This window comes from Gordonia sp. X0973 (genome assembly GCF_013348785.1).
Taxonomy (GTDB): domain Bacteria; phylum Actinomycetota; class Actinomycetes; order Mycobacteriales; family Mycobacteriaceae; genus Gordonia.
Genome location: NZ_CP054691.1, coordinates 1701748 through 1758836 on the forward strand (window position 1 = coordinate 1701748; position 57089 = coordinate 1758836).

Genomic DNA, 57089 nt, shown 5'->3' on the forward strand with positions numbered 1-57089 from the left:
CGCCTGGGCGCGCTGACACCAGAACGCCTCGTCATCCCAAGCATCGGGTTCGTCCCACGGTGCGGGGTGATCCCAGATGAGGTCGTAGCAGTTGTCTGACGCGGAATCGAGCCCGCCGCTGTCCCCACCCGACGGGATATCGCCGACGGATGCCCCGTCATCCGCTGCCGCCGTCTCGGTCTCCATACCTCGACTATATGGGAACACACATTCGAATACAAGGCCAAAAGTGCAGATCAGAGTCTATTGGACCTCGGCGATCTCCGGCGCCGGGCGGGGGTTCGTACGCGCTTGTCGAGCCCCCATCGGGTTCCTGATCGTCGGCCTAGGCCGATTCGGTGTAGCGCTTGCGCAGCTCGCCCTTGACCATCTTGCCGGTGGGCGTGCGCGGGAGGTCGTCGAAGAAGTCGACCGACCTGGGGGCCTTGTAGGAGGCCACGGATTCCTTGGTGAACGCGATGAGTTCGTCGGCGAGCGCCGCCGACGGCTCGTAGCCGTCGGCCAGCTGGACGCAGGCCTTGACCTGCTCGCCCATCTCGGCGTCGGGGACACCGATCACCGCGACGTCGTACACCGCCGGGTGGTTGATGAGCACGTTCTCCGCCTCCTGCGGATAGATGTTCACCCCGCCGGAGATGATCATGAACGCCGACCGGTCGGTCAGGTAGAGAAAGCCGTCGTCGTCGAGGTAGCCGAGGTCGCCGGTGGTCGCCCAGGTCTCATGCTGGGGATGTTGGCTCTTGCGCGTCTTGTCCGGGTCGTTGTGATAGACGAACGGGACCTCGTCGCGCTCGAAGTAGATGGTCCCGACCTGGCCGGCGGGCAGATCGCGGCCCTCGTCGTCGCAGATGTGGACGATCCCGAGTACCGCCTTGCCGACCGAGCCGGGATGGGTGAGCGCATCGGCCGAGCCGATCATCGTGACCCCCGCGGCCTCGGTCGCCGCGTAATACTCGTTGAGTACCGGCCCCCACCACTCGATCATCTGCCGCTTGACCTCGGCCGGACAGGGAGCCGCCGCGTGGATGGCGGCCTTCATGCTCGACACGTCGTAGCGGTCGCGGACCTCGGCGGGCAGCTTGAGCATGCGGACGAACATCGTCGGCACCCATTGGCTGTGCGTGACGCGGTATTCGTCGATGAGGCGCAGCGCCTCCTGCGGCTCGAATCGGTCCATCAGGATCGTGGTGCCGCCCAACGAGTTGACCATGCCGCAGTAGCGCAGCGGCGCCGCGTGGTAGACGGGCGCGGGGGAGAGGTAGACGGTGTCGGCGTCGAATCCGTAGGCCGGCCCGAAGACGGCCGACACCATATCGGGCACCTCGTCGACCTGCCCCACCGGCAGCGGCGGCTTGATCCCCTTGGGACGCCCGGTGGTGCCCGACGAATAGAGCATGTCGGTGCCGCGGGGCTGATCATCGAGCGGTTGCGCGGAGGCCGCGGAACGGATCTCCTCGTAGTCGGCGAAGCCGGGGACGGGACCACCCCAGGCCACCCGTCGGCCCGGAGCGGCGAGGGCCTCGATCTCACCGGAGTCGGCGACGGCGGCGGCGACCGCCGCCGACGCGAAGAGCGCCTTCGCACCGCAATCGGCGAGGATGAAATTGGTCTCGGCCGCCGTCAGATGGTGGTTGACCGCGGTGACGTACAGGCCGCTGCGGATCGCCGCCCAATACACGTCGAATGCGCGCAGGTCGTTGTCGGTGACCATCGCGACGACGTCGCCGCGTCGAAGGCCCAAGTCATCGCGCAGATAGTGTGCGATGCGGGTCGAATTCTCGTCGAGTTCGCGGTAGGTCACCTGCTCGCCGGAGGATGGCTTGACGATCGCGGGCTTGTCGGGGGTGCGGGCGGCATGGACTCCGGGGAACATGTCGCGAGGGTACCGCCGCCGCGATCGGGTCCGCCGCGGTTTGACCTGCGGCCGGACCGATCCCGGCTCAGCCGCGCGCGTTGACGCGGACCGACGTCTCGACGAGGTCGAGCACCGCCTCCAGGTTCGCGGTCGACTCGCCGGTCGCCAACCGGTTGATCAAACCGTCCATGACGAGGTCGAGATAGGTGACCAGCACCTCGGCGGGCAGGTCGTCGCGCAACCGCCCCTCGGTCCGGCGCGCCTCCAGCCGGGAGAGGGTGGCCGAATCCAACTCGGCCGAGCGGGCGCGCCACTGGTCGCGGAAGTCGGCATCGGTGCGGATCTTGCGCGCGATCTCCAGCCGGGTGCCCAGCCAGTCGAAGTCCTGCGGACGCGCGAGCATGTTGCGCATGACCTGGACCAGGCCGTGCTCGGCCGCCACGTCGGCCATCCGGTGCGCATCCTCGTCGGCGAGGGCGAGGAACAGCGCCTCCTTGTCCCGGAAGTGGTGGAAGATCGCCCCCCGGGACAGACCGGTGGCCTCTTCCAGCCGGCGCACGGTGGCGCCGTCATAGCCGTAGTCCGCGAAACACCGCCGCGCGCCGTCGAGAATCTCTCGGCGACGCGCGGCAAGGTGGTCGTCGGAAACCTTAGGCATCAGCCTTCAGCATGTTCCGCAGCACGTACTGCAGGATGCCGCCGTTGCGGTAGTAGTCGGCCTCACCGGGGGTGTCGATACGGACGACGGCGTCGAACTCGACCTTCTCGCCGTTTTCCTTGGTCGCCGTGACGTGGACCGTCTCCGGCGTGACACCCTCGTTGAGCTTCTCGATGCCCTCGATGTCGAAGACCTCGGTGCCGGTCAGGCCCAGCGACTTGGCCGACTCGCCGGCGGGGAACTGCAGCGGGACGACGCCCATACCGATCAGGTTCGAGCGGTGGATGCGCTCGAAGGACTCGGTGATGACGGCCTTGACGCCCAACAGCACCGTGCCCTTGGCTGCCCAGTCGCGCGAACTGCCCGAGCCGTACTCCTTGCCGCCCAGGACGACCAGCGGGATGCCGGCCTTCTGGTAGTTCTGCGACGCGTCGTAGATGAAGGCCTGCGGGCCGCCGTCCTGCGTGAAGTCGCGGGTGTAGCCGCCGGACACGCCGTCGAGCAGCTGGTTCTGCAGACGGATGTTGGCGAAGGTGCCGCGGATCATCACCTCGTGGTTGCCGCGACGGCTGCCCAGCGAGTTGTAGTCCTTGCGCTCCACGCCGTGCGCGTCGAGGTACTGCGCGGCCGGGGTGCCCGGCTTGATCGGACCGGCCGGGCTGATGTGGTCGGTGGTGACCGAATCGCCCAGCAGGGCCAGCACGCGGGCGCCCTTGATGTCGGAGACCGGCGAGGGCTCCAGCGCCATCCCGTCGAAGTACGGCGCCTTGCGGACGTAGGTCGACTTGTCATCCCAGGCGAAGGTGTCGCCGTCCGGGGTGGACAGGTTCTGCCAGCGCTCGTCGCCCTTGAACACGTCGGCGTAGGACTTGCGGAACATGTCCTCGTTGATCGCGCCCTTGATGGTGTCGTCGATCTCCTGCGCCGACGGCCAGATGTCCTTCAGGAAGACGTCGTTGCCCTCGGTGTCCTGGCCCAGCGGCTGGCTCTCGAAGTCGAAGTCCATCGTGCCGGCCAGCGCGTAGGCGATGACCAGCGGCGGGCTGGCGAGGTAGTTCATCTTGACGTCGGGGGAGATGCGTCCCTCGAAGTTGCGGTTGCCCGAGAGCACGGCGGTGACGGTCAGGTCGTTGTCGTTGACCGCCTTGCTGATCGCGTCGGGCAGCGGGCCGGTGTTGCCGATGCAGGTGGTGCAGCCGTATCCGCCGAGGAAGAAGCCCAGCTTCTCCAGGTAGGGCCACAGGCCGGCCTTCTCGTAGTAGTCGGAGACGACCTGCGAGCCGGGTGCCATGTTGGTCTTGACCCACGGCTTGGAGGTGAGGCCCTTCTCGACCGCGTTGCGGGCGAGCAGGCCGGCACCGATCATGACCGACGGGTTCGAGGTGTTGGTACACGACGTGATGCCCGCGACCGCGACGGCGCCGTGGTCGAGGACGAAGGTGTTCCCGTCGGAGGTGACGCTGATCGGCTTGCTCGGACGGCCCTCGGAGCCGTTGGCCGCCGACTGCACGGCGTCCTCCTCGGCGAAGGAGAGCTTCGCGCCGTTCGCCGACACCGCGGGCGGATCGGAGGCCGGGAAGGACTCGTCGAGCCCCTCGTCGAGGCCGTTGCGGGGAGCGGGGTGGTGCTCCTCGACGTAGTTGTGGATGTCCTTGCGGAACGCGACCTTCGACTCCGACAGCAGGATGCGGTCCTGCGGGCGCTTCGGGCCGGCGATCGACGGGACGACGGTGCCCAGGTCGAGTTCGAGGTGCTCGGAGAACTCCGGCTCGTGGTCGGGGTCGTGCCACATGCCCTGCTCCTTGGCGTAGGCCTCGACGAGCGCGAGCTCCTCGTCGGTGCGGCCGGTCAGACGCAGGTAGTTGATGGTCTCGCCGTCGATCGGGAAGATCGCGCAGGTGGACCCGAACTCGGGGCTCATGTTGCCCAGGGTGGCGCGGTTGGCCAGGGGCACCTCGGCGACGCCCTTGCCGTAGAACTCGACGAACTTACCGACCACGCCGTGCTGGCGCAGCATGTCGGTGACGGTGAGCACCACGTCGGTGGCGGTGACGCCCGGCTGGATCTCACCGGTCAGCTTGAAGCCGACGACGCGCGGGATCAGCATGGAGACCGGCTGGCCGAGCATGGCCGCCTCGGCCTCGATGCCGCCGACGCCCCAGCCCAGGACGCCGAGGCCGTTCTCCATCGTGGTGTGCGAGTCGGTGCCGACACAGGTGTCCGGGTAGGCCTGGCCGTTGCGGGTCATCACGACGCGGGCCAGGTACTCGATGTTGACCTGGTGGACGATGCCGGTCCCGGGCGGGACGACCTTGAAGTCGTCGAAGGCGCCCTGGCCCCAGCGGAGGAACTGGTAGCGCTCGGAGTTGCGCTGGTACTCGAGTTCGACGTTGCGCTCGAAGGCGTCGGCGCGGCCGAACACGTCGAGGATCACGGAGTGGTCGATGACCATCTCCGCGGGGGAGAGCGGGTTCACCTTGTTGGGGTCGCCGCCGAGGGCGGAGACGGCCTCGCGCATGGTCGCGAGGTCGACGACACAGGGGACGCCGGTGAAGTCCTGCATGAGGACGCGGGCCGGGGTGAACTGGATTTCGATGCTGGGGTCCGCGTTCGGATCCCAGTCCCCGAGGGCCTGGATGTGTTCGGTGGTGATGTTCGCGCCGTCTTCGGTGCGCAGCAGGTTCTCGGCGAGCACCTTGAGGGAGTACGGCAGCCGTTCGGTGCCCTTGACCTTGTTGATGCGGAAGATCTCGTAGGACTTGTCGCCCACCTCGAGGGTGCCGCGGGCTCCGAATGAATCAATACTCACTTGAAAACATCTCCTCTTGTCTCCTCGGTGCGCTGAGGGGGCTTGCCTCAACGCGTCCGACGGGAATCTGACCGACGGGCTGTGTCGGATCCGTCTGGGGCGACGCCGGTGGCCGGCGTGTCACCGCCAGCCTAACAGTACGGTCGTACTGTTACTAGCGGGGGTGCGACGCCGGGCTGGCTATTCGGCGCCTCCCCATTGTGTCGTACTCTGACGCGACACGGTGGCCCACCGGGAAACCCGGGGCCCTATGCGAGAGAATGTCCGATGACCGGTTCGTTCGTCGGCTGAAAGGCACAGCGTGAGTCCCGACCCCTCCTCCTTGGCACCGGCGATTCCCTACGGCGCGAGCGTGCCCACCGGGATCGACGTCGATGCGATCGTGCGCGACCTGAACGCCCAGGGCGTGTACGCGCCGGCCGCGCAGGTTCCCGCCCTCCAGGCCGTCGTGGCCGATGCGAAGGCGAAGGGCCACGACATCAAGATCGTCGTCCTCACCGACAAACTGCAGACCTTCACCCACTATCGGGACATCGCGCTCACCGTGCAGCCGAAGACCGGCGGCACGGTCATCGTGCTCGGCCCGGATTCGGTGGGCAGCTCCGGTCCGGAGTTCCCCCGTGTGGTCCAGGAGGAGGCGGCGCAGAACCTGACGCTGTCCGACCCGCCGGGCGCCGCGAAGCAGATGGTGGCCCAGCTGACCGCGCCCCAGACGAATTGGACGGTGGTCACGGTGGTGTTGACGCTCGTGGTCCTGTTGGGCGCGGTGGGCGCGCGACTGTTCTCCAAGCGCCGTGCGGCGGGCGCACACGCTCCCGGCGCGGTGGCGGCTCCGACGACGGAAGAGTCGGCGGCCGACGCCGGCGAGGCCGTGCGCGAGGGGCTCGATGACGGGCTCGACACCGCGACCTCGGCGGAAAAGGGCTGATCCGGCCCCCTTCCGAGGGCAATTCGATACCCGCGTAAACGCGTGGGGCGAATGTTGCAAAAGTGATACCTGGCGCTCAACCGCCGCCTTTGCCCAGTTCACGGCATCGCCGCAGGTAATCACAGGTTTGTAATTCAGTTTCCGGTGTTTCCCATGTTCACTGGTGTGACGTACGGTGCAAATGTCGCAGGTGTTACCGCTGTGACTGTTGATGTCCACCTCGCGAACTTGAGGAGTTACCGGCGTGAGGCGAACCCAGAAGACGAGCACGCACCGACCAGGCCGAATCACCGCGAAGCTCAGCGGTGGATTCCTGGTGGCGTCGGTGGCCCTGTCGACCCTGGTCGCCGCGACGGCCGGTGCCGCGCCGAACGACCAGAAGTCCGCGAAGATCTCCCAGCTGGTCAACGCGATCGCGGCCAGCGATCAGAGCATCGCCGACCTGGACGGCAACCTTGCCGGCAAGCGGGAGGGCGTCAACCGCGCACTCGTCGACTTCCAGAACTCGATCGTCGCGCAGCGCCTCGCCACGGTGGCGGCGCAGGGCGCGCGGAAGTCGCTCGACACCGCCAACCACCGGTTGGCCTCGGCGCAGAAATCCTTCAACGCCTACGCGGCGACCGCCTATAAGCACGGCCAGGCGGGGTCGATGCGCGACTACATCTCCTCCGACGACCCGCAGAAGGTGCTCGACCAGGTCGGCGTGATCGACCGGGTGACCGCCCAGCAGCGCGCCGTCATCGAGCAGCTCAAGATCGCCCGCAACCAGAAGGCCAACCGGGCCGCCGCGCTGGAGGCCTCCCGCGTGCAGGCCGCCTCGGCGGTGCGCAGCGCCGCGAGCCGACGCGCCGACGCCATCGCCGCGGTGAAGACCGCGCAGCAGGCGATGGTCACCGAGCAGAAGCGCAAGGTCGCGCTGCTGAACAAGCGCGCCCAGACCCAGAGCCAGCTCGACGCCCTGCGCGGGGTCAAGCGGACCGCCGCCGCGCCGGCCATCCCCGGCCTCCCGCCGATCACGGTCGACGGCCTCGACTCCAAGGCCGCCCTCGACGCGGCCGCCGCCGCGGCCAAGGTGGCCGCCGACCTGGCGCAGAAGGTGCTCGCCGGTGTCGTCGGCTCGCAGCAGATCCCGCAGTCGGCGCTGTTCGACGAGCTCGGGCTCTCCGGCAGCGATCTCACCAGCATGGGGAGCAACGGCTCTCTCTCGCGGCTCTCGAACGGCTCGTTGGGGGCGCTGTTCGGCAGCACCGGCAGCTTCAGCGGCGGCGGTGGCGGACAGGTGCGCCCCGGGCTCCGTGGCCCGCAGGCCGTGGAAGTGGTCGTGAACCGCGGGATGTCGCAGCTCAACCTGCCCTACGCGTGGGGCGGCGGAAACGCCAACGGTCCCACCAAGGGCATCCGCGACGGTGGTGTCGCCGACGCCCACGGCGACTACAACAAGGTCGGGTTCGACTGCTCCGGCCTGATGGTCTACGCCTTCGCCGGCATCGGCTACGACCTGCCGCACTACACCGGCTACCAGTACACCTCGGGTCCCCACGTCCCGCTCTCGCAGATGCAGCGCGGCGACATGATCTTCTACGGCGCCAACGCCAGCGAGCACGTCGCCCTCTACCTGGGCGACAACAAGATGCTGGAAGCCCCCCAGTCCGGCGATGTCGTCAAGGTTTCGCCGTTGCGGACCGGTGGCGCGATGCCGAACGTCGTCCGGCTCTGGTAGGAGTCGATCCGCCGATTGACGCGCGGGCCGTCGTTTATCGCCTATCGGAGTCCGCGCGGCTAGTCTGGTGCAGACCGTTCCACCCCATGCGCCCCGATCCGGTGATCGCGGCATGTACAACGACGACAGGAGTTGGGCTTTGACGTCGCAGCAGCCCGCCACCGGCCAGCAGTCCTCGGCCAAACTCAGCGAAGCCGATTCCAAGCTGCTCGAGAAGGCCGTCTTCGAGGTCAAGCGAGTAATCGTCGGCCAGGACCAACTCGTCGAGCGCATCCTCGTCGGCCTGCTGGCGCGCGGCCACATCCTCCTCGAGGGCGTCCCGGGCGTCGCCAAGACGCTGGCCGTCGAAACCTTCGCCACCGTCGTCGGCGGATCCTTCTCCCGCGTCCAGTTCACGCCCGACCTGGTGCCCACCGACCTGCTCGGCACGCGCATCTACCGCCAGGGCCGCGAGGAGTTCGACATCGAGCTCGGTCCGGTCGTCGCGAACTTCCTGCTCGCCGACGAGATCAACCGCGCCCCGGCCAAGGTCCAGTCTGCGCTGCTGGAGGTCATGGCCGAGCGCCAGGTCTCCATCGGCGGCAAGAGCTACCCGCTGCCCACCCCCTTCCTGGTGATGGCCACGCAGAACCCGATCGAGAACGAGGGCGTCTACCCGCTGCCCGAGGCGCAGCGCGACCGCTTCCTGTTCAAGGTCAACGTGGACTACCCGTCGGTGGAGGAGGAGCGCGAGATCGTCTACCGGATGGGCAACGTCCCGCCGACGGCGAGCCAGGTGCTCGATCCGGAGACGATGATCCGCCTGCAGGAGGCGTCGGCCAACGTCTTCGTCCACCACGCGCTCGTCGACTACGTGGTCCGGCTGATCAACGCGACCCGACGGCCCGCCGACCTGGGCATGACCGAGGTCGCCTCCTGGCTCGCGTACGGCGCCTCGCCGCGCGCCACCCTGGGCATCATCGCCGCGGCGCGCGCGCTGGCCCTGGTCCGCGGGCGCGACTACGTGGTGCCCAACGACATCGTCGAGGTCGCCCCGGACGTGCTGCGCCACCGCCTCGTCCTCACCTACGACGCGCTCGCCGATTCGGTCGACGCGGACGACGTGATCACCCGCGTCTTGCAGACCGTCGGCCTGCCGCAGGTCGTCGCGGCACAGGCGCCGGCCGGCGGGGCCGCGGCCCCGGGCCAGATCCCGGCGATCCCGAACCCGCAGCAGGCGCCGGCGCCGCAGGCGAGCCCGGTGTCGCCGACCGTTGCGCGGCATGGCGGCCAGTAGCGCCCCGCTGCCGTCCTTCGACGACGGTCTGCTCAAGGATCCGGCGCTGACCGCTGCGCTGCGCAACTTGGAGTTGACGGTTCGACGCAAGCTCGACGGTGTCCTCCAGGGCGAGCACCTCGGCCTGATCCCCGGTCCGGGCTCCGAGCCGGGGGAGGCGCGCCCCTACGAGCCGGGTGACGACATCCGACGCATGGAGTGGGCGGTGACCGCGCGCACCACGGTGCCGCACGTGCGGCAGATGATCGCCGACCGCGAGTTGGAGACCTGGCTGGTCGTCGACGTCTCCGGCAGCCTCGACTTCGGCACCACCGGGCACACCAAGCGCGATCTCGCCGTCGCGGCGGCGGCGGTGATCGTCCACCTGACCGCGGGCGGCGGCAACCGGATCGGGGCCATCATCGTGACCGGCGACGAGATCGTGCGCGTTCCGGCCCGCGGCGGCCGCGCACACGCGCAGACCCTGTTGAAGAAGATCGCCACCACGCACCGCAGCTCGCCGACCGTGCGCGGCGACCTGCGCGACGGGATCGAGGCGCTGCGCCGGCCGCAGCGCCGCCGCGGCCTGGCCGTGGTGATCAGCGACTTCCTCGGGCCCATCGACTGGGATCGGTCCCTGCGCGCCATCGGCGGCCACCACGAACTGCTCGGGATCGAGGTCCTCGACCCGCGCGACCTGGAGTTGCCCGCCATCGGCGACGTGCGACTGGCCGACGCCGAGTCGGGGGAGATCCACGACGTCGTGATCACCGAGCAGGTGCGCGCCGATTTCGCCGCCGCCGCCGCGGAGCACCAGGCGAAGGTCCACCGGACGATCCGCGCGTGCGGCGGCCCGGTGATGACGCTGCGCACCGACCGCGACTGGATCGCCGACACCGTTCGATTCATCTCGGGCCGCCGGCGCGGCCTGGCGGCAGGAGTCGGTTGATGCTCGCAAACCCCTGGTGGCTGCTCGCGCTACTCGTCGTCGCGGCCCTCGTCGGTCTCTACGTGTACATCCAGCGCAAACGCAACGCCCGCGCGATCCGGTTCGCGAATCTGGAGATCCTGCGCTCGGTGACCCCCAAGCGCACGGACCGCTACCGCCACGTGCCATTCGCGATCCTGACCGTCGCGCTGATCCTGCTGACCGTCGCGCTCGCCGGCCCGCAGGCCGATCGCAAGGTTCCGCGCAACAAGGCGACCGTCATGCTGGTGATCGACGTGTCGCGGTCGATGAACGCCACCGACGTGGCGCCGACGCGGATCAAGGCGGCGCAGGCCGCCGCGAAGAAATTCGCCGCCGAACTCACCAAGGGCGTCAACCTCGGTCTCATCTCCTTCGCCGGCACCCCGACGACGCTGGTCAGCCCCACCCCGGACCACACGGCCACGGTGAAGGCCGTCGACAAGCTCCAGCTCGACGACAAGACGGCCACCGGTGAGGGCATCTTCGCCGCGCTCGAACAGATCCGCACGCTGAACTCACTGCTCGGCGGGGACGAGGCGGCCCCGCCCGCCCATATCGTGCTGCTCTCCGACGGCAAGGAGACCGTTCCGGACAACCCCGACGACCCGCGCGGCGCGTTCACCGCGGCGCGCAAGGCCAAGGAGCGCAAGGTACCGATCTCCACGATCTCCTTCGGCACCCGCACCGGGGTCGTGGAGTTGGAGGGCGAGCGCATCCCGGTCCCCGTCGACGACGCCTCGCTGAAGAAGATCTCGCAGCTCGCGGCACCGGGCGGCCGCTTCTTCACCGCCTCGAGCCTGGAAGAACTCAACGCCGTCTACAAGTCGCTGCAGGAGCAGATCGGCTACGAGACGACCCGCGGCGACAACTCGCACCCGTGGGTGCTGGCCGGTACCGCGCTCGCGTTGCTGGCCGCGGCCGGGGCGCTGCTGCTCAACCAGCGGCTGCCCTGACCCGGCCTGTGCCCGACTGACCCCGACAGGATAGGTTTGCTACCCATGACTACGTCTCGCTCTGTATTGGTAACCGGCGGAAACCGGGGCATCGGCCTCGCCATTGCCCAGCGACTCGCGGCCGACGGGCACAAGGTCGCGGTCACCCACCGCGGCTCCGGTGTTCCCGAGGGGCTGTTCGGCGTCCAGTGCGACGTCACCGACACCGAATCGGTCAACCGCGCGGTCGCCGAGGTCGCCGAGCACCAGGGGCCGGTCGAGGTCGTGGTGGCCAACGCGGGCGTCACCGAGGACACCCTGCTGATGCGGATGGACGTCGACCAGTTCGAGCGCGTCATCAACGCCAACCTGACCGGGGCGTTCCGCGTCACCAAGGCGGTCACCCGCGACATGCTGAAGAACCGGTGGGGCCGGTTCATCTACCTCGGTTCGGTCGTCGGCCTGATGGGCACCCCGGGACAGGCCAACTACGCGTCGAGCAAGGCCGGCGTGATCGGTCTGGCCCGCTCGGTCACCCGCGAGCTGGGCAGCCGCAACATCACCGCCAACGTCGTCGCGCCCGGTCTGATCGACACGGACATGACCCGCGCGCTCCCCGAGGAGTACACCAAGACCGCCGTCGACCAGGCCATCCCCGCCAAGCGCATGGGCCAGCCGGAGGACGTCGCCGCGGTCGTCTCCTTCCTCGCCTCCGATGATTCGGCCTACGTCACCGGCAACGTGATCAACGTCGACGGCGGCCTGGGCATGGGCCACTAGGCCCGCCGGACCAGTCACCGCATCGCAGCAACCAACCACAAGGAGTCAGCCATGGGCATCCTCGACGGCAAGACCATCCTCGTCACCGGAATCATCACCGACGCCTCCATCGCCTTCTCGACCGCCAAGGTCGCGCAGGAGCAGGGCGCCAAGGTGATCATCACCGGTATCCCCGAGCGCCTGCGCCTGATCGACCGCATCGCCAAGCGCCTGCCGCAGGAGGTGCCGCCGGCGATCCCGCTCGACGTCACCGACGAGGAGTCGCTCGGCGAGCTGGCCGACAAGGTCCGCGAATTGGCGCCGGAGGGTATCGACGGCCTGGTGCACTCGATCGCCTTCGCGCCCCGCACGCTGATGGGCCCGGATTCGCTGCCCTTCCTCGAGGGCCCCGGCCCGGATGTCTCGAAAGCCTTCGAGATCTCCGCGTGGAGCTATGCCTCGCTCGCCCGCGCTGCACTGCCCGTCATGAACGAGGGCGGCTCGATCGTCGGCATGGACTTCGACCCCCGCACCGCGATGCCGGACTACAACTGGATGGGCGTGGCCAAGGCGGCGCTGGAGTCGGTGAACCGCTACGTCGCCCGCGAGGTCGGCTACGCCAAGCGCATCCGCTCGAACCTCGTCGCCGCCGGCCCGATCAAGACGCTCGCCGCCAAGGCCATCTCGGGCACCGCGACTGACGACGCGAAGAAGCTGAACATGCTCAACGAGTACTGGAACGGCGCGTCGCCGATCGGCTGGAACGTCGACGACCCGGGCGTCGTCGGCACGAGCGTGTGCGCGCTGCTCTCGGACTTCCTGCCCGGGACCACCGGTTCGATCATCTACGTCGACGGCGGGGCCAGCCACAACACCTGGTTCCCGGAGGACATGATCGCCGGCAAGTGAGCAGCCGTCCCGCGGACGGGCCGTTCACGGCCGTCCTCTTCCTCTCCTTCGGCGGGCCCGAGCGCGCCGAGGACGTCCTGCCGTTCCTGGAGAACGTGACCCGGGGTCGAGGCGTGCCGCGCGAGCGGCTCGAAGAGGTCGCGCAGCACTACTACCACTTCGGCGGGGCATCGCCGATCAACGCGCTCAACCGCGACATGATCGACTCCCTGCGCGCGGCCCTCGCGCGCCGGGGACGCGAGCTGCCGATCTATTTCGGCAACCGCAACTGGGAACCGTATGTCGAGGACGCCGTCGAGCAGATGTACCGCGACGGCCACCGTCGGATCCTGGTGTTCACGACATCGGCCTGGGGCGGCTACTCGGGCTCCAACCAGTACCACGAGGACATCGCCCGATCCGTCGCGGCGCTGAGTGAGCGCGTACCGGGCAGTGCGGACGACCCCGTCGTGCTGCGAAAGCTGCCGCACTACTGGTCCGAACCGGCCTTCCTCGACGCCCAGGCCGACGCGGTGCGGCGGGCCCGTGCCGCGCTGCCCGATCCCGATGGCCCGATGCGCCTGGTCTTCACCGCCCATTCCATCCCGGTTCGCGCCGACCGGGCCGTGGGCGACGGGCTGTACTCGCGGCAGGTCGCGCAGGCGTGCGAGGCCGTCGCGCAGCGGCTCGCGGCCAATGAGATCACCGAATACGACCAGGTCTGGCAGTCCCGATCCGGGCCGCCCGAGGTGCCGTGGCTCGATCCGGACATCGCCGATCACCTGGAGGAATTGGTGACGCGGGGGATCGGGCAGGTGGTCGTCGCGCCGATCGGATTCGTCTCCGATCATCTGGAAGTGGTCTGGGACCTCGACAACGAGGTCGCCGAACTCACCGCGAAGCTCGGTCTGGGGTATTCGCGCGCCGACACCGTCGGGACCGATCCGCGGTTCATCGAGATGGCGGCCGACATCGTCGACCGATACGCCGATGGCAGCGGCGACCTGGCGGCCCCCGGCTGCGGCGACAACGGTGCGGGTGACTGAGCCGCCGACCTGAGGGCGCTAGCGGTCACCGCCGGTTCGGTCGGTGCAGTAGGAGAACTCCGCCATGACCCGGTTGACGGCTGCCGCCAGGGCAGCGCGCGCCGCCGCCGTGACCTCGCTCAAGCTCTGATCGGATCCGGCGGCCTGTGTGCTCGACAGTCCGAACTGCACGCGCCGTGCCGACGCCAACGTCACGGTGGCCAGCACCTGGGCGGCCAGATCGGCGACCTCGGCGGCCCGCGCGTCGGCGCCCGGCGGCAGCACCGGTCGGTACTGGAACACCTTCTTCGCGAGGTCGGCGCGGAGGGTGTCGCCGTCCCCGTCCGACATCGAGGAGACCCGCGACAGCACCGAGGTCGCGGCGGCGACGACCTCGCGCAGCGACTGCCGGGCCTCGCCCATTCCCGTCGTCGACGACGCCGATAGCGACGCGGCCGCGGCGAAGGCGACCCACCGGTGGGCGCGATCGGGATCTCGATCGCCGACGATCACGAGTTCGCCGGTCTCGGTCTCGACGACGAGCGCCTCACCGGCCGCCAGCCCCGCACGCGCCGCCGGACCCGGCGGCAGGCCGTCCGGATCGCCGGGCGCGGGAAGGCGAAGAGACCAGGAGCGGGCCGACCGGGCGATCTCCAGCCAACCGATCTGGGCACCCGTCTCGTCGTCGACGATTCCCGGTGGCATGTCGAGCGCGGCCAACTCGTCGAGCAGGTCGTCACCGGCGCATCGCCCGGCGCCCAGCGCGGCCGCCCAGGGGCCGACGGTGGCCAGCGGATAGGCCGGAGCGGGGTCGTTCAGATGATCGGTGCTGGTCATGACTCCGACGAGCCTAGTCCCTTACCGTGAGGGGATGACTGTCGCGGAGGCGCTGCCCGGCCTACTCGTGGTGATGGCGCTGTTCGGCGGCATCCCGTTCGTCACGGCCATCATCGTCGTCTACCTGGTGCATTCGGCGGAGAGGCGGTCATCGGCCGTCGTCGCCAGGCGCGGTTTGGGATCGTGGGCGCTGGCCGTCCTGGCGATCCTTGCCGGCGTCGGCCTCTGGTTCGCGTGGCTGAGTTGGGGTTCCTACTACGCCCGGCCGTGTGGCCACGTGGAAGGTCCGTACCGCCCTTGGCAGGTGATCGGGTGCGCGCTGAGTGTGGGCGCCGCGGTCGCGGCGCTGGGATGGAGTGCGCGCTGGCGGAGGTCCGGTCCGATCGTCGTCGCGACCGGTGTGCTGGCGGGGTTTTCCACGACCTGGGCCGTCGACGCCGTCCGGTCGGACGGAACCGGGCTGTGGGGGGTGGGCTATCTGCTCCTGGTGGTCGGCGGAGGTGCCGCACTGGGTGGTGTCGCGTTGGCGGTGATCGGGGTGCGCGCGGCGCTCGCCAAGAAGTCGGCTCGGCCGGTCTACGCTGAGCCATCGTGAGAGACGATCGATACGGGCGGGACGTCCTGGCGGCGCCGCGGCGGCGCGGGCCGCAGGTGCCGGTGATCCCGGCCGAGAAGGGCCTGGTCGTCGAAGACGCCGCCAGCGGATACTGCGGCGCGGTCGTCGGCTTCGAGAAGTCCTACGACGGTTTGTTCGTGCGCCTGGAGGACCGCCACGGCGGTACGCGGATCTTCGCGATGCGGCCGTCGGCCTTTCTGATCGACGGCAAGACCGTCACGCTGGAGCGCCCGAAGCCGGCGGCCACGGCGTCGGCGGCGCGCACGGCATCCGGTTCCCGCAAGGCCCCGGTCGCCCGGGCACGGGTCGCCCGCGCCAGTCGGCTCTTCGTCGAAGGCGTCCACGACGCCACCCTCGTCGAACGGGTCTGGGGCGACGACCTGCGCGCCGAAGGCGTCGTCGTGGAGAGCCTCGACGGCCTCGACAACCTCGCCGCGGCTTTGACCGAGTTCGAGCCGGGTTCGCGCCGACGCGCGGGGATTCTTGTGGACCATCTCGTCGCGGGCTCCAAGGAGCAGCGGCTCACCGGGTCCCTCGGCGAGAACGTCCTCGTCTGCGGGCATCCCTACATCGACGTGTGGGAGGCGGTGAAGCCCGCGTCGGTGGGCATCGCCGGATGGCCGAGGATCCCGCGCGGCACCGACTGGAAGACCGGCGTGTGTGCCGAGCTGGGCTGGGGCTCGCCGTCGGACGGATGGCGCAAGGTGCTTTCCGGGGTGCGCGACTTCCGCGACATCGAGGTGCCGCTGTTGCGGGCGGTGGAGGAACTGATCGACTTCGTCGCGGCGCCCGAATAGCCCGGGTCGCTCAGGACTCGTCGACGGCTGGCTCGGCGATCGGCTCCACGGGCGCCTTGGCGTCGAGTAGCAGGCCGGCGATCCCGAGTGCGAAGAAGAAGACCGTCGACGCGATGAGCCACGGGTTGGGACCGCTGACCAGCGATTTGCCCAGAAGGACCACCGCGGCGGTGCCGGGGAAGACCCCGATCAGCGTGGCCAGCGTATACGGCCAGAAGCGGACCGCGGACAAGGCGGAACAGTAGTTGGCCAGGGAGAACGGGCAGGCCGCGATGAAGCGCAGCGAGCCGACGGCGAGCCAGCCGCGTCGGGCCAGGCGCGCCTCGATGGCCCGCACCACCGGTTGCTTCAGATAGGGCTGCACCTTCTCGCGGCCGATGACGCGGATCGCGATGAAAGAGGCGACGGCCGCGAACATGGTGGCGGCCATCGCGCCGACGAGCCCGACCCACGCGGTGAACAGGATGCCCGACGAGAAGGTGAACGCCGAGCGGGGGACGGGGAACATGGTGATGATCGCGTAGCAGGCGAAGAAGACGATGGGGAAGGCCGGGCCGAGGCCGCTGCGCCACTTCTCGATGCCCTCGACGATCCCTTTGGTGGGGACCAGATAGGAGGTCACCATGATGACCGCGATGACCACGCCAACGACGACCAGGCGGCGGATCACGGTGCCGCGGATGTCGGCCTCGATCAGTTCCTCGCCGACATGCGGGTGCTCCCCGGCCTGCTTGCTCACCTGCGCGACTCTACTGGTTCGCGGCACGACCGGTGGCCGCGCAGGCCCGCCCGGAGCCATCGGCTATCGTCCTTAGCACAATATGAAAAGGAAGTGACATGTCTCTCGCATCCGCCTACGAGCAGTGGTCGGAGTCGGCGGCGGCGGTGCTCGCCAAGTCCCGCCGAGTCGACGTCGCAGACCTCCCCGGCACCCCCACGGAGCTGCTCTCCACCCCGGTCCCCGGCGGGCTGACGGTGCGCCCCCTCTACACCCGCCTCGACGAGACGCGCGAACCCGGCCTGCCCGGTGAGTTCCCCTTCGTCCGCGGCGCCGACCGGGCGCGCGACGTCGTACTCGGCTGGCGGGTGACCGAGCGTTTCGGCGACGACGACACGGCTCCCGCGACGGTGAACGAACAGATCCTCGACGCATGCGGGAACGGGACGAGTGGACTGTGGCTGCGCATCGGCGAGGGGATCGCCGTCGACGGCCTGGCCGCCGTGCTGGACGGCGTCTACCTGGACCTCCTCCCGGTGACCGTCGACGCGGGCACGGCGGGGATCGCCGCGGGCAACGAGTTCCTGCGGATCCTCGACGCCGCCCCGGCTCCGCCGGTGGAGGCCCCCGTGACGGTGGCGACCGCCCACTCGCTCGGACTCTCGCCGCTGACCGCCGCGTTCTCCGGCCGGCCCACCGTCGACGAGGCGCAGGCGACCGCACTCGCGGTCGAGGTCGCCGGCGGTGCGCATGCCGACCGGGTGCGGGCGTTCCGCGTGGACGGGCTCGACTTCTCCGGCGGCGGTGCCGACCCGGTGACCGAACTGGGCCTGGCGGTCGCCGTCGGCGTCGCCCATGTGCGCGACCTCGTCGACGCCGGGCTCACCGCCGCGCAGGCGTTGCGGCAGATCACCTTCGCGCTCAGCGTGACCGACGAGCAGTTCGGCGCGATCGCCAAGCTGCGCGCACTGCGCCTGATGTGGTCGCGCGTCGCCGAGGTACTCGGCGTCCCGGATGCGGGCGCCGCGGTCACCCACGCGGTCACCGATCTGGCGATGTTCTCGCAGCGCGACCCATGGGTGAACATGCTGCGCAGCACGGTCGCCGCCTTCGGGGCCGGGGTCGGCGGCGCCGACCAGGTCACCGTGCACCGGTTCGACGCTGCCATTCCCGGCGACGAGCGGTCCGCCAATCCGGCGTTCGCGCGACGCATCGCGCGCAACACGCAGCTGCTCCTGTTGGAGGAGTCCAACATCGGTCGCGTGCTCGACCCCGGTGGCGGGTCCTGGTATATCGAATCGCTCACCGACGACCTCGCCGACGCGGCCTGGGCCGTCTTCGCCGACGTCGAGGAGCGCGGCGGATTCCGGGCCGCCCTGGCCGACGGCTCCGCCGCGCGGCGGGTGTCCGAGGCGCTCGCCGACCGCGATGCCGCGGTGGCGAAGCGCACGGCGCCGATCACCGGTGTGAGCGAGTTCCCGAACTTGGCAGAACCGGCCCTGCGCCCGGACTCCGCGGCGGTGGCCGACCTACCCGGAGCGGCACCGAACCTGGCGCGGGTGGCCCGCGGTTTCGAAGCGCTGCGCGACCGTGCCGACGCCGCGGCGGCGGGCACGCGGCCGAGCGCGCTGCTGATCCCGCTCGGTCCCATCGCCGAGCACAACGGCCGCACGACCTTCATCGCCAACCTGCTCGCCGCCGGCGGCATCGAGGCGATCAACCCCGGACCCGTCGAATCCGCCGGCATCGCCGCCCTGGTGGCCGAGCACTCGCCGCGGGTGGCGGTGCTCTGCGGCACCAAGGGGCGCTACGCCGAGGAAGGGCCCGCTGCTTTGGCCGCGGCCCGGGCGGCCGGCATCGCACACGTCTACCTGGCCGGCCCGGCCAAGGAGTGGCCGGAGCCCGATTCGCCGCCGGACGGATCGCTGGCCGTCGGCATCGACGCGGTGTCCACCCTGACCGGCCTGCTGGACCTCATCGGCGGCCAGGCGGCGAACGGAGCACAGGCATGAGCGAGAAGAAGACCGTCCCCTCCTTCGGCGGCGTCCCGCTGCGCACGGAGTCGCCCGAGCCCCCGGTCACCGTCGCGCATGCGACCGAACGGATCGAGGCCGCGGCCAAGACCCACGGCTACAGCGCCGAGCAGGTCGTGTGGCAGACACCCGAACAGATCGACGTCAAGCCGATCTACACGCGGGCCGACCGGGACGCCGTCGCGCCCGACTACCCGTTGGACACCGTTCCCGGAGCGACCCCGTTCATCCGCGGCCCGTACCCGACGATGTACGTCAACCAGCCGTGGACCATCCGTCAGTACGCCGGCTTCTCGACCGCGGCCGAGTCGAACGCCTTCTACCGCCGCAACCTGGCCGCCGGCCAGAAGGGGTTGTCGGTGGCCTTCGACCTGGCGACGCACCGCGGCTACGACTCCGATCACCCGCGCGTCGCCGGTGACGTCGGGATGGCCGGCGTGGCCATCGATTCGATCCTGGACATGCGCCAACTGTTCGACGGCATCGACCTGGGCAACGTCTCGGTGTCGATGACGATGAACGGCGCCGTGCTGCCGATCCTGGCGCTCTACGTGGTCGCGGCCGAGGAGCAGGGGGTGCCGCCGGAGAAGCTGGCCGGCACCATCCAGAACGACATCCTCAAAGAATTCATGGTCCGGAACACCTACATCTACCCGCCGGACCCGTCGATGCGGATCATCTCCGACATCTTCGGCTACACCAGCGCGAAGATGCCCAAGTTCAACTCCATCTCCATCTCCGGCTACCACATCCAGGAGGCCGGGGCGACCGCCGACCTCGAGCTGGCCTACACGCTGGCCGACGGGGTGGAGTACATCCGCGCCGGCCTCGCCGCCGGATTGGACATCGACAAGTTCGCGCCGCGCCTCTCCTTCTTCTGGGGCATCGGGATGAACTTCTTCATGGAGGTCGCCAAACTGCGCGCGGCGCGACTGATCTGGAGCGAACTCGTCGGCCAGTTCAATCCGCGCAGCGCCAAGTCGCTGTCGCTGCGCACCCACTCGCAGACGTCGGGATGGTCGTTGACGGCGCAGGACGTCTACAACAACGTGGCGCGCACCTGCATCGAGGCGATGGCGGCGACACAGGGCCACACCCAGTCGCTGCACACCAACGCACTCGACGAGGCGCTCGCCCTGCCCACCGACTTCTCCGCGCGCATCGCCCGCAACACGCAGCTGCTGTTGCAGCAGGAGTCGGGGACCACCCGTCCGATCGATCCCTGGGCCGGTTCCAACTACGTCGAGTGGCTCACCGCGCAACTCGCCGACCGGGCCCGCGCCCACATCCGCGAGGTCGAGGAGGCCGGCGGCATGGCGAAGGCGATCAACGAGGGGCTGCCCAAGCTGCGGATCGAGGAGTCGGCGGCCCGCACCCAGGCCCGCATCGACTCGGGTCACCAGCCGGTCATCGGGGTCAACAAGTACCGCGTCACCGACGACGAACCGATCGAGGTCCTCAAGGTCGAGAACTCGAAGGTCCGCGCGGAGCAGATCGCGAAGCTGGAGAAGCTGCGCGCCGAGCGGGATTCCGACGAGGTGCGGGCCGCGCTGGACGCGTTGACGCATGCCGCCGGGCAGCCGGGCGGGTCGATGGACACCAACCTGATGGCGCTGGCCATCGACGCGGCCCGGCACGGTGCGACGGGCGGCGAGATCTCCGACGCGATGGAGAAGGTGTTCGGGCGCCACCAGGCGGAGATCCGTACCATCAGCGGTGTGTATCGCCACGAGGCGGGGGAGTCGGGCAACATCGACGCCGCGACGGAACTGGTCGAGCAATTCGCCAAGGCCGAGGGTCGGCGTCCGCGTGTGCTGGTCGCCAAGATGGGCCAGGACGGCCACGACCGCGGGCAGAAGGTGATCGCGACCGCGTTCGCCGATCTCGGCTTCGACGTCGACGTCGGCCCGCTGTTCTCCACGCCGGAGGAGGTGGCTGCGCAGGCCGCCGACAACGACGTGCACGTCGTCGGCGTCTCCTCGCTGGCGGCCGGCCATCTCACCCTGGTGCCGGCGCTGCGCGACGCGCTCGCCGCCGTCGGGCGTTCCGACATCATGATCGTCGTGGGCGGCGTCATCCCGCCGGGTGATTTCCAGGAGCTCTACGACGCGGGTGCGGCGGCGATCTTCCCGCCGGGCACCGTCATCGCCGATTCGGCGGTGGAGCTGATCACGAAACTCGCCGACAACCTGGGCCTGCACCTGTCGGCCGCGGGGAAGTAGTGGTCGCCGGTTCGTCGCGCACCGATCCGGAGCTCCTCGGGGCCGGTGTGCTGGCCGGACGTCGCGCCGATTTGGCGCGGGCGATCACCCTCGTCGAGTCGACCAACCCCGACCACCGGTCGAAGGCACAGGAACTGCTGCTGGCGATGACGCCGCACGCCGGGAACTCGTTCCGCGTCGGCATCACCGGCGTACCCGGCGTCGGGAAGTCGACGACGATCGAAGCGTTGGGGATGTACCTCATCGAGCAGGGCCACCGTGTGGCCGTGCTAGCCGTCGACCCGTCGTCGACCCGCACCGGCGGATCGATACTGGGCGACAAGACCCGGATGGGCCGCCTCGCCGCCCACCCGGACGCCTATATCCGGCCGTCGCCGACGGCGGGCACCCTCGGCGGGGTCGCCAAGGCGACGCGGGAGACGATCGTGCTCGTCGAGGCGGCCGGGTATGACGTGGTGCTCGTGGAGACCGTCGGTGTCGGCCAGTCGGAGGTCACCGTCGCCAACATGGTCGACACCTTCACCTTCCTCACCCTGGCCCGCACCGGCGACTCGCTGCAGGGCATCAAGAAGGGGGTCCTCGAGCTCGCCGACGTCATCGTCGTCAACAAGGCCGACGGCAAGCACGTCACCGAGGCGCGGGCCGCGGCCCGCGAGCTGCGCGGAGCACTGAGCCTGATCTACCCCCACGACGCCTTCTGGACGCCTCCGGTGCTCACCATGAGCGCGTTGGAGAACAGTGGTGTCGACGACTACTGGGCCGCGGTGCAGCGGCATCGGCAGACGATGGTGGACGACGGCAGATTCGACGCGCATCGCAACCGCCAGCAAGTCGACTGGATGTGGACGATGGTGCACGACGAATTGCTCGCCCGTCTGGCGGGCAATCCGTCGGTCGGCGCGGTCCGATCAGACGTCGAGTCCCGGATCGGCGCCGGCGACCTCACCCCGGCGCTGGGAGCGGCGGAGATCCTGGCCGCCTTCGGCCGGCGCGCGGACTGAGTGAATGGCATGATGAACCGACAGTGGCTCATCTAACTCGACACCTGAGCTAAGGCCCCTGGCCCCGATCATCTTCTGACGCTGGTCACGGATAGTATGAGCAGCACTATGCCAGCACAAGCTTGGGTTACTCTGATCGTGGGTCTCGTCGCAGTTGTGGGTGTCGTTGCCACGCTCATCCAGCGCAATCGCGCCGACAATCGGCGAGAATGGTGGATGAGATTTCAATGGGCGATGGAGTCGACGTATAGCGGCGACGAGGGACGTCGACGTGACGGCTGGCGTATTCTCAGAACCCTGGTCGTATCGAATATCGCCACGAAATCGGAGGAGGATCTGATTTTGGAGCTTGCAGGTGAGGTGTTGAACGTGAGCCAGGGGACAGCACAGTCGGCGTCACGCCTAGGGCAGGGGGCTAACAGTGAGTAAACTGGCCCGGAGCAGGCCGACTCGGAGCCGAGCGCGCGGGGAATCGCTAGGGGAACGTGTAGAAGCCGCTGCAACCATCGCGGCAATCTATGAGAAACGTGGCCAGAAGGTGCCCGAAGCGATTGAGGCAATTCTTTCTGTTCCCGAAACAGCGTTGGATTCGGATCGGATCGCCAAGGAAGATGAACTGGCTATCGCTGATGAGGTTCGGAACGCGATTGAAGAGGCCAATCAGAAGGCCGAACTCAAAGCGGCTGAGCGTGCGCTAAAGGCGGCGAACATTGCTGAGGCGTTCATGAATGGAGCCCATGTCACGGTCTACTCGTCGCGAGTTAGCGTCAACTCGCACGCCACACTGGCGAAGCTGGACCGAGACAAGATCCAATACGAAGAGGTCAGCATCGAGGATGACGCAGACGCTCGCGACTACGTGATGGCGCTCGGGTACTTTCATACCCCTGTCGTGGTTGTCGGCGATCACCACTGGGCGGGATTTCAGCCTGACTATCTTGATGCCTTGTCGCTGCCGAACGCCCAAAAGGACCGGCCCGGTATCGCGTAGGGCTCTTCTGGCCAGTTGACCTGACGTACCCAGATCGCCGGCCCGGTATGGGTCAGTCGGCCAGGTGCTGAGCCAGGCGGGCCAGAGCTTCCACCAACCCGTCGAGCATGGCCTCGGTGTCCGCCTCGGTGACGACCAGGGCGTTGGGCGGACCGGTCATCCAGCGGCGGTCGGCGACGGTCATCGCCCTGGTGTGCGTGCCCGCCAATTCCACCGCGACCCGGGCCGGCACCGCGGTGACCGACTCGGGCGCCAACGCGACCATCGCCGCGAACGGATCGTGCAGGTAGGCCAGATAGCCCTCGTCCTGGGCGTCGTGGAACTCGAAGTAGAAGCGCAGCGCATCGGCGAGGTGATCGGTCAACACCCCGGCGGCGTCATCCCGCAGTTGTGCCAGATGCCGCGGCGTGAACCTCATCTGCTCGGTGATGTTCAGCCCGCACACCAACGGATCCGGTGCGTCGGGGCGGTCGAAGGCGGCGAAGACCTCCGCCGCCGCCTCCGGGTCGACGACCATGTTCCACTCGGCCACCGGCGTCGTGTTGCCCGCGACGCCGAAGGCGCCGCCCATGATCACCAGGCGCCGCATCCGGGTCGGTAGGTCGAGGTCGGCGCGGATCGCCAGCGCCAGGTTGGTCAGCGGGCCGATGGCGAGGCCGACGAGCGTGCCGGGGTGTCGTCGCCCGGCGTCGATCCAGGCCCGGGCGGCGTCGACCGGGGAGGCCGCGCGGGAGGCGGGCGGCAGTTCCGCGTAGCCGACGCCGCGCGGACCGTGGGTGTCCTCGGCCGTCCGCAGCGGCGCCGAGACGGGGCCGGGCGCGCCGCGGTGGACCGGCACGTCGTCGCGGCCGCACAGCTCGAGCCAGGCGAGGTTGTTGGCGACCACCACATCGGTGGGCACGTTGCCCGCGGTCGACGCGATGGCGACGAGGTCCACGTCGGTGCGGCCGAGCAGATACAGCAGCGCGAGAGAGTCGTCGATGCCGGTGTCGCAGTCGAGCAGTAGCGGGATGCCCACGCCTGCGACCCTAGTGCGCGGTGCGGCCGCGGACCCGTGCGGATGCCGTAAGTATCCGGCCGACCGGGCAACGAGAAATCCCCGACCGGTTTCGGTCGGGGATTCGCGTGTCCGAGGGGGGACTTGAACCCCCACGCCCGTTAATAGGGCACTAGCACCTCAAGCTAGCGCGTCTGCCATTCCGCCACTCGGACTTGGTGCGCGATAACACTAACCGAGGACGCGGCGATTACCCAAATTCGCATAATGGTGGGGTGACTGCTACCCGAGCGACAGACGAAGTCGTCGGCCTCATCGCCGATCTGATCCGCTTCGACACCTCCAACACGGGGGAGCCGGACACCACGAAAGGCGAGGCGGAGTGCGCGAGATGGGTGGCTTCGCAGCTGGCGGAGGCGGGGTATGAGACGACCTATGTCGAGTCCGGTCGGCCCGGTCGCGGCAACGTCTTCGCCCGGCTTGCCGGCGACCCGGCCAATTCCGCGGGGGCGCTGCTGGTGCACAGCCACCTCGACGTCGTGCCCGCCGAAGCGGCCGACTGGTCGGTCCACCCGTTCTCCGGCGCCATCGCCGACGGGTACATCTGGGGCCGTGGCGCCGTCGACATGAAGGATATGGCCGGGATGACGCTGGCCCTGGCACGCCAATTCGCCCGCGAGGGCACCGTGCCGCCGCGCGATCTCGTCTTCGCCTTCCTCGCCGACGAGGAGGCGGGCGGGACGTGGGGATCGCACTGGTTGGTGGAGAACCGACCCGACCTCTTCGACGGCGTCACCGAGGCCGTCGGCGAAGTCGGCGGGTTCTCGCTGACCGTCGACCGGCCGGACGGGACGACCCGGCGGCTGTACCTGGTGGAGACCGCTGAGAAGGGGGTGTCGTGGATGCGGTTGCGCGCCACCGGCACCGCCGGACACGGTTCGATGCTGCACGAGGACAACGCGGTCACCGAACTCGCCGCGACGGTGGCGCGGATCGGCGCGCATCGCTTCCCGCTGGTGCTGACCGACGCGGTGACCGAATTCCTCGCGGCCGCGGCGCAGGAGACGGGCCTGGACCTCGGCGTCGACACCCCGGATCTGGAGACCGCGCTGTTCAAACTCGGCGGTCTCGCCCGCATCATCGGTGCGACACTGCGCGACACCGCCAACCCGACGATGCTGAACGCCGGGTACAAGGCCAACGTGATCCCGCAGACGGCCGAGGCGGTCATCGACTGCCGGGTCCTGCCCGGCCGCCAGGCGGCCTTCGAGGCGGAGATCGACGGTCTCCTCGGCCCGAACGTCACCCGGGAGTGGATCACCCGGCTGGACCCGTACGAGACGACTTTCGACGGCCACCTCGTCGACGCGATGAACGCCGCGATCCTGGCGCACGATCCCAACGGCCGGACGGTTCCGTACATGCTGTCCGGGGCGACCGATGCGAAGGCCTTCGCGAAGCTGGGCATCCGGTGCTTCGGCTTCTCCCCGTTGCAACTGCCGCCGGAACTCGACTTCGCGGCGCTGTTCCACGGGGTTGACGAACGGGTGCCGGTGGACTCAGTGTTGTTCGGTACCAAGGTTTTCGAGCATTTCCTATTGCACAGCGCACCGACCGAGAGGTGAATGATCACAGTGACGAACCGAACCTACGACCCGTATGCCGCCCTCCCGCAGCTGCCCGGGTTCTCCCTCACCTCGACCGATCTCGCCGACGGCGCGCCCTTGGCCCAGCCGCAGGTCAGCGGGATCTTCGGGGCCGGCGGGACCGACACGTCGCCGCAGTTGAGCTGGTCGGGATTCCCGGAGAAGACGCGCAGCTTCGCGGTCACCGTCTACGACCCGGACGCGCCGACCGTGTCGGGCTTCTGGCACTGGGCAGTGGCCGACATCCCCGCCTCGGTGACCTCGCTGGCCGCCGACGCCGGAAACGGCGAGGCGGGGTCGTTGCCCGACGGTGCGCTGACACTGACGAACGACGCCTCGCTCAAGCGCTTCCTGGGGGCCGCGCCGCCGGCCGGACACGGCCCGCACCGCTACTTCGTCGCCGTCCACGCGGTCGACGTCGAATCGCTGGGGCTGCCGGCCGACGCCACCCCGGCCTTCCTCAACTTCAACCTGTTCGGGCACGCCATCGCACGGGCGATCATCGTCGGCACCTACGAACAGCACTGACGCGTCGTCAGCGCTCCTGTCGGACGCCCGCGCCGACGGCGTCGGCGATCGTCGCGAAACCGGCTCCGCGGACCCGCGCGGCCAGCCCGGCGTGGATCGCCTCGGCGTAGGTCGGACCGGCGTAGATGAATCCGGTGTAGCCCTGCAGCAGGGTCGCACCGGCCAGGATGCGCTCCCAGGCGTCCTCGACGTCGTCGATACCGCCGACGCTGATCAACACGAGGCGGTCACCGGCACGGGCGTAGAGGCGGCGCAGCACCGCCACTGACCGTTCGCGCAGCGGGGCACCGGACAGTCCGCCCGCACCCGCGGCCTCGACATCGGCGGCAGGGGAGGCCAGTCCCTCCCGGGAGATGGTCGTGTTCGTCGCGACGATCCCGGCCAGGCCCGCCTCGACGGCCAGATCGGCGACGGCGTCGATGTCGTCGTCGGCGAGGTCGGGGGCGATCTTCACCAGCACCGGGCGGTCGGTGGCCGCGCGCACGGCGGCCAGGATGGGCCCCAGCTGTTCGACAGCCTGCAGGTCGCGCAGCCCCGGCGTGTTGGGGGAGCTGACGTTCACCACCACGAAGTCGGCCAGCGGCCCCAACGAGGACGCGCCGTGGGTGTAATCGGCGGCGGCATCCGCCAATTCCACAACCTTCGTCTTGCCGATGTTGGCGCCGATCGGCACCGGGCAGGCGGTGCGCCGTCGACGGGAACGCCCCAGCCGGCGCGCGGCGTCGTCGGCACCGGGGTTGTTGAAGCCCATCCGGTTGACCAGCGCGTGATCGGCGGGCAGGCGGAACAGACGCGGCTTCGGATTGCCGGGTTGGGCCTGGCCGGTGATAGTGCCGACCTCGGCGTAACCGAAGCCCAGCGCACCCCACGAGCGGACCGCCGACGCGTCCTTGTCGAACCCGGCGGCCAATCCGAGCGGCGCGTCGAACCTGGTCCCGAACACCTCCTGGCGCAGGATCGGATCGTCGCTGTGCAGCGCCCGCGCGACGAGGCGACCCACCCCGGGCACCGCGCCGACGAGCCGGATGACCCGGGAGGCGAGGCCGTGGACCGTCTCCGGCGACAGCCGGAACATCAACCACAGCAGCGGGGGATACAACACCGCGTTGAGTGCGGCGACCGTCCGCGAACGTTGTGCCGCGACCGGGACCGGGCTCTCGAGGCTGCCGCCGAGCCGGGCGTCGGCGACCCCCATCGCGGCCAAGACCTTCTCCGGGTGCCGCGTCGAGACCAACCAGTAGGGGGTCGGGTCGTCGGGATCGTCGAGGACCAGCAGCACCATGGAGTGGACCCAGCTGTGATGGACGAGGTAGGCGGCTGGATCGAGTTGGCGGCCCATCGCGGCGCTGCGGGCGCTGGGCGGAACCGTCAGGCCGCGGCCGACGATCGACCGGGGCAGGCGCGCCCGGCCGGCGAGCAGTTCGCCGTCGGCCGTGACGCGCACGCGGTGGCGGCCGACGGAGACGAGGACCGCGGCCAGCAACACGCCGATGACCAGGTAGGCCCACCAACTCCAGGAGGCGCGGTGCGCACCCAGGCGGATCTCGTAGCCGAGTACGGCGGTGAGCACCGCGGCGGCCAACCACCACCACAGCGGCACCGACAGCCGTTCGTCGTATCGGTCGGTCTGGGCGTCACTAGTCACGGCGCTCAGCGTAGTCTGCGGTGGTGTCCGACCGAACTCCGTCACCGTCGTCCAGTGATCCATTGCGCATTCGGCGCCTCGACAAAGATCTGCCGCTCCCGCTGCGTGCGCATCCCGGGGACGCCGGGATCGACCTCTACAGCACGACCGACGCCGAGCTGGCCCCCGGGCGCCGCCAACTGGTCGGAACGGGGATCGCGATCGCCTTGCCGATCGGGACGGTCGGGTTGGTCCACCCCCGTTCGGGGCTGGCCGCGCGCGCCGGGCTGTCTATCGTCAACACGCCGGGAACGATCGACGCGGGCTATCGGGGGGAGATCAAGGTCTGTTTGATTAATCTCGATACCGAGGAACCCGTCGTCATCAAGCGTGGCGACCGGATCGCCCAGTTGGTGATCCAGCGCGTCGAGCTGCCCGAACTCGAAGAGGTCGAGGAACTCGACGACACCAGCCGCGGCGCCGGGGGATACGGGTCCAGCGGCGGCCACGCGGCGTTGTAGGCCGCGGGGAGAAAGGGAGCGAACATGGCGGGCATGGCGAGGGTCGGCGAAGCGGCCGGGCCGTATGACATCGGCGACTTGGCGACGACCGCGGAGGAATTGGCCAATTCGCATCTCGACCTGGGATCGGTGCTGGTGCCCGTCGTCGAGGGCGGGCAGGTCAGTGTCGAGATGTCCGTCGACCACCAGCCCGAGGCCGTCTACCTGATGACGCCGGTCGGCCGGGTGTCGGTGGCGGCGTACGCGGCGCCGAAGTCCCCGGGCCAGTGGCGCGAGGTCGTCGGCGAGCTGGCCGAGTCGCTGCGCGCGGAGGGTGCGCAGGCGCGTACCGAGGACGGCCATTGGGGGCGGGAGATCGTCGCCGAGGTGCCCGGCGACGAATGCCATCGCTTCATCGGCGTCGACGGCCCCAGGTGGATGGTCCGCTGCGTGGCCAGCGGTCCGCCGCAAGCCGCCGACCAGCTCGCCCAGCTCGCCCGCGCCGTTCTCGCCGAGTCCGTGGTGCGCCGCGGCGGCGAGCCGTACCCGCCGCGCGAGCCGTTGCCGCTGATCCTGCCCGACGTGCTGGCACAGCAGGTGCGGATGGCCCAACAGCAGATGGTCGACGACGGTCAGCTCGCCCTCGACGACCTGCCGCCCGACTTCGCCGACCACCCGCCGGCGCAGCCGGGATACGACGAACAGGGATTCGCGCCCGGTGCTCCTGGCGGCGACCCATTCGTCGACGCGCAGACCGAGCCGACCGGATCGGTACCGCCCGAACCCGGACACGTGTCGCCGGGGACCGCGATGCAGCAGCTGCGCGACCTGCGTTAGCCGACCGGGCCCCGCTCACACACCTGGGCCCACGCCCGGGCCGCCAGGCGCCCGAGGAGCGCCGGATCGGCGCCCCAGGCGTCGAGGGTCGTGCGGCCCACCGCCGACCGGGGCGCGGCCGCGGCCCACGCCAACCCGACATCGGCGGGATGGATCGGGTCATCCGTGGAGACGACGACGGCCAGCGGGACCCGCAGCGTGGCCAACTGTGGCGCGGTGGGCCCGGTGAGTGCCGCCGCGGCGCGCAGTTGGCCGATCAGCCCCGGGTACAGCTCGCGCCACGAGCGGGAGAGTTCGTCGGCCAACCATTTCGGACTGCCGGCCGCCATCGCCGTGACGGTGGCATCCAGTCCGTCCCGCTCGAGGGCGTCGGCGGTCGCGGTTGCCGACGCGGCGGCCGGGCTGGCCTCGGGCGGTCCCGACCACGGCGGCAGTGCGGCCCACACACCCGCGCAGCGGTCCGGACCGGCTGCGACCGCCCACTTGGCCGCGATACTCGCGCCGATCGACACCCCGCCGAGGAGGATCGGCTCGCCGACGGCGTCCGCGGCGAGACGGTCGAGTACGCGCAGGTAGCCGCCGACGAGATCCTCCTCGGGCTGCAGCGCCACCAGTGGTCGGCCGAGTTCCGCGGCGGCCGGACCGAATGCGCGACGGGCGTAGTCGGCGTCGGACCCGGTGCCGGGCATCACGACTATCGGGGCGGGCATGACTAGATCTTGCCGCAGGGTTACGCTGGGCTGGAAACGACAGCCAGTTTCCAGCTCAGTCCCTGGGAGGGGTGTGATGGCCGCAGCGGGTTCCGCGGGTTACCTGCGACGGATGACGCGCATGCTCGTCGAAGACCTCGAGGTCTCCGACGCCGCGGAGATCGCCGACGAGGCCCGGTCTCAGGGCGCCCAATGCGCCCGCGAATGCGCGCGCGGCGACGAGGTCCGCATCTTCGGCGAACTCCGTTCGGTGCAGACCTGTTCCAAGAACGCCAAGGCCGGGGTGGTCGCCGAGTTCTTCGACGGCACCGACACGGTGAAGCTGAAGTGGCTCGGGCGCAACCGGATCCCGGGCATCGAACCCGGGCGCCGCCTATGGGTCACCGGGCGCATCGGCGAACAAGACGGCGTGAAGGTCATCTTCAACCCCTACTACGATCTCGACGGTGACTGACCGCCGCATCGGCGGCGACGACGCGGAACCGGCGACCGAGCGCATCGGCTCCGGGCCGACCGGCCGCGACGAGACGGAAGACGCACCCGCTCCGACCATCCTGGAGCAAATGGGCGGCGTGCCCGGCCTGATCTACTCGACCCTGCCGATCCTGGTGTTCGTCCCGGTCAACGCGTGGTTCGGATTGAGCGCCGCCATCATCGGCGCCCTCGCCACGGCGGGCGCGATCCTGGTCTACCGGCTGATCCGCCGCGACAACATCACCCCGGCGGTATCCGGTTTCATCGGCGTGGCGATCTGCGCGTACATCGCCCATCGGACCGGCGACGCGAAGGGCTACTTCCGGCTGGGCATCTGGACGATGCTCGTCTACGCGGCCGTTTTCGTTCTCTCCATCATCGTGCGGTGGCCGTTGGTCGGCGTCGTGTGGAGCCTGGTCAACAGCGCGGGCACCGCGTGGCGCAAACACCGCCCGACGCTGATCGCCTACGACCTCGCCACCGGCGTGTGGGCGGTGGTGTTCATCGCCCGCTACCTGGTCCAGAACGGGTTGTACGACACCGGGCACACCGGCTGGCTCGCCGCGGCCCGGATCGGCATGGGCTGGCCCCTGACGATCGTGGCCGTCCTGGCCACCGTGTGGTTGGTGCGCCGTGCGGACCGGGACGAGGAACGGTTCGCCGACGAGACCGGCATCGACGAAAACGACCGGTCGCAGCGCTGACCGGCTCAGTCGAGTTGCATCACGCGCTTGAGTTCGCCTTCGACTTCTTCGGGCGCCACGAACACCAGCTCGTCGCCGCCCTCCACCGAGTCGTCCCCCTGCGGGGCGATCACCCGGCCGCCGCGCAGGATCGCGACCAGGGCCACGTCACGGGGCAGCACCAGTTTGCGGACCGGCCGCCCGGCCAACGGCGTGTTGTCGGGCAGGGTCATCTCGACCAGATTCGCCTGTCCCTGCCGGAAGGTCATCAGGCGGACCAGATCGCCGACGCTCACCGCCTCTTCGACCAGTGAGGCCAGGATGCGCGGCGTGGAGACCGCGACGTCCACCCCCCAGTCCTCGCCGAACAGCCATTCGTTGCGCGGGTTGTTGACGCGGGCCACCACGCGGTTCACCGCGAACTCGGTCTTGGCCAACAGGGCGACGACGAGGTTGGCCTTGTCGTCGCCGGTCGCGGCGACCATCACGTCGTAGTCCTGCAGGCCGGCGCGCTCCAGGTTGGTCAACTCGCAGGCGTCGCCGCTGATCCACGAGGCCCCCGGCACCGCGTCGGGATCGACGTTGTGCGGGTTCCGCTCGAACAACGTCACGTCGTGGTGGTTGGCGATCAACTCGCCGGCGATCGAGCGGCCGACGGCTCCGGCTCCGGCTATGGCGACTTTCACTGTGCTCCTCGGTGGCCGGGTCAGTCGTGAACGGGCTTGGGCGCCGCGGCGGCGGCGCGGACGGCGGCACGGTCGGTGGTCCGGACCGCGACGTAGACGATGTCGTCGTCCTGCAGCGCGGTGCGCGGCTCGGGCAGGATCGGTCGGCCGACCCGGTTGAGGAAGACGACGTGCGCTCCGGTCTCCTCGGCGAACCGGGCCACCGACGTGCCGATCCACGACTCGTCCACGTCGAGTTCGATCAGGTCGACGTTGCCGCTCGGGTCGCGCCAGGCGACCGAATCGACGTCGTCGTCGAGTTCGGCGACGAACCGGTCGGTGGTCCAGGGGACGGTCGCGACGGTGGGGATACCGAGACGGGCGTAGACCTCCGCGCGTCGGGCGTCGTAGATCCGGGCCACCACCCGCTCCAGACCGAAGGTCTCGCGCGCCACCCGCGCCGCCACGATATTCGAGTTGTCGCCGGAGGACACCGCGGCGAACGCGTCGGCCGTCTCGATCCCGGCGCGCGTCAGGACGTCGCGGTCGAAGCCGACGCCGACGGTGGTCGTCCCGGTGAAGTCGGGGCCCAGGCGGGAGAAGGCGTCGGGGTCGCGGTCGATCACCGAGACCGTGTGTCCGCGGCGCTGCATCGCGCCCGCGAGCGAGGCGCCGACCCGGCCGCAACCCATGATCACTACGTGCACGTGACGAACCTACACCGCCCCACGTTGCACGCGATGACCGCGAGGGGCCTAATCTGAGCGACGTGTCCAACCTGTCCCAGGTGCCGGTCGCGCTCAAGCGACTCGTGGTCGGCCGCCCGTTCCGCAGCGACAGCCTCGGGCATACCCTGCTGCGCAAACGCATCGCCCTGCCGGTGTTCGCCTCCGACGCGATGTCGTCGGTGGCCTATGCGCCGCAAGAAATCTTCCTGGTCCTCTCGGTCGCCGGGCTGGGCGCCCTCGCCTACACCCCGTGGGTCGCGGTCGCCGTCGCCGTCGTCATGGTCGTCGTCGTGGCGAGCTACCGGCAGAACGTCCACGCCTATCCCTCCGGTGGCGGCGACTACGAGGTCGCCACGGTCAACCTCGGGAAGTCGGCCGGACTCGTCGTCGGCAGCGCGCTGCTCGTCGACTACGTCCTCACCGTCGCCGTGTCGATCGCCTCGGCCGTCGAGAACATCGGATCGGCGATCGGGTTCGTGCACCACCACAAGGTGCTGTTCAGCGTGGCCGCCATCCTCCTGATCGCCGCCGTGAACCTGCGCGGGATCAAGGAATCCGGCGCGATCCTGGCGATCCCCACCTACCTGTTCATCTTCAGCGTCCTGGTCATGCTCGGCTGGGGCTTCTCCGAGCTCGCCCTCGGGGGCTCGGTGAAGGCGGAGACGGCCGACTACGGGCTGCGCGCGGAACCGGGGCATTGGGTCGGCTTCGCGATGGTCTTCCTGCTGGCCCGCTCCTTCTCGTCGGGCTGTGCCGCCCTGACCGGGGTCGAGGCGATCAGCAACGGGGTGCCCGCCTTCCGCAAGCCGAAGTCGCGCAACGCGGCGACCACGCTGCTGTTGCTGGGGGCCTTCTCCATCACCCTGCTGATGGGGCTGGTGCTGCTGGCCCAGAAGGCCGGCGTCAAGTACGTTGCCGACCCGGCGAAGGACCTGGTCAACGCGCCCGCCGGGTATCACCAGCAGTCGATGATCGCGCAGCTCGCCCATGCCGTGTTCGGCGGGTTCACCCCGGCCTTCTACCTCGTCGCCATCGCGACCGCGCTGATCTTGATGCTGGCCGCCAACACGGCGTTCAACGGCTTCCCCGTGCTCGGTTCGGTCCTCGCCCAGGACCGCTTCCTGCCGCGCCAGCTCCACACCCGCGGCGACCGTCTCGCCTTCTCCAACGGAATCGTGTTCCTCGCCCTGGCCGCGATTGCGTTCATCGTCGCCTTCGGCGCCGAGGTGACCGCACTGATCCAGCTGTACATCGTCGGCGTCTTCGTCTCGTTCACGCTCAGCCAGACCGGCATGGTCCGCCACTGGACCCGACTGCTGCGCACCGAGTCGGACCCCGCGGCCCGGCGGCGGATGCAGCGCTCGCGCATCGTCAACACCATCGGCCTGGTGATGACCGCGACCGTGCTGATCGTCGTGCTGATCACCAAGTTCCTGGCCGGGGCGTGGATCGCCATCCTCGCGATGACGATCATCTACGTCCTCATGCAGTTGATCCACCGGCACTACGCGACGGTGCAGACCGAATTGGACGCGGCGGCGGACGAGGACGAGGTGCTGCCGCCGCACACTCGCTCGATCGTGCTCGTCTCGCGCCTGCACCTGGCCACCCGTCGTGCGGTGCGCTACGCGCGCGCCACCCGCCCGGACACGCTCGAGGCCATCACGGTCAACGTCGATGACCGGGACACGCGCAAACTGGTCTCCGAATGGGAGGCCAGCGACATCACGGTGCCGCTGAAGGTCATCGCCTCGCCGTACCGCGAGATCACCCGCCCGGTCGTCGACTACGTGCGTCGCGTACGCCGGGACCACCCGCGCGACGTCATCACCGTCTTCATCCCCGAATACGTGGTCGGGCACTGGTGGGAGCAGATCCTGCACAACCAGTCGGCGCTGCGCCTCAAGGGCCGCCTGCTGTTCGAACCGAGCGTGATGGTCACGTCGGTGCCGTGGCTGCTGAGTTCGTCGGACCGCCGCAAAGACGAGGCGCAATTCGTCGCGCCAGGCGACGTCCGTCGTGGCCTGGGGCCGGTTTCCAGCGGTGACTGATACCGGTGCGCCGCCGCTGCGGTGCGAGGTGACCGCACTCGCCCACGGCGGCGCGGGGGTGGCCCGCGTCGACGGCCGGGTCGTCTTCGTCTCCGGGGCGCTGCCGGGGGAGACCGTGCTCGCCGAGGTGACCGACGGCTCGCGGCCGGCGTTCTGGCGGGCCCGGGTCGTCGACGTGCTCGAACCGTCGCCGGATCGCACGCCGGTGTCCTGCCCGGCCGCGGCGGCCGGGGCCGGGTGTTGTGATCTCGCGTATGCGACTCCGGCGGCGATCCGCCGGGCGAAGACCACGATCCTCACCGATGCCCTCAGCAGGATCGGGCGGCTCGACCCGCCGGCGGAAGTCGGCATCGAGCCGATTGACGGGGGAGGGTCCGGTCACGGGTGGCGCATCCGGGCCCGTCTGGGGGTCGGTGCCGACGGGGCCGTCGGATTCCGGGCCGCGCACGGCGAGCGGATCGTCGACGGGCGTTGTGCCGCGCTCACCGCGGAGATGACCGCCGCCCTGGCCGCCACCGACCTCGCCGGCGTCGATCCGGGGTCGGAGTTGCTGGCCGTCCACGACGACGCCGGTGCGGTTCATCTCGCGGTGCGATCACCCGGGTCGGCGCGTCCGGCGCCTCGGGCCCGCGGTCGGCGGCAGACCCGGGGCAAAGGCGCGCGGGCTTCGGCCCAGCGACATCGCTCGCTGCGACCGTCGGCACCCGACCGCGTCCTCGCCGGAGCACCGGTGGCGCGCTACCGGGTGGGCGCGCGGGAGTGGGAGCTGCCGGTCGGCGCGTTCTGGCAGGCCCATCGCGGCGCGGCGGGAACCTACGCGGAGGTCGCCCGCGAGTGGCTGAGCCGACCGATGCCACCAGGCCCCGTGTGGGACCTGTACGGCGGCGCCGGGGTGTTCGCCGGTTCCGCCCTCGACGCGGGCGCCGGCGAGGTCCACGTCGTCGACACCGAGCCGGATGCGCTGTCCGCGGCGCGAGCGGTCTACTCCGACGGGCCGGTGCAGCTGGTGCGGGCGGCGGTCTCGCCGGCCGCGCTCGCCGACCTGCCCGCGCCGGCCGCGGTGATCCTCGACCCGCCGCGCAGCGGAGCAGGCGCCGCGGTGATGGACGCCGTCTGCGCGGCGGCGCCGACGGTGATCGTCCACGTCGGATGTGACCCCGCCTCCTTCGCGCGGGATGTCGGGCGGGCCGTCGCCGCCGGCTATCGGCTCGCCGACCTGCGCGGCTTCGACGCCTTTCCGCTGACACATCACCTCGAGGCCATGGCTCTCCTCATCCGATCGTGAAACGTCCGTAGACTGAAACCCGATCGCACAGCCCGCGACCGTGAACTGGACAGGAGGACTCGCCGATGGGTCTATTGGAATCGATCCACTCCCCGGAGGATCTGTCCGACCTGACCAGCGACGAGTTGGAGCGGCTGGCCGGCGAGATCCGGCGCTTCCTGGTGGCCAAGGTGTCGGCGACCGGCGGCCACCTGGGACCCAACCTCGGCGTCGTCGAGTTGACGATGGCCATCCACCGGGTGTTCGACTCGCCGTCGGACCCGGTGATCTTCGACACCGGCCACCAGTGCTACGTCCACAAGATCCTGACCGGGCGGGCCGAGGGCTTCGACACCCTGCGCCAGCGCGACGGGCTGACCGGCTACCAGGAACGCGCGGAGAGCCCGCACGACTGGGTCGAGTCCTCACACGCCTCGGCCGCCCTCTCCTACGCCGACGGGTTGTCCAAGGCCTTCGAACTGCGCGGTGAGAAGCGCACGGTCGTCGCCGTCGTCGGCGACGGGGCACTCACCGGCGGCATGTGCTGGGAGGCACTCAACAACATCGCCGCGGCCAACCGGCCGGTGGTCATCGTCGTCAACGACAACGGCCGCTCCTACGCCCCGACCATCGGCGGCTTGGCGCAGCACCTCTCCGGTCTGCGCCTGCAGCCCGGCTACGAGCGGTTCCTCACCGAGAGTCGGCACCTGCTCAAGCGCGTGCCGGTGGTGGGGGAGCCGGCCTACGCCGTCGTCCACGGGCTCAAGAGCGGGGTCAAGGACCTGCTGGCGCCCCAGGCGCTGTTCGCCGACCTGGGCCTCAAGTACGTCGGCCCGGTCGACGGGCACGACATCGGCGCCCTGGAGAGCGCGTTGCGGCAGGCGAAGGCCTTCGGCGGACCGGTGATCGTCCACGCCGTGACCCGCAAGGGCAACGGCTACGGGCCGGCCGAGAACCACGAAGAGGACCAGATGCACGGCATCGGGGTCATCGATCCGGCCACCGGGCGCTCGACGTCGGTCGCCGCCCAGGACTGGACGGCGGTGTTCTCCGCTGCCCTGGTCGAGGCCGGTGCGCGCCGCCCCGACGTCGTCGCGATCACCGCGGCGATGGCCGCGCCGACCGGCCTGGCGGCCTTCGGCGAGCGGTTCCCGGATCGGCTGTACGACGTCGGCATCGCCGAGCAGCACGCCCTGACGTCGGCGGCGGGCCTCGCGCTCGGCGGGATGCACCCCGTCGTCGCCATCTATTCGACTTTCCTCAACCGGGCCTTCGACCAACTGCTGATGGACGTGGCGCTGTTGCGCCAGCCGGTCACGCTGGTCCTGGACCGCTCCGGGATCACCGGCCCGGACGGGCCGAGCCACCACGGCATGTGGGACCTCTCGCTGATGGCGATGGTGCCCGGTCTGCGGGTCGCGGCCCCGCGCGACGCCGTGCGGCTGCGCGAGGAACTCGACGAGGCGCTCGGCACCGACGACGGGCCGACCGCGATCCGCTACGCCAAGGGAGCGGTACCCGAAGACATCCGTGCGCTTGAGCGCACCGCCGACGGCGTCGACGTTCTCAAGCGGAGCCGGTCGGATGCGGCGCTGCCCGCCGGCGACGTGCTGTTGGTCGGCATCGGGGCCTTCGCCGCGGTGGCCTGCGACACCGCCGACCTGCTGGCGAAGCAGGGCATCGAGGTGACGGTCGTCGACCCGCGGTGGGTGCTGCCGGTGCCGGACTCGGTCGTGGAAATGGCCGCCGGGCACCGACTCGTCGTCACCCTCGAGGACGGACTCGTCGACGGGGGTGTGGGTTCGGCGATCATCGACGCGATGGCAGCGGCCGGCATCGGTGTTCCGGTGATGCAGCGCGGTGTTCCGAAGGAGTTCGTCGCGGCGGCCTCGCGCGGCGAGATCCTCGGCGACCTCGGACTGACCGCCCAGGGACTGTCGCGCGACATCACCGCGGCGGTGTCGCGCAGCCTCGACCCGGACGCGGTCGACACCACCACGTCGGCCGGCGCGCAGGGCGACGCGGGCTAGACCTGTTTGGCGGCCTCGCCGAGCGCTTGGGCGATGGCGTCGCGCGTCAATTCGCGCTGCCACGGCCGTGCCCCGCCCGCTTCGAGGGCCTCATCGACGGCGCTGCCGGTCGGCTCGGCGCCGTTCCAGCACACCTGCCGGACCAATTCGGGGGAGAGCAGGTTCTCGGCGGGCACCGAGACCGATTCGGCGACCCGGACCACCGCCGGGCGGACGAGTGCCGCCCGGGCCGCGGCGGCCGGGTGGCGCGGTTCCCACCGGTTGACGGGCGGCAACCCCGTCGTGGGGGCCTTGCGTGCCGGCAGCTGGTCGTCGGGCAGGTCGCGGGCACGATTCAGTGCGGCCAGCCAGCGCCGGGCATGCCTGCGCTGGCGCGGTCCGCCGAATACCTTGAGCGCGGTGAGATCCTCGACGGTGCGCGGATCGGATTGTGCGGCGTCGACGATCGCCGAATCCGGGAGCACCCGGCCGGGGGCGACATCGCGCTGTCGCGCCAACTCTTCGCGCGATTCCCACAGTTCCCGAACCGCGGCCAGCTGCCGCGCGGTCTTGAGGCTGTGGATATTCGACGTGCGTCGCCAGCGGTCCTGCCGCGGCGGTGACGGTGGACGGGAGAGCAGGTACGCGAATTCCTGCGCGGCCCACTCGTCCTTCCCGGCGTCGCGCAGGGCGGCGTCCATCGCATCGCGCAGCTCGACGAGCAGTTCGACGTCCAGTGCCGCGTAGTTGAGCCATTCGTCGGGCAGCGGTCGCTTGGACCAGTCCGCCGCGCCGTGCCCCTTGCGCAGTTCGTAGCCGAGGAATTGGGCGGTCATCGCGGCCAGGTTGACCCGGTTGTGGCCGAGCAGCCGTCCGGCCAGCTCGGTGTCGTAGAGAGAGGCGCACCGCAGGCCCAACTCGTGCAGACAGGGCAGGTCCTGGTCGGCTGCGTGTAGGACCCACTCGGGTCCGTCCAGGGCCGAGATCACCGGGGCAAGGGAGTCGGGGTGCTCGATCGGATCGATCAGGAATGACCCGGCACCCGCCCGGCGGATCTGGATCAGATACGCGCGCTGCGAGTACCGGAACCCCGACGCGCGCTCGGTGTCCACGGCCACCGGGCCCGATCCGGCGCGCAGCTTCTCGGCAGCCGCGGCGAAGTCGTCGGGGCCGACCAGGACGGGCGGCACGCCGTCGGCGGGTGCGAGGAGTGGAACGGTGGGCGGATCGGCCTGCTCGTCGGCCGCGGTGTGCGCGGGAGTCGGGTTGTCTGTCATGGACTAGTCGGCCGAGTGCAGTGCGGTCACACCGGTCGGGGGCAGTCCGGCAGCAGTGGCCAGGACTTCGCAGAAGGCTTCGAGGTGGCGGTCCAGCTCGGAATCGAGTGCCGTCCACGAGGCGCGCAGCTCCAACTGGTGGGCGCGCGGCGGACCGGCGATGTCGCCGTAGCGCACCGAACTGGTCGACGTCACGGTTCCGCCGAGCGCGGTCAACATCGGTTGGCCCGTCGCCCGCCCCACCGATGCGGGAGTCTCGTTCTCGCCCTCGGGGACGCCGAGCGCGTCGGTGAGCCAGCTCCAGGCGACCTCCGGCAGCATCGGGTCGGTCGCCAGATCGGCCTCCATGTCCACCTGGATGTAGGCGACCAGGCGGATGGTCCCGCTCCACGCGTCGTGACCCTCCGGGTCGTACAAGAGGATCAGGCGGCCGAAGGCGGAGCCAGACGAGTCGGTCGGGACGTCGTCGGGCTCCCCGGTGCGCACCTCCGCGCCGACGGCATAGCTGTAGGGCGCGAGGCGCTGCGGCGGGCGGATCGGACCGACCTCGATATCGGCGCGCACCGCCGCCGCCTGTAGGGATGTCACGGCCGCGGTGAAATCGGCCGGATCGCCCGCCCGGCTCGGTGCGGTGCCGCCGCCGGGGACGCCTGTTCCGATCACGGATTCAACCTAAGACGGACCCGACCGCGGCGGTGGGAGGCGCGCCGCGATGGATAGAGTGGTCGGTGTGAGTGAGAAACCGCTGCTGGCCGCGGCAACCGGACACCGACCGTCGCGCCGACCGGTGTGGTTCATGCGGCAGGCGGGCCGTTCGCTGCCGGAATACCGCGCGTTGCGCGAGGGTCGGGGAATGCTCGAGTCCTGCTTCGATCCGGCGATGGTCTGCGAGATCACCATGCAGCCGGTGCGCCGCCACGACACCGATGGGGCGATCCTCTTCTCCGATATCGTCGTGCCGCTCAAAGCGGCCGGAATCGACCTCGACATCGTCGCGGGCACCGGCCCGGTGATCGCCGAGCCGGTCCGGACCGCGGCCGACGTCGCGGCCATCCGGCGATTGGAGCCCGAGGAGGTCGGCGCGGTGGCGCGGGCCGTCTCACTCCTGCGTGCGGAGCTCGACCCGACGCCCACCGCGCTCATCGGATTCGCCGGCGCCCCGTTCACCCTCGCGTCGTATCTGATCGAGGGCGGCCCGAGCCGTACCTACACCCACACCAAGGCCATGATGTACGGCGACCCGCAGCTGTGGCATTCGCTGATGGGCCGCCTCGCCGACATCACCGTGACCTTCCTGCGCGTCCAATTGGAGGCCGGCGTGCAGGCCGTGCAGCTGTTCGACTCGTGGGCGGGCATCCTCTCCCGCCGCGACTACGAGACCTTCGTCGCGCCGCACAGCGCCCGGGTGTTCGCCGAGATCGCGGACCACGGGGCTCCCCGGATCCATTTCGGCGTCGGCACCGGCGAACTCCTCGCGTCGATGGGGCAGGTGGGCGCCGACGTGGTCGGAGTCGACTGGCGCGTCCCGCTCGACGAGGCGGCCAGGCGGATCGGCCCGAGCAAGGCGCTGCAGGGCAACCTGGACCCGACCGTGCTGTTCGCCGGTGACGCGGTGATCGCCGAGCACGTGGCGCGCGTGGTGGTCGACGCCGACCGGGCGATGGCCGCGGGCGCGATCGGCCACATCTTCAACCTCGGCCACGGCGTGCTGCCGGATACCGATCCCGACGCCATCACCCGCGCCGTCGAGCTGGTGCATTCGGCGTGAGCCGCGTCGCGGTCGTCGGGGCCGGTCTGTCCGGCCTGGTCGCCGCCCACGAGCTGCGCCGCATCCTCGGCCCGGAACTGGTCGTCGACCTCTACGAGGCATCGGGCCGGCTCGGCGGGATCCTGCACGGGGTGGACGTCGCCGGCCGCACCACCGACGTCGGCGCGGAGGCCTTCGTCCTGCGGCGCCCGGAGGCCCGCGACCTGGTCGCGGAACTGGGACTGGCCGACGAGATCGTGGTGCCCACCGATGCCCGTCCCGCACTGTGGGCGTGTGGTCGGCTCCGTCCGATGCCGACTCCGACGTGGATGGGGATTCCGGCGTCGCCCGAAGCGGTGGCCGAGGTCGCCGACGACGAGGATCTCGCCCGGATGGCCACCGAACCCGACCGGCCCCTCGCCTGGACCGCGGGGGCGGACTGCTCGCTGGGGGAGTTGGTGGCCGACCGATTCGGGCCGTCGGTGGTGGCGCGCGTCCTCGACCCGATGGTCGGAGGAGTCTATTCCTGCCTCGCGGCCGACACCGGCCTGCGGGCCGCGCTGCCCGCCCTGGCCGCGCGCCTCGACGAAGGGGCTCCGAGCCTGACCGCGGCGGTGGCCGCACTGCTGCCCGCACCCACCGCGCCGCGCACACCGGTGTTCGGCGCCCTGCGCGGCGGGTACCGGGCGCTGGTCGACGCCCTGGTCGAATCCGCGGCGCCGCGAACCCTGCTGGACACACCGGTTGCCGAGATAGCCGCCGCGGGTCGGTCCTGGTCGGTCGCCGGGCAGGTATACGACGCCGTGGTCGTCGCGACGCCGGCACCGGTGGCCGCGCGCCAGCTCGGGGCCGTGGCACCGGACAGCGCGGAAGCGCTCGGCACGATAGCCACCGCCGCACCCGCCGTCGTCGCCCTGGCGCTACCGGTGGAGACGGCCCTGCCCGCACACTCGGGAGTCCTCGTCGCCACCGGCGAGGAGCTGGCCGGTGCGGTCAAGGCGATCACCTTCAGTTCGCGCAAATGGGATCACCTCGACGTGGGGGAGCCGGGTCCGGCACCGCACCGGGTGCGCGCCTCCTTCGGACGCCTCGGGCAACCGGTCACCGCCTCCGACGCGGAATTGGTCGCGATCGCGCGCGCGGCGGTGGGGCAGGCGTGTGGCACCGCGGTCGGCGAGCCGGTGGACGTGGCGGTGGCCCGGTGGTCCGACGGCCTGCCCTGCTACGCACCCGGGCACGACGCGCTGGTGGAGGCGGTGTTCGCCGGGCTGCCGGCGTCGATCGCGCTCGCCGGGTCGGCCTATCGGGGGGTGGGGGTGCCGGCCTGCATCGGGCAGGCGCGAGCCGCGGCCGCCGCGGTGCGGGCGCACCTCGCGCAGGTCTGATTCGGCGTCGTTGTAGCGTGGGTTCATGGCTCGCTTGAACTACGACGAACTCAACTCCACCATCCGCTACCTGATGTTCTCGGTGTTCACCGTGCGCCCGGGCGAGCTGTCCGACCGTGCGGGCGCGGCGAGCGAGTTCGCGTCCTTCGTCGACGACGTCCAGCGCGACGGGCTCGTCGTCCGGGGCGTCTACGACGTCTCCGGTCTGCGCGGCGACGCCGACTTCATGATCTGGTGGCACGCGGAGACCATCGAGGAGATCCAGGCGGCGTACCAGCGGTTCCGTCGGGACACCGCGTTGGGCCGCGCATGCGACACCTTCTGGAGTGCCGCGGCGCTGCACCGGCCGGCGGAGTTCAACAAGAGTCATATCCCGGCGTTCCTCGCCGGTGAGGATCCCGGCGCCTATGTCTGCGTCTACCCGTTCGTCCGGTCCTACGACTGGTACCTGCTTCCGGACGAGGAGCGGCGCACCATGCTCGCCGACCACGGCAAGGAAGCCCGCGGATACAAGGACGTCCGGGCGAACACCGTACCCGCCTTCGCGCTGGGGGACTACGAGTGGATTCTCGCGTTCGAGGCGCAGGAACTGCACCGCATCGTCGACCTGATGCGCGACCTGCGGGCCACGGAGGCCCGTCGTCACGTCCGCGTCGAGATCCCGTTCTTCACCGGTCCGCGCGTGGAGCCGGCCGACCTCGTCCCGCGCCTGCCCTGAGCGGGCCGGCTACTCGGCGGGTTCCAGCGTCAGACTGATCGAATTGATGCAGTAGCGCAGGTCGGTGGGGGTGTCATAGCCTTCGCCGGCGAAGACGTGGCCCAGATGGCTGCGGCAGTTCGCGCACAGCACCTCGGTTCGGACCATCCCGCCCGAGGTGTCGCGCCGCTCGATGATCTTGTCCCCGGCCAGCGGGGAGAAGAACGACGGCCAGCCGCAGTGGGAATCGAACTTCGTGTCGCTGCGGAACAACTCGGCGTTGCAGGCCCGGCAGCGGTAGACGCCGGTCGTCTTGGTGTCGGTGTATTCGCCGACGAAGGGCGCCTCGGTGCCGGCCCGTCGCAGGACGCGGAACTCGCTCGGGGTGAGTCGCTGCGCCCACTGCTCGTCGGTCAGCGCGGAGAAATCGGTGGTGTGCTCGCTCACGCCTCCACAGTAACCGCGCCGCGGGGGATCGGGGCGGCGGTCTTCTCGGTCTCGCGCAGATCGAGGTAGCGCCAGAGCAGGGCGAAGAACACGGCGATCATCAGCAGCGACCAGCCCCAGGTGACGGTCAGATACTGCATGTTGCGGCCGATTCCCTCCCAGTTGTACGGCAGGTGCTCCAGGTGCTTGTCGCGGACCGTGAAGTACTTGTCGAAGGTCAGGCAGCCGTAGATGCCCAGCCAGGCGGGCCAGTTGCGGACCGGGGAACCGGGGCGGATCACCGTCATGATCAGCGGGAACAGCAGCATCGAGTAGTAGCCCTGGCCGAGCGGGCCGACGAGGAAGGAGGTGCAGAGCAGGATGCCCGACGATGCCGACAGCCACAGCACCTCGTCCTTCTCGCGGTAGTAGCGCCAGAGGAACCAGAGCCCGAACACGGCCATGATCACGAACATGGCCTGCAGTGCGACGATGAGCCACGACGCCAGTCCGTAGTAGCCGCCGAGGCCGCCGATCGAGCTGTTGTAGTAGTCGCGGGTCTCGCGCAGGTAGGGGAAGGTCTTCTCCATGAAGTTCCCGGTGTCGGGGATCAGCTGCCAGGCGATGGCGTTGAGGACCACCGGAATGCCCAGGGCGGGGATCAGCGCCCGCCACATCCCCTTCTTCAGCAGCGGCAGCAGCAGCACGGGCAGCAGCACCGGTTTGACCGTGAGCGTGATGCCGATGGCGACGCCGGCCAGCCAGGGTTTCTCCAGGTGCAACAGCCAGAGGAAGAGCACCAGGCCGAGCAGGACGAACGCGTTGGCGTTGCCGTAGATCAGGGTGTTGGTCACCGACTCGGAGAGGAAGCAGAAGAACAACACGGTCGGCAGCACCCAGGACGATGCCGCGTAACCGAAGAGTTTCGTCAGCAGATAGGCCGAGATGACCACCGCGACGACCGACAGCGCGATGAACACCCACCGCGACCGTTCCCCGTCGAGGTAGGCGATGGGCGCCATGAGCAGCGTCCCCCCGGGTGGGTACAGGTAGTGCGGCTCGACGTTGACATAGCTTTCGCCGTAGACGGTTTGGCCGCGCACGAAGCGCAGGGCCGCCTCGTACACCGGTCGGAAGTCGTCGGTTCGGTCACCGTTGATCGCCAGCACCACACTGCGGTGGAAGATCATCATGATGCTGACCGGCCACAGGATCGACTTGATGATCCGTTCGGTCGGTACGCGGGGGAACAGGTAACGGTCTGCAATCGTCACGAGCGAACCGTACTACAAGCCCGCGGCTCTACTCGGCGGGACAGGCGCGTGTGCGGTCGCCGGAGAGTCCGTCCGGGCCGAGGTAGTCGTCGACGACCTGCGCGGCGCAGGTGCTGTGCGCGACCACGGAGTAGCCCACGCCGTCCCAGCTGACCGTGGTGGGCTGGGTCTGGGCGTCGATGAAGACGCGGTTGAGATTGGCGGGATCGCTGCCGTTGACCGGGTCGCCGCCGGCACCGAAGACCAACGGCGGCACCTCGAACGCGGCGGGGGCGGCCGGCGCGGTCGTCGTTCCCCACCCGGTGCATTGCGCCAGGGCGACCGCTTCGGTTGGCCCGACCAGCGGGTACTGCTTGGACCAGTCGGTGGCGAGCGCCTCGATCTCGTTGAGTCCCGCGGTGCCGGTGACGTTGTTGCAGCGCCCGACCAGGATTCCGTCCTGACCCTGGACGGCGGCGGTGCGTCGAGACAGCGAAGCGAGCGCTGCGGTGTCTCCGCGGTCGGCGGCGGCCAGCGCGGCGACGAGATCGCGGAGCTGGGCCGAGTCGGTCGCCAGACCGATGCCGAGGGTCACCGCATCGACGACCCCGGCGGCGTTCAGTTCCTTGAGTTTGCCCGTCGCGGCCTTGTCCAGGACCGACGCCAGGACGGCCGTCGGATCGGTGACCTTGCCCGCGCATTCTGGGTTGGTGGTGCATCGACGGGTGAAGGTGTCGAGGGCCTGCTCGACGCCGCGCACCCGGACGCTCGCCCGGTCCTTGGCCGTACCGGTGAACGGTGTCGGCGTGTCCAGGATGAGGCGGCCCGTGCGGTTGGCGTACTGCGCGGCATAGGAGAGCGCTACCTGTGCGCCGGTGCCGACGCCGAGGACGGCCATCTTCTCCAGCCCCCACTTCGCGCGCAGCGCCTCCAAGTCGGTCGCCGACAGCGCGTAGGTGAAGGACAGGGCATTGCGGTCGAGCGTGTCGGTGCAGGAATCGGCGGCACTGCGCGCGGCGGTCGCGACCCGCGATACCTGGGATTGTCCGGTGGTGCCGACCGACGGCGTCTGGCCGTTGTCGGCCAGGACCGCCCGATCCGCCCGCGTCATGCAGTCGATGTCGGCGATGCCGCGTTGCTCGACGGCGACCACCGGGTGCTTGGCCAACAGCTGGGCTCCGGCCGGTCCGCCGGCTAGGGCGAGGCCGAATTGGCCGGCGGGCAGGTCGGTGCCGGTCACCGCGACGATCGGTGCCGCATCCTTCGGGGTGTCGGGCATCCGCAGGCGGACGAGGGGAATCGACACCGATTCACTTCCGGTGACGGTCGGGTTGGCCGCGGTCATCACGGTCGCGCACCGGACCTCGACGCGGGGGGCGGGGGTGATGCCGTAGCGCGCGGCCATCGATGCCGGGCAGTCGCGCCAGTTCAGGTCGGATTTGATGCCGGGTAGCGCAGCGGTCTTGGGTTTGGCCGACTCGCTGGTGGGCGTCCCCTTCGAGCCGCCGCCGCGAACCACAGCGGGGCCGGAATCGGGGCCGACGGCGCAGCCGGCGGCAGTGACGGCGGCGGCCAGCGGGATCAGCAAGAATCGGGCGGCGGTGCCCGCGCGCGCGGCGAGGGAATGCATAGCGTCGAGACTAGCGGGACGCGTGGCGGTCGTCGTGTTCCCCGTCGCTCGAACGCCACAGGGCGAACAGGTAGCCGTCATCGTCGCCGAGCAGGTGTGCGCAGCGCATCGGGCGGGCGAACTCGGCGTCGACGTTGACCGCCCGGCTGGCCGAGCCCCCGACGATCAGCGGGCTCGTCGTCAGACACAGTTCGTCGAGGGCGTCGGCGGCGACGAAGGCGCCGAGGAGTCGCGGGCCGCCCTCGAGCAGGATGCAGCGCCAGCCGCGGCGGCCGCACTCGGCGCCGATGGCGGCCGGCGAGACGCTGGCCGTGCCGCAGGAGACGAGGGTGGCGCCGGCGTCGGTGAGGGCCGTGGCCCGCGTGGCTGGCGCCGCGTCGCAGGTCAGCACGAGGGTCCGGGGGTCGCGCAGCGGCGGGTAGTCCGTCGGGATGTCCAGGGTCCGCGACACCAGGGCCAGCGCGGGTCCGTCGGGCTGCCGGTATCCCTCGGTCAGCGCGGTATGCGCACCCACCACGACCACGTCGGCGAGCGAGCGCAGCAGGGCGAAGATCTGGTGGTCGCCCGCCGCGGCCAGATCACCAGAACGACCCTCCAGGCCGGCCGCGCCGTCGATGCTGGCGATCATGTTGGCGCGCACCACCGGCGTCGGACCGTCGGGATAGGCGTACATCCGGGTCAGGTCGTCGGGTGTGACCTCGCTCGCTTTGTGGAGTATCTGCACCTCGCCATTGTGGCCGGTCCAGATATTCTTTGTGGGTCATGACGCTGCATTTGGTTGACCGCAATCCGATCGTCGCGCCGGAGACCCTCATCGCCGAGATGGTCCCGCCGTCGACCTTCGACGACGTCAGTTTCGATACGTACATCCCCAGCCCGGACGAGCCGAGCCAGGCGGCCGCCCTCGCGTCGGCGCGCTCCTTCGCCGAACGGGCCGCGAAGGTGCGCAGTGGCAAGCGGGGCCTGTTCGGTCGCAAGAGTGCGCCCGAACACGGGATCGGGCTCTACCTCGACGGCGGGTTCGGCGTCGGCAAGACCCACCTGCTGGCCTCGATCTACCACGCGATGCCCGGCCCGAAGGCCTTCGCGACCTTCGTCGAGCTGACCCAGCTCGTCGGTGCGCTGGGCTTCCTCAACACCGTCGAGCGCCTCGCGGACCACACGGTGATCTGCATCGACGAGTTCGAGCTGGACGATCCGGGCGACACGATGCTGGTCTCGCGGCTGCTGTCCGAGCTCAGCGGCAAGGGGGTCTCGATCGCGACGACGTCCAACACGCTGCCCGGCCAGCTGGGCGAGGGACGGTTCGCCGCACAGGACTTCATGCGCGAGATCCGCAAGCTCTCCGGCATCTTCGAATCGGTCCGGGTCGACGGGCCCGACTACCGTCACCGCGACCTGCCGCCGGCGCCCGAGCCGCGTACCAACGCCGAGTTGGTCGCGCTCGCCGAGGCGTCGGACACCGCCAGCCTCGACGACTTCACCGCGCTCTGCGAGCACTTGAGCACCCTGCACCCGTCGAAGTACAAGGCGCTGGTGGACGGCGTGACCCTGGTGTGCGTCTCCGACGTCTCGCCGACCACCGACCAGTCGGTGGCGCTGCGCCTGGTGGTGCTGGCCGACCGGCTGTACGACGCGGGCATCCCGCTGACGACCTCGGGGTGCAAGCTCGACGAGATCTTCACCGACGAGATGCTGGCCGGCGGTTACCGCAAGAAGTACCTGCGTGCCACGTCGCGACTGCTGGCACTGTCGCGGTTCGCCGAGGCGAACGCGGTCTGACTCGAACGGCCGCGCCCCGTTCCGGGTGCGCCTGCGAGGACACCGCGGGACGTGCGTCCACGCGGTGCCGTTGCCCTATCGTGAGGTGATGGCGAGCACCCCGGCACGCGGTCGGCGCAGAAGAGCCCGTGTCCAGGACGTGCACGACCTGGCACAGGCGATGCCGTACGTGACCGTCGAGGCGGGATCGCAGGGCAACGAGGTCTATCAGGTCGGCGGCAAGTCGTTCGTGTTCTTCCGCAACCCACGACCCGATGCCGTGGATCCCGAGACCGGGGACAGGTATGACGACGTCATCGTGATCTGGGTCGGCTCCGATGAGGACAAGCTGGCGATGGTGCAGGACGAGGATTCCCCGTTCTTTACGACCCCGCACTTCAACGGGCATCCTTCGGTACTTCTGCGTGGCAGCCGTGTCGGCGAACTCGGTTACACAGAACTGGCGGAAGTCATTCAGGAGGCGTGGCTGTCCCGAGCGTCGAAGCGCCGCTCCCGGGCCTGGCTGGCCGGGCATGACCTCGCGGACTGACACGGTCACACGGGCCTCATCAGCACGTAGTCGTGCTCGATTCGGCCGTTGAGGTCGAAGGCCCTGGTCCCGATCCGGGTGAACCCGGACTTCGTGTAGAACCGCAGCGCCCGATGGTTCTCCTCGTTCACGCCCAACCAGGCGGCCGCGCTCTCCCGTTCCGCGGCGCGGCGCAGGGCGGCGCGCATCATCGCCCGCGACGGAGGATCGTCGGACCGGCCGCGATCGCCGTGGTGATCGGGCAGCACGTAGAACTTGGAGATCTCGGAGAGTTGCGAGTCGACCCGACCCGGCTGATCCCGGTCGCCGACGTCGGCGGGCAGCGCGCTGCCGTGGTGGACGACCGCGTAGCCGACGAATGCGCCGTCGGCGGCCGGACGCGCGACGAGGACGTCGGTGTCCGGATCGGCGATGTGCGCGGCGAACCGGTCGGCGCCGAGCACGCTGCGGATGTGCGCCGCGACGTCCTCGGGCGGCGAATGTGGGGGACAGGCGAGGGGGAAGGTGGTCGCCGCGAGCGACGCCAGGCGGTCGGCGGATGTGGGATCAGTCACAATTTCGACGACGGTCACCCCACAAGACTGCCAGTCGATCGGGTCGCGGGTGCCCACTCGGTGCCCTCGGGGTGCCCACTCGGCGGGGATGGGGTGCCCACTCGGCGCTCGGCCGGCGCGAGGGACGGGAGCGTCGGAATACGATCCGTGTGATTCCAGTCGGGGTGTTGTGACCAGCAGATTTGGCAATGGTTCGAAGGTCGGCTAGTGTTTCCACTCGCACCGCAAGCACGACGGGAAACCGGAATGCGAGCGGGTCGGAATGCGGATGTAGCGCAGTTGGTAGCGCATCACCTTGCCAAGGTGAGGGTCGCGGGTTCGAATCCCGTCATCCGCTCGAGGTGGGTTCCTCGTGGGGAGTTCCTCCCGGCGGAAACCTCGCATTGGTGGTGTGGCCGAGTGGTGAGGCAACGGCCTGCAAAGCCGTGTACACGGGTTCGATTCCCGTCGCCACCTCCACGAAAACGGTTCACCACCGATTTCACCACCCGCGCGATTAGCTCAGCGGGAGAGCGCTTCCCTGACACGGAAGAGGTCACAGGTTCAATCCCTGTATCGCGCACCACGGCCCTGCGAGTACGGGCCCCCGGTCCCATAGCTCAGCGGAAGAGCGCTCGCCTCACACGCGAGAGGTCGCTGGTTCGAACCCAGCTGGGACCACCACGCCTGACTCTTTCCACACCGCGGACCACTGCGCGCCGCGTCTGGGCGCCACCGATACGATCTAGGCAGCCGAAGTTCTATCGCTTGCCGTTGCGCCCGAATCCCCCGAGGAGCCCCGACCGTGTCGTCGCCAGTTGAGTCCGTTGTGCCCGCCACCGTCACGGTGCCGGCGGGGACGACCGCCGGCGCGGCGCTGCGCGAGGTCGACGCCCCGAACAAGGGGCCGCAGGCGGTCGTCGTGGTCCGCGACCCGGAGGGGAAGCTGCGCGACCTGGCCTGGGCCCCCGACGTCGAGACGGTCGTCGAACCGGTCGCCGCCGACACCGAGGACGGCCGCAGCGTCATCCGCCACTCGGCCGCCCACGTGCTGGCCCAGGCCGTGCAGGAGCAGTTCCCCGACGCCAAGCTGGGCATCGGGCCGCCCATCCGCGACGGCTTCTACTACGACTTCGACGTCGCCGAGCCGTTCACGCCGGAAGACCTTGCCGCGCTTGAGAAGTCGATGAAGAAGATCATCAAGTCCGGCCAGCGGTTCTCCCGCCGCGTGTACGGCACCCTCGATGAGGCGAAGGCCGAATTGGCCGGTGAGCCGTACAAGCTGGAACTCGTCGACGACAAGGGCGCCGGGGACGACCCGGAAGTGATGGAGGTCGGCGGCGGTGAGCTGACCGCCTACGACAACCTGAACCCGCGCAGCGGGGAGCGGATCTGGGGAGACCTGTGCCGCGGCCCGCACGTGCCGACCACGAAGTACATCCCGGCCTTCAAGTTGACCAGGAGCTCGGCCGCCTATTGGCGCGGCGACCAGGCCAACGCGGGTCTGCAGCGCATCTACGGCACGGCGTGGGAGAGCGTCGAGGCGATGGACCACTACCTCGACCTGCTGGCCGAGGCCGAGAAGCGCGACCACCGTCGACTGGGGGCCGAGCTGGACCTGTTCAGCTTCCCCGACGAACTCGGATCGGGTCTGCCGGTCTTCCACCCCAAGGGCGGCATCATCCGCAAGGAGATGGAGGACTATTCGCGGGCGCAGCACGTCGCGGCCGGCTACGAGTTCGTCAACACCCCGCATGTCACCAAGGGGCAGCTGTTCGAGACGTCCAAGCATCTCGAGTGGTACGCCGACGGGATGTTCCCGCCCATGCACCTCGACGCCGAGTACAACGAGGACGGAACGGTCCGCCGGCCCGGCCAGGACTACTACGTCAAGCCGATGAACTGCCCGATGCACAACCTCATCTTCAACTCGCGCGGGCGCAGCTACCGCGAGTTGCCGCTGCGGTTGTTCGAATTCGGCTCGGTGTACCGCTACGAGAAGTCCGGTGTCATCCACGGCCTCACCCGGGCCCGTGGGTTCACCCAGGACGACGCACACATCTACTGCGCGCAGGACCAGGTGGTCGAGGAATTGACCACCACGCTCCAGTTCGTGTTGGCGCTGCTCAAGGACTACGGCCTGGACGACTTCTACCTCGAGCTCTCCACCAAGGACCCGAAGAAGTACGTCGGCACCGACGATCTCTGGGAGGAGGCCACCGAGACCCTGCGCGGCGTCGCCGAGGCCTCCGGCCTGGAACTCGTGCCGGACCCGGGCGGCGCCGCCTTCTACGGTCCGAAAATCTCGGTGCAGGTCAAAGACGCGCTCGGGCGCACGTGGCAGATGTCGACGATCCAGCTGGACTTCTTCCTGCCCGAACTCTTCGATATGCAGTACACCGCCCCGGACGGCACCAAGCAGCGTCCGGTGATGATCCACCGCGCCCTGTTCGGCTCCATCGAGCGGTTCTTCGGAGTCCTGACCGAGCACTACGCGGGCGCCTTCCCCGCATGGCTGGCGCCCGTGCAGGTCGTCGGGATCCCGGTGGCCGAAACCTTCGCCGACCACCTGCAGTCCGTCGTCGGCGAGCTGCGGGCCAACGGCATCCGGGCCGAGGTCGACTACTCCGACGACCGCATGCAGAAGAAGATCCGCACGCATACGACGGGCAAGGTGCCGTTCATGCTGTTGGCCGGCGAGCGAGACGTGGAGGCCGGCGCCGTGAGCTTCCGGTTCCGCGACGGTACCCAGGTCAACGGCGTGCCGGTGGCCGATGCGGTCGCGCTGATCACGGGTTGGGTGGCCGACCGGCGCAACGATTCGCCGACCGCGTCGCTCGTCGCGCCGGACACGGGTCGCGGCGATGACTGACCTGCCCGATCGCGCAATCCACGACACGGCGCCGGGGGAGCCCGATCACCTCCAGCGCCTGTGGAGTCCGCATCGGTTGACTTACATCACTTCCGAGCCGCGCCCGGCCGGGGCCACCGGACACCCATTCCTGGACATCCCCAAGATGTCGGACGAGGACGGGCTGGTCGTCGCGCGGGGGGAGACCGTGTACGCCGTGCTCAACCTCTATCCGTACAACCCCGGCCACACGATGATCGTCCCGTACCGGCAGGTGGCCGAACTGGAATCGCTGACCGCCGCCGAGTCCGCCGAGTTGATGGCCTTCACCCAGAAGACGATCCGGGTGATCAAGGCGGTGTCGGCGCCCGACGCCTTCAACGTGGGCCTCAACCTCGGCGCCGCCGCGGGCGGATCGCTCTCCGAGCACATCCACCAGCACATCGTGCCGCGCTGGACCGGCGACGCCAACTTCATCACCGTCGTCGGGGACACCAAGGTCCTGCCGCAGCTGCTGCGCGACACGCGCCGGATCTTGGCAGACGAATGGAACCGGATCGGGGAGGGTGCGTGATCAGCTTCAACGGCGGCCGCCAGGCGATGTCCAAGGTGACCGATCCGATCGGCCGCGCGTTGCTGCGCATCGGCCTCACCCCGGACGCGATGACGATCATCGGCACCGTGATCTCGGTGGTCGCGGCCATCGTGCTGTTCGGCAACGGCTACCTGTTCGCCGGCGCGATGGTGTGCTGGGCCTTCGTAATGCTCGACATGGTCGACGGTGCGATGGCCCGTGCCCGCGGGTGGGGCACCCGGTTCGGCGCCGTGCTGGACTCCACCTGCGACCGGATCGCCGACGGCGCGATCTTCGGTGCGCTCGCCTGGTGGGCCGCGGTCGTGGCGCCCCACCGGCTGCTGCTGATCGCCACGCTGATCTGCCTGGTGACCTCCCAGGTCATCTCTTATGCCAAGTCGCGTGCGGAGGCGGCCGGGCTCAACGGCGACGGCGGGCTGATCGAGCGGCCCGAACGCCTCATCATCGGCCTCAGCGGGGCTGGGCTGACCGACTTCCCCGGATTGCACTGGACCTGGGCGATCCACGTCGCGATGTGGGCGTTGGCGGTGCTGAGCATCGTCACCGTCGGCCAGCGCATGTGGAGCGTTTACACCTCGCCCGGTGCCCGCGACCCGCTGCCGACCGGGGTACCCGAGGCGGCCGACGCCGATCCCGGCGCGCAGGAGGGCTGAGCGATGCTCGACGGGGTGCGCGACGGCCTCACCGACTTCGGGTACCGCGCCGGCTGGGCCGCGGTGCGCTACGCGCCCGAGTCCCTCGCCCGCGGCGTCTTCGACGGGGCAGGCACCATCGCGGGCCGGCGCGGAGGCGGTCCGCAGCAGTTGCGCCGCAACCTGGGACGCGTCCTCGGGGTGTCGCCGGAGGAGGTGCCGGACGGGCTCGTCGCGGCAGCGGTGCGCTCCTACGCGCGGTATTGGCGGGAGGCGTTCCGCCTGCCGAGCGAGGACCCGGCGCGGATCGTCGCCGAGACCGAGATCAGCGACGCGGACGCCGCCCTGGTGGACGAGTCCTTCGCGTCGGGCCGCGGAGTCGTCTACGCGCTGCCGCACTCGGGCAACTGGGATACCTGCGGGGTGTGGCTGGTGAACCGGTGCGGCTCCTTCTCCACCGTCGCGGAGCGGTTGAAGCCGGAGTCGCTGTTCGATCAATTCGTCGAGTACCGGGAATCGCTGGGCTTCGAGGTCTTCCCACTCACTGGCGGGGAACAGCCGCCGTTCCGCTCCCTCGAAGAGCGCCTGCGGGGCGGGGGCCTCGTCTGCCTGATGGGCGACCGGGATCTGTCCAGCCACGGCGTCCCGGTCACCTTCTTCGGCGAGCGCACACGGATGCCGGCCGGCCCGGCCCGATTGGCGCAGACCACCGGTGCCGTGCTGATCGCCGTGCACCACTGCTTCACCGGGCCGCGCACCTCGCGGATCCGGCTGACGCCGATCGAGGTCGGCGCGGCGGATTCGGTGGAGCAGGTCACCCAGCGCCTCGCCGACGCCTACCAGGCCGGCATCGCCTCGGCCCCGGCCGACTGGCATATGTTCCAACCCCTGTGGGAGGCCGACTGGAGCGAGGAGCGCCGCGCCCGCCTGGAGGACCACGGGTGAAGATCGGGATGGTCTGCCCGTACTCCTTCGACGTCCCCGGGGGAGTCCAGGCACACGTCGTGGAGCTGGCGCAGGTCTACATCGAGCGCGGCCACGAGGTCAGCGTCCTCGCCCCGGCCGGTTCCGACGTGGAGTTGCCCGACTACGTCGTCTCGGCCGGTCCGGCACTGGCGATCCCGTACAACGGCTCGGTCTCGCGCGTCACCTTCTCGCCGCACGCCTACCGCCGCCTGCGGCGCTGGATCGAGGAGGAGGCCTTCGACGTGCTGCACGTCCACGAGCCGAACGCGCCGTCGATCTCCATGCTCGCGCTGATGGTCGCCGACGGGCCGATCGTCACGACCTTCCACACCTCGACGACCAAGTCGCTGGTGCTGAGCGTCTTCCAGGGCGTGCTGCGGCCCTACCACGAGCGGATCAAGGGCAAGATCGCCGTCTCGGAGCTGGCACGGCGCTGGCAGATGGAATCGCTCGGGTCGGATGCGGTGGAGATACCCAACGGGATCAACGTGCCGTTCTTCGCCGATGCGGTGCCCCTCGACGGCTACCCGCGTCCCGGGCGCACGATCCTGTTCCTGGGCCGCTACGGCGAGCCGCGCAAGGGCATCGACATCCTGATGCGCGCGCTGCCGCGGATCGTCGAGTCCTTCCCCGACGTCACCGTCCTCATCGTCGGCGGCGGCAACGAGGCGGCGCTGCGCCGTCGGGCCGGCGAGCTGTCGGACCGACTGGTGTTCCTCGGCCTGGTCGACGACGCGACCAAGGCCAGGGCGCTGCGCTCGGCCGATGTCTACTGTGCGCCCAACCTCGGCGGCGAGAGCTTCGGGATCGTCCTGGTCGAGGCGATGGCGGCCGGTGCCGCGGTGATCGCCAGCGATCTCAACGCCTTCCGCCGCGTCTTGGACAACGGGCGCGCCGGGAAACTGGTGGAGGTCGGCTCGGGGGAGGCGCTCGCGCAGGGCGTCATCGACCTGCTTACCGACGACGGGGCCCGCGCGGAGCAGGTGCGGATCGGATCCGAACAGGCCTGGCGGTTCGACTGGTCGCGCGTCGCCGACCAGATCATGCGCGTATACGAGACCGTGACGGTGGCCACCGGCCCCGTGACGATCGCGGATTGACGACCGGGGGGACGAGGGCGAGTGGGCATCTGGATCACGGTGATCGGAATCGCGATGGCGGCGGCGATTCTGCTCTGGGCCTATCGCGTCGCCCATCGATTGGACCGCCTGCACGTCCGCACCGACCTGGCGCACCAGGCCCTGGTGGCTGCCCTCGATCGGCGGGCCGCGGTCGCGCGCACGGTCGCCGCGGCGCTGCGCTCACGCGATGACACCGCACTCGACGAGTTCGGCGTCGACATGGCGCGATTGGCCGATTGCGCGGAGTCGTCCTCGTTCGCGCGGCGGGAGAACCCGGAGAACGAGCTGTCGATCCTGCTGGGCAAGGTGGCCGCCGCGACGCGGGAGATCGTCCCGCCGCCCACCGAGTTGATCGCCGAGGTCGCCGACGCCCAGACCAGGGTGGTGATCGCCCGCCGGTTCTACAACGACGCGGTGCGCGACACCCGGGCCCTGGCACAGCGCCGACCGGTGCGCCTGCTGCGGTTGGGTGGCCGCGCACCGATGCCGGAGTACTTCGAGATCATCGAGCGGGTGGGCGCCTGAGCGGTGCGCCACCTGCCGGTCGGCCGCGCCGGACCGCTGCCCTAGACTGAGCGGGTACTGGTGATAGCAACTTTCAGGAGTGGGATTAGTGAGTGAGAACGTCGGCACCTCCCGGGTGAAGCGGGGCATGGCCGAAATGCTCAAGGGCGGTGTGATCATGGATGTGGTCACCCCGGAGCAGGCCAAAATCGCCGAGGATGCCGGCGCCGTCGCGGTGATGGCGCTCGAGCGGGTACCCGCCGATATCCGGGCCCAGGGCGGCGTCTCGCGGATGAGCGATCCGGACATGATCGACGGGATCATCAACGCGGTGTCGATCCCGGTGATGGCCAAGGCGCGCATCGGCCATTTCGTCGAGGCGCAGATCCTGCAGAGCCTCGGCGTCGACTACATCGACGAGTCCGAGGTGCTGACGCCGGCCGATTACGCCAACCACATCGACAAATGGGCCTTCACCGTGCCCTTCGTCTGCGGCGCGACCAACCTCGGCGAGGCCCTGCGCCGGATCACCGAGGGTGCGGCGATGATCCGCTCCAAGGGTGAGGCCGGCACCGGTGACGTGTCCAACGCGACCACCCACATGCGACAGATCCGCGACGAGATCCGCCGCCTCACTTCGCTGCCCGCCGACGAGCTCTATGTGGCGGCCAAGGAACTCCAGGCGCCCTATGAACTCGTCGTCGAGGTCGCCAAGGCCGGCAAGCTGCCGGTCACCCTCTTCACCGCGGGCGGCATCGCGACCCCGGCCGACGCGGCGATGATGATGCAGCTCGGGGCCGAGGGCGTCTTCGTCGGATCCGGCATCTTCAAGTCGGGCAACCCGGAGCAGCGCGCGGCCGCCATCGTGAAGGCGACCACCTTCTACGACGATCCCGACAAGCTCGCCGAGGTGTCCCGCGGTTTGGGCGAGGCGATGGTCGGTATCAACGTCGACGACATCCCGCAGCCGCACCGGCTCGCCGAGCGGGGTTGGTGATAGCCCGGGTGGACGCGCCCGAGTACGTCCGCGACGACGTGGCGGCCGGTTGCGACGAAACCGGCGGCCTGCGCCTGGAATGGGCGGTGGCGTGCAACGTCGGCATGGTTCGGGAGGCCAACGAGGACGCCGCGCTGGTGCGCCCCGGGCTCTTCCTGCTGGCCGACGGGATGGGCGGTCACGAACGTGGCGAGGTCGCCAGCGCCGTCGCCTTGGGCGTGCTCGCCGAACTGCCGGTGGGCGAGGGTCAGGACGAGACGCGGACCGCCGTCGACGAGCTGTTGGTGCAGGCGCAGGATGCCATCGCCGAGGTCGACACCGCATCGGACCGCCGCGCGGGGACCACGACGACCGGCGCCGTGCTGGTGACCCGCGACGACGCCCCGCACTGGCTGGTGTTCAACATCGGTGACTCGCGCACCTACTGTGTGCGC

The 57089-nt window shown here is 69.8% G+C and carries 54 protein-coding genes, 5 tRNA genes and 1 pseudogene (2 of these 60 only partly in view); 40 read left to right on the forward strand and 20 right to left on the reverse strand.

Annotation, left to right across the window (positions count from 1 at the left end; translation table 11 throughout):
* The 4 genes from HUN08_RS08350 to HUN08_RS08365 all read right to left on the reverse strand — a co-directional run.
* Positions 1–186: the 5' end (the start) of an HNH endonuclease signature motif containing protein gene (locus HUN08_RS08350; RefSeq protein ID WP_129624320.1), read on the reverse strand. Its footprint begins 1578 nt before the window's first position; only the first 186 of its 1764 coding nucleotides appear in the window; the start codon lies at positions 184–186; the stop codon falls past the left edge of the window.
* A gap of 139 nt (positions 187–325) precedes the next feature.
* A complete protein-coding gene (locus tag HUN08_RS08355) occupies positions 326–1873 on the reverse strand; it encodes an acyl-CoA synthetase (protein ID WP_124246280.1) in 1548 nt (515 codons plus the stop codon).
* Between the two features lie 67 nt (positions 1874–1940).
* Positions 1941–2513 (reverse strand): TetR/AcrR family transcriptional regulator, encoded by a 573-nt coding sequence (locus tag HUN08_RS08360; RefSeq protein WP_124246281.1) that lies wholly within the window; start codon positions 2511–2513, stop codon positions 1941–1943.
* Positions 2506–5322 carry an aconitate hydratase gene (locus tag HUN08_RS08365; protein ID WP_124246282.1) on the reverse strand — a complete coding sequence of 939 codons (2817 nt, stop codon included), beginning with the start codon at positions 5320–5322 and terminating at the stop codon, positions 2506–2508. The genes HUN08_RS08360 and HUN08_RS08365 overlap by 8 nt, the downstream gene beginning before the upstream one ends.
* A gap of 301 nt (positions 5323–5623) precedes the next feature.
* Here HUN08_RS08365 and HUN08_RS08370 point away from each other — a divergent pair, with 301 nt between their 5' ends.
* From HUN08_RS08370 to HUN08_RS08405, 8 genes are all read left to right on the forward strand, one after another.
* Positions 5624–6250, forward strand: a complete 627-nt coding sequence (locus tag HUN08_RS08370; protein ID WP_174900901.1) for a DUF6676 family protein — start codon at positions 5624–5626, stop codon at positions 6248–6250.
* Between the two features lie 244 nt (positions 6251–6494).
* Entirely contained in the window at positions 6495–7970 is a 1476-nt protein-coding gene (locus HUN08_RS08375) for an NlpC/P60 family protein (RefSeq protein WP_367649944.1), read from the forward strand.
* A 139-nt stretch (positions 7971–8109) separates the two neighbouring features.
* Entirely contained in the window at positions 8110–9246 is a 1137-nt protein-coding gene (locus HUN08_RS08380; protein WP_301546947.1) for a MoxR family ATPase, read from the forward strand.
* Positions 9233–10174, forward strand: a complete 942-nt coding sequence (locus tag HUN08_RS08385; RefSeq protein ID WP_124246284.1) for a DUF58 domain-containing protein — start codon at positions 9233–9235, stop codon at positions 10172–10174. The genes HUN08_RS08380 and HUN08_RS08385 overlap by 14 nt, the downstream gene beginning before the upstream one ends.
* On the forward strand, positions 10174–11148 hold the full coding sequence (locus HUN08_RS08390) for a VWA domain-containing protein (RefSeq protein ID WP_124246285.1): 975 nt from the start codon (positions 10174–10176) through the stop codon (positions 11146–11148). The genes HUN08_RS08385 and HUN08_RS08390 overlap by 1 nt, the downstream gene beginning before the upstream one ends.
* A gap of 45 nt (positions 11149–11193) precedes the next feature.
* Positions 11194–11907 carry a 3-oxoacyl-ACP reductase FabG1 gene (fabG1, locus tag HUN08_RS08395; protein WP_124246286.1) on the forward strand — a complete coding sequence of 238 codons (714 nt, stop codon included), beginning with the start codon at positions 11194–11196 and terminating at the stop codon, positions 11905–11907.
* 51 nt (positions 11908–11958) lie between these two features.
* Positions 11959–12795, forward strand: a complete 837-nt coding sequence (gene inhA, locus HUN08_RS08400) for an NADH-dependent enoyl-ACP reductase InhA (protein WP_124246287.1) — start codon at positions 11959–11961, stop codon at positions 12793–12795.
* Positions 12792–13820: a ferrochelatase gene (locus HUN08_RS08405; protein WP_124246288.1), complete on the forward strand. Its 1029-nt coding sequence runs from the start codon at positions 12792–12794 to the stop codon at positions 13818–13820. The genes inhA and HUN08_RS08405 overlap by 4 nt, the downstream gene beginning before the upstream one ends.
* A gap of 18 nt (positions 13821–13838) precedes the next feature.
* Here HUN08_RS08405 and HUN08_RS08410 read toward each other — a convergent pair whose 3' ends face one another.
* Positions 13839–14636 (reverse strand): hypothetical protein, encoded by a 798-nt coding sequence (locus HUN08_RS08410; RefSeq protein WP_124246289.1) that lies wholly within the window; start codon positions 14634–14636, stop codon positions 13839–13841.
* Positions 14637–14670: 34 nt separating this feature from the next.
* Between HUN08_RS08410 and HUN08_RS08415 the strand changes: the two genes are divergently transcribed.
* Positions 14671–15231, forward strand: a complete 561-nt coding sequence (locus HUN08_RS08415; protein WP_124246290.1) for a hypothetical protein — start codon at positions 14671–14673, stop codon at positions 15229–15231.
* Positions 15228–16049, forward strand: a complete 822-nt coding sequence (locus tag HUN08_RS08420; protein WP_124246291.1) for a DUF3097 family protein — start codon at positions 15228–15230, stop codon at positions 16047–16049. Before HUN08_RS08415 ends, HUN08_RS08420 begins: the two co-directional genes overlap by 4 nt.
* A 10-nt stretch (positions 16050–16059) precedes the next feature.
* Here the strand turns inward: HUN08_RS08420 and HUN08_RS08425 are convergent, their stop codons facing one another.
* Positions 16060–16788, reverse strand: coding sequence for a TVP38/TMEM64 family protein (locus HUN08_RS08425; protein ID WP_124246292.1), 729 nt, complete (start codon positions 16786–16788; stop codon positions 16060–16062).
* 98 nt (positions 16789–16886) lie between these two features.
* On the opposite strand from HUN08_RS08425, the gene HUN08_RS08430 reads away from it, so the two are divergent.
* The 4 genes from HUN08_RS08430 (at position 16887) to HUN08_RS18540 (ending at position 23014) form a co-directional block, all read left to right on the forward strand.
* Positions 16887–18779: a methylmalonyl-CoA mutase family protein gene (locus tag HUN08_RS08430; protein WP_124246293.1), complete on the forward strand. Its 1893-nt coding sequence runs from the start codon at positions 16887–16889 to the stop codon at positions 18777–18779.
* A complete protein-coding gene (gene scpA, locus HUN08_RS08435) occupies positions 18776–21022 on the forward strand; it encodes a methylmalonyl-CoA mutase (RefSeq protein WP_124246294.1) in 2247 nt (748 codons plus the stop codon). The genes HUN08_RS08430 and scpA overlap by 4 nt, the downstream gene beginning before the upstream one ends.
* Complete coding sequence (meaB, locus tag HUN08_RS08440) at positions 21022–22023, forward strand: methylmalonyl Co-A mutase-associated GTPase MeaB (RefSeq protein ID WP_124246295.1); 1002 nt, start codon at positions 21022–21024, stop codon at positions 22021–22023. The genes scpA and meaB overlap by 1 nt, the downstream gene beginning before the upstream one ends.
* A 538-nt stretch (positions 22024–22561) precedes the next feature.
* Entirely contained in the window at positions 22562–23014 is a 453-nt protein-coding gene (locus HUN08_RS18540) for a glutaredoxin domain-containing protein (RefSeq protein WP_367649945.1), read from the forward strand.
* Between the two features lie 52 nt (positions 23015–23066).
* On the opposite strand, the gene HUN08_RS08450 is transcribed toward HUN08_RS18540, so the two are convergent.
* Positions 23067–24032 carry a nucleoside hydrolase gene (locus HUN08_RS08450; protein ID WP_124246296.1) on the reverse strand — a complete coding sequence of 322 codons (966 nt, stop codon included), beginning with the start codon at positions 24030–24032 and terminating at the stop codon, positions 23067–23069.
* A gap of 108 nt (positions 24033–24140) precedes the next feature.
* Positions 24141–24226: transfer RNA gene (locus HUN08_RS08455), tRNA-Leu, on the reverse strand.
* A 60-nt stretch (positions 24227–24286) separates the two neighbouring features.
* Here HUN08_RS08455 and HUN08_RS08460 point away from each other — a divergent pair.
* Positions 24287–25636: a M20/M25/M40 family metallo-hydrolase gene (locus tag HUN08_RS08460; RefSeq protein ID WP_124246297.1), complete on the forward strand. Its 1350-nt coding sequence runs from the start codon at positions 24287–24289 to the stop codon at positions 25634–25636.
* A 9-nt stretch (positions 25637–25645) separates the two neighbouring features.
* Positions 25646–26185: a YbhB/YbcL family Raf kinase inhibitor-like protein gene (locus tag HUN08_RS08465; RefSeq protein WP_301546948.1), complete on the forward strand. Its 540-nt coding sequence runs from the start codon at positions 25646–25648 to the stop codon at positions 26183–26185.
* A gap of 7 nt (positions 26186–26192) precedes the next feature.
* Here HUN08_RS08465 and HUN08_RS08470 read toward each other — a convergent pair whose 3' ends face one another.
* Together HUN08_RS08470 and HUN08_RS08475 are read right to left on the reverse strand one after the other, a co-directional pair.
* Positions 26193–27284 (reverse strand): quinone-dependent dihydroorotate dehydrogenase, encoded by a 1092-nt coding sequence (locus HUN08_RS08470; RefSeq protein WP_301546981.1) that lies wholly within the window; start codon positions 27282–27284, stop codon positions 26193–26195.
* A gap of 105 nt (positions 27285–27389) precedes the next feature.
* Positions 27390–27893 (reverse strand): annotated as a pseudogene (locus tag HUN08_RS08475) (DUF3093 domain-containing protein); the annotation flags it as partial.
* On the opposite strand from HUN08_RS08475, the gene dut reads away from it, so the two are divergent.
* Together dut and HUN08_RS08485 are read left to right on the forward strand one after the other, a co-directional pair.
* Positions 27854–28330, forward strand: coding sequence for a dUTP diphosphatase (dut, locus tag HUN08_RS08480; RefSeq protein ID WP_124246300.1), 477 nt, complete (start codon positions 27854–27856; stop codon positions 28328–28330). The pseudogene HUN08_RS08475 and the gene dut sit on opposite strands and share 40 nt — an antisense overlap.
* Before the next feature lie 24 nt (positions 28331–28354).
* A complete protein-coding gene (locus HUN08_RS08485) occupies positions 28355–29146 on the forward strand; it encodes a DUF3710 domain-containing protein (protein ID WP_124246301.1) in 792 nt (263 codons plus the stop codon).
* Here the strand turns inward: HUN08_RS08485 and HUN08_RS08490 are convergent.
* Positions 29143–29856: an alpha/beta hydrolase gene (locus tag HUN08_RS08490; RefSeq protein ID WP_301546949.1), complete on the reverse strand. Its 714-nt coding sequence runs from the start codon at positions 29854–29856 to the stop codon at positions 29143–29145. The genes HUN08_RS08485 and HUN08_RS08490 overlap by 4 nt on opposite strands.
* Before the next feature lie 76 nt (positions 29857–29932).
* On the opposite strand from HUN08_RS08490, the gene HUN08_RS08495 reads away from it, so the two are divergent.
* A complete protein-coding gene (locus HUN08_RS08495; protein ID WP_124246302.1) occupies positions 29933–30310 on the forward strand; it encodes an OB-fold nucleic acid binding domain-containing protein in 378 nt (125 codons plus the stop codon).
* A 43-nt stretch (positions 30311–30353) separates the two neighbouring features.
* Positions 30354–31034 (forward strand): DUF3159 domain-containing protein, encoded by a 681-nt coding sequence (locus HUN08_RS08500; protein WP_301546982.1) that lies wholly within the window; start codon positions 30354–30356, stop codon positions 31032–31034.
* Between the two features lie 5 nt (positions 31035–31039).
* On the opposite strand, the gene HUN08_RS08505 is transcribed toward HUN08_RS08500, so the two are convergent.
* Positions 31040–31699, reverse strand: a complete 660-nt coding sequence (locus HUN08_RS08505; protein ID WP_124246303.1) for a TrkA family potassium uptake protein — start codon at positions 31697–31699, stop codon at positions 31040–31042.
* Positions 31700–31719: 20 nt separating this feature from the next.
* Entirely contained in the window at positions 31720–32385 is a 666-nt protein-coding gene (locus tag HUN08_RS08510) for a TrkA family potassium uptake protein (RefSeq protein WP_124246304.1), read from the reverse strand.
* Positions 32386–32447: 62 nt separating this feature from the next.
* Here HUN08_RS08510 and HUN08_RS08515 point away from each other — a divergent pair, with 62 nt between their 5' ends.
* The 3 genes from HUN08_RS08515 to dxs all read left to right on the forward strand — a co-directional run bounded on the left by HUN08_RS08515 (position 32448) and on the right by dxs (position 37751).
* On the forward strand, positions 32448–34457 hold the full coding sequence (locus HUN08_RS08515; protein WP_124246305.1) for an APC family permease: 2010 nt from the start codon (positions 32448–32450) through the stop codon (positions 34455–34457).
* A complete protein-coding gene (locus tag HUN08_RS08520; protein WP_124246306.1) occupies positions 34450–35742 on the forward strand; it encodes a class I SAM-dependent RNA methyltransferase in 1293 nt (430 codons plus the stop codon). Before HUN08_RS08515 ends, HUN08_RS08520 begins: the two co-directional genes overlap by 8 nt.
* A gap of 65 nt (positions 35743–35807) precedes the next feature.
* Positions 35808–37751, forward strand: a complete 1944-nt coding sequence (dxs, locus tag HUN08_RS08525; RefSeq protein ID WP_124246307.1) for a 1-deoxy-D-xylulose-5-phosphate synthase — start codon at positions 35808–35810, stop codon at positions 37749–37751.
* On the opposite strand, the gene HUN08_RS08530 is transcribed toward dxs, so the two are convergent.
* Positions 37748–39007 carry a ribonuclease D gene (locus tag HUN08_RS08530; protein ID WP_124246308.1) on the reverse strand — a complete coding sequence of 420 codons (1260 nt, stop codon included), beginning with the start codon at positions 39005–39007 and terminating at the stop codon, positions 37748–37750. The genes dxs and HUN08_RS08530 overlap by 4 nt on opposite strands.
* Positions 39008–39010: 3 nt before the next feature.
* Entirely contained in the window at positions 39011–39670 is a 660-nt protein-coding gene (locus HUN08_RS08535) for a DUF3000 domain-containing protein (RefSeq protein WP_124246309.1), read from the reverse strand.
* Between the two features lie 49 nt (positions 39671–39719).
* Between HUN08_RS08535 and hemE the strand changes: the two genes are divergently transcribed.
* From hemE to hemQ, 3 genes are read left to right on the forward strand one after another with little or no spacing between them, the layout of a single operon-like run.
* Positions 39720–40775: a uroporphyrinogen decarboxylase gene (gene hemE / locus HUN08_RS08540; RefSeq protein ID WP_124246310.1), complete on the forward strand. Its 1056-nt coding sequence runs from the start codon at positions 39720–39722 to the stop codon at positions 40773–40775.
* Positions 40772–42139 carry an FAD-dependent oxidoreductase gene (locus HUN08_RS08545; RefSeq protein WP_124246311.1) on the forward strand — a complete coding sequence of 456 codons (1368 nt, stop codon included), beginning with the start codon at positions 40772–40774 and terminating at the stop codon, positions 42137–42139. The genes hemE and HUN08_RS08545 overlap by 4 nt, the downstream gene beginning before the upstream one ends.
* 25 nt (positions 42140–42164) lie before the next feature.
* Positions 42165–42857, forward strand: a complete 693-nt coding sequence (gene hemQ, locus HUN08_RS08550; protein WP_124246312.1) for a hydrogen peroxide-dependent heme synthase — start codon at positions 42165–42167, stop codon at positions 42855–42857.
* A gap of 9 nt (positions 42858–42866) precedes the next feature.
* Here hemQ and msrB read toward each other — a convergent pair whose 3' ends face one another.
* Genes msrB through HUN08_RS08570 form a run of 4 tightly spaced genes read right to left on the reverse strand, consistent with a single transcriptional unit; the run spans position 42867 to position 46869 of the window.
* The gene (msrB, locus tag HUN08_RS08555) at positions 42867–43283 is read right to left on the reverse strand and encodes a peptide-methionine (R)-S-oxide reductase MsrB (RefSeq protein ID WP_124246313.1); all 417 of its coding nucleotides are present in this window, start codon (positions 43281–43283) and stop codon (positions 42867–42869) included.
* The gene (locus tag HUN08_RS08560) at positions 43280–44536 is read right to left on the reverse strand and encodes a glycosyltransferase family 87 protein (RefSeq protein WP_124246314.1); all 1257 of its coding nucleotides are present in this window, start codon (positions 44534–44536) and stop codon (positions 43280–43282) included. The genes msrB and HUN08_RS08560 overlap by 4 nt, the downstream gene beginning before the upstream one ends.
* Before the next feature lie 28 nt (positions 44537–44564).
* Positions 44565–46145, reverse strand: a complete 1581-nt coding sequence (locus tag HUN08_RS08565; protein WP_165353433.1) for an alpha/beta fold hydrolase — start codon at positions 46143–46145, stop codon at positions 44565–44567.
* 10 nt (positions 46146–46155) lie between these two features.
* On the reverse strand, positions 46156–46869 hold the full coding sequence (locus HUN08_RS08570) for a dihydrofolate reductase family protein (protein ID WP_124246316.1): 714 nt from the start codon (positions 46867–46869) through the stop codon (positions 46156–46158).
* A 38-nt stretch (positions 46870–46907) separates the two neighbouring features.
* Here HUN08_RS08570 and zapE point away from each other — a divergent pair, with 38 nt between their 5' ends.
* Together zapE and HUN08_RS08580 are read left to right on the forward strand one after the other, a co-directional pair.
* Positions 46908–47927: a cell division protein ZapE gene (gene zapE / locus HUN08_RS08575; RefSeq protein ID WP_124246317.1), complete on the forward strand. Its 1020-nt coding sequence runs from the start codon at positions 46908–46910 to the stop codon at positions 47925–47927.
* Positions 47928–48015: 88 nt separating this feature from the next.
* Entirely contained in the window at positions 48016–48456 is a 441-nt protein-coding gene (locus tag HUN08_RS08580; RefSeq protein ID WP_124246318.1) for an MmcQ/YjbR family DNA-binding protein, read from the forward strand.
* 5 nt (positions 48457–48461) lie between these two features.
* On the opposite strand, the gene HUN08_RS08585 is transcribed toward HUN08_RS08580, so the two are convergent.
* Complete coding sequence (locus HUN08_RS08585; protein WP_124246319.1) at positions 48462–49028, reverse strand: GNAT family N-acetyltransferase; 567 nt, start codon at positions 49026–49028, stop codon at positions 48462–48464.
* Positions 49029–49274: 246 nt separating this feature from the next.
* On the opposite strand from HUN08_RS08585, the gene HUN08_RS08590 reads away from it, so the two are divergent.
* The 12 genes from HUN08_RS08590 to HUN08_RS08645 all read left to right on the forward strand — a co-directional run.
* A tRNA-Gly gene (locus tag HUN08_RS08590) sits at positions 49275–49347 on the forward strand.
* 48 nt (positions 49348–49395) lie between these two features.
* Positions 49396–49469, forward strand: a tRNA-Cys gene (locus HUN08_RS08595).
* A gap of 31 nt (positions 49470–49500) precedes the next feature.
* Positions 49501–49575 (forward strand) — tRNA-Val (locus HUN08_RS08600).
* Positions 49576–49598: 23 nt separating this feature from the next.
* Positions 49599–49673, forward strand: a tRNA-Val gene (locus tag HUN08_RS08605).
* A 121-nt stretch (positions 49674–49794) separates the two neighbouring features.
* A complete protein-coding gene (gene thrS / locus HUN08_RS08610; protein ID WP_124246320.1) occupies positions 49795–51861 on the forward strand; it encodes a threonine--tRNA ligase in 2067 nt (688 codons plus the stop codon).
* A complete protein-coding gene (locus HUN08_RS08615; protein WP_124246321.1) occupies positions 51854–52414 on the forward strand; it encodes an HIT domain-containing protein in 561 nt (186 codons plus the stop codon). Before thrS ends, HUN08_RS08615 begins: the two co-directional genes overlap by 8 nt.
* Positions 52411–53088 carry a phosphatidylinositol phosphate synthase gene (gene pgsA / locus HUN08_RS08620; RefSeq protein WP_124246322.1) on the forward strand — a complete coding sequence of 226 codons (678 nt, stop codon included), beginning with the start codon at positions 52411–52413 and terminating at the stop codon, positions 53086–53088. Before HUN08_RS08615 ends, pgsA begins: the two co-directional genes overlap by 4 nt.
* A gap of 3 nt (positions 53089–53091) precedes the next feature.
* Positions 53092–54012: a phosphatidylinositol mannoside acyltransferase gene (locus tag HUN08_RS08625; protein WP_124246323.1), complete on the forward strand. Its 921-nt coding sequence runs from the start codon at positions 53092–53094 to the stop codon at positions 54010–54012.
* Entirely contained in the window at positions 54009–55133 is a 1125-nt protein-coding gene (locus HUN08_RS08630; protein ID WP_124246324.1) for a glycosyltransferase family 4 protein, read from the forward strand. The genes HUN08_RS08625 and HUN08_RS08630 overlap by 4 nt, the downstream gene beginning before the upstream one ends.
* 21 nt (positions 55134–55154) lie before the next feature.
* Positions 55155–55679, forward strand: coding sequence for an NUDIX hydrolase (locus HUN08_RS08635; RefSeq protein WP_124246325.1), 525 nt, complete (start codon positions 55155–55157; stop codon positions 55677–55679).
* 88 nt (positions 55680–55767) lie between these two features.
* Positions 55768–56655: a pyridoxal 5'-phosphate synthase lyase subunit PdxS gene (gene pdxS / locus HUN08_RS08640; RefSeq protein WP_124246326.1), complete on the forward strand. Its 888-nt coding sequence runs from the start codon at positions 55768–55770 to the stop codon at positions 56653–56655.
* Positions 56656–56663: 8 nt separating this feature from the next.
* Positions 56664–57089 carry the beginning of a PP2C family serine/threonine-protein phosphatase gene (locus HUN08_RS08645; protein WP_301546950.1) on the forward strand. The gene runs 519 nt beyond the window's last position, so only the first 426 of its 945 coding nucleotides appear in the window; the start codon lies at positions 56664–56666; the stop codon falls past the right edge of the window.

Excerpts from the sequence above, each read along its gene's own strand:
- HUN08_RS08615 (WP_124246321.1), top strand. The coding sequence starts at position 51,854 with ATGACTGACCTGCCCGATCGCGCAATCCACGACACGGCGCCGGGGGAG.
- HUN08_RS08360 (WP_124246281.1), bottom strand. The coding sequence starts at position 2,513 with ATGCCTAAGGTTTCCGACGACCACCTTGCCGCGCGTCGCCGAGAGATT.
- scpA (WP_124246294.1), top strand. The coding sequence starts at position 18,776 with ATGAGCGAGAAGAAGACCGTCCCCTCCTTCGGCGGCGTCCCGCTGCGC.
- HUN08_RS08410 (WP_124246289.1), bottom strand. The coding sequence starts at position 14,636 with ATGACCAGCACCGATCATCTGAACGACCCCGCTCCGGCCTATCCGCTG.
- HUN08_RS08530 (WP_124246308.1), bottom strand. The coding sequence starts at position 39,007 with ATGACAGACAACCCGACTCCCGCGCACACCGCGGCCGACGAGCAGGCC.
- HUN08_RS08355 (WP_124246280.1), bottom strand. The coding sequence starts at position 1,873 with ATGTTCCCCGGAGTCCATGCCGCCCGCACCCCCGACAAGCCCGCGATC.
- HUN08_RS08390 (WP_124246285.1), top strand. The coding sequence starts at position 10,174 with ATGCTCGCAAACCCCTGGTGGCTGCTCGCGCTACTCGTCGTCGCGGCC.
- hemQ (WP_124246312.1), top strand. The coding sequence starts at position 42,165 with ATGGCTCGCTTGAACTACGACGAACTCAACTCCACCATCCGCTACCTG.
- HUN08_RS08415 (WP_124246290.1), top strand. The coding sequence starts at position 14,671 with ATGACTGTCGCGGAGGCGCTGCCCGGCCTACTCGTGGTGATGGCGCTG.
- zapE (WP_124246317.1), top strand. The coding sequence starts at position 46,908 with ATGACGCTGCATTTGGTTGACCGCAATCCGATCGTCGCGCCGGAGACC.
- HUN08_RS08565 (WP_165353433.1), bottom strand. The coding sequence starts at position 46,145 with ATGCATTCCCTCGCCGCGCGCGCGGGCACCGCCGCCCGATTCTTGCTG.
- HUN08_RS08495 (WP_124246302.1), top strand. The coding sequence starts at position 29,933 with ATGGCCGCAGCGGGTTCCGCGGGTTACCTGCGACGGATGACGCGCATG.
- inhA (WP_124246287.1), top strand. The coding sequence starts at position 11,959 with ATGGGCATCCTCGACGGCAAGACCATCCTCGTCACCGGAATCATCACC.
- hemE (WP_124246310.1), top strand. The coding sequence starts at position 39,720 with ATGGATAGAGTGGTCGGTGTGAGTGAGAAACCGCTGCTGGCCGCGGCA.
- HUN08_RS08430 (WP_124246293.1), top strand. The coding sequence starts at position 16,887 with ATGTCTCTCGCATCCGCCTACGAGCAGTGGTCGGAGTCGGCGGCGGCG.
- HUN08_RS08490 (WP_301546949.1), bottom strand. The coding sequence starts at position 29,856 with ATGCCCGCCCCGATAGTCGTGATGCCCGGCACCGGGTCCGACGCCGAC.
- dxs (WP_124246307.1), top strand. The coding sequence starts at position 35,808 with ATGGGTCTATTGGAATCGATCCACTCCCCGGAGGATCTGTCCGACCTG.
- HUN08_RS08580 (WP_124246318.1), top strand. The coding sequence starts at position 48,016 with ATGGCGAGCACCCCGGCACGCGGTCGGCGCAGAAGAGCCCGTGTCCAG.
- HUN08_RS08625 (WP_124246323.1), top strand. The coding sequence starts at position 53,092 with ATGCTCGACGGGGTGCGCGACGGCCTCACCGACTTCGGGTACCGCGCC.
- HUN08_RS08385 (WP_124246284.1), top strand. The coding sequence starts at position 9,233 with ATGGCGGCCAGTAGCGCCCCGCTGCCGTCCTTCGACGACGGTCTGCTC.
- HUN08_RS08485 (WP_124246301.1), top strand. The coding sequence starts at position 28,355 with ATGGCGGGCATGGCGAGGGTCGGCGAAGCGGCCGGGCCGTATGACATC.
- fabG1 (WP_124246286.1), top strand. The coding sequence starts at position 11,194 with ATGACTACGTCTCGCTCTGTATTGGTAACCGGCGGAAACCGGGGCATC.